Annotated in this window: 57 protein-coding genes, 3 tRNA genes and 1 pseudogene; 41 read left to right on the plus strand and 20 right to left on the minus strand. The window is 55.7% G+C overall.

Annotated elements, in window-relative coordinates; translation table 11 throughout:
* Positions 1–248: 248 nt before the first annotated feature.
* The gene (locus ACR0KN_RS21355; RefSeq protein ID WP_480656416.1) at positions 249–890 is read right to left on the minus strand and encodes a hypothetical protein; all 642 of its coding nucleotides are present in this window, start codon (positions 888–890) and stop codon (positions 249–251) included.
* A gap of 1,139 nt (positions 891–2,029) precedes the next feature.
* Here ACR0KN_RS21355 and ACR0KN_RS21360 point away from each other — a divergent pair.
* The 8 genes from ACR0KN_RS21360 (at position 2,030) to ACR0KN_RS21395 (ending at position 10,351) form a co-directional block, all read left to right on the plus strand.
* Positions 2,030–2,980, plus strand: a complete 951-nt coding sequence (locus ACR0KN_RS21360) for a Bug family tripartite tricarboxylate transporter substrate binding protein (RefSeq protein ID WP_480656418.1) — start codon at positions 2,030–2,032, stop codon at positions 2,978–2,980.
* Positions 2,981–3,048: 68 nt separating this feature from the next.
* Positions 3,049–3,534 (plus strand): tripartite tricarboxylate transporter TctB family protein, encoded by a 486-nt coding sequence (locus ACR0KN_RS21365; RefSeq protein WP_480656420.1) that lies wholly within the window; start codon positions 3,049–3,051, stop codon positions 3,532–3,534.
* A gap of 5 nt (positions 3,535–3,539) precedes the next feature.
* A complete protein-coding gene (locus ACR0KN_RS21370) occupies positions 3,540–5,039 on the plus strand; it encodes a tripartite tricarboxylate transporter permease (RefSeq protein WP_480656422.1) in 1,500 nt (499 codons plus the stop codon).
* A 2-nt stretch (positions 5,040–5,041) separates the two neighbouring features.
* Positions 5,042–6,217: an L-rhamnonate dehydratase gene (locus ACR0KN_RS21375; RefSeq protein WP_480656424.1), complete on the plus strand. Its 1,176-nt coding sequence runs from the start codon at positions 5,042–5,044 to the stop codon at positions 6,215–6,217.
* Entirely contained in the window at positions 6,214–7,128 is a 915-nt protein-coding gene (locus tag ACR0KN_RS21380; RefSeq protein WP_480656426.1) for a dihydrodipicolinate synthase family protein, read from the plus strand. Before ACR0KN_RS21375 ends, ACR0KN_RS21380 begins: the two co-directional genes overlap by 4 nt.
* A gap of 1 nt (position 7,129) precedes the next feature.
* Entirely contained in the window at positions 7,130–7,840 is a 711-nt protein-coding gene (locus ACR0KN_RS21385) for a GntR family transcriptional regulator (protein WP_480656428.1), read from the plus strand.
* 3 nt (positions 7,841–7,843) lie between these two features.
* The gene (locus ACR0KN_RS21390; protein ID WP_480656430.1) at positions 7,844–8,839 is read left to right on the plus strand and encodes a 4-hydroxythreonine-4-phosphate dehydrogenase PdxA; all 996 of its coding nucleotides are present in this window, start codon (positions 7,844–7,846) and stop codon (positions 8,837–8,839) included.
* Positions 8,840–8,842: 3 nt separating this feature from the next.
* Positions 8,843–10,351 carry an aldehyde dehydrogenase (NADP(+)) gene (locus ACR0KN_RS21395; protein ID WP_480656432.1) on the plus strand — a complete coding sequence of 503 codons (1,509 nt, stop codon included), beginning with the start codon at positions 8,843–8,845 and terminating at the stop codon, positions 10,349–10,351.
* 1,044 nt (positions 10,352–11,395) lie between these two features.
* Here the strand turns inward: ACR0KN_RS21395 and ACR0KN_RS21400 are convergent.
* Positions 11,396–11,486 (minus strand) — tRNA-Thr (locus ACR0KN_RS21400).
* 107 nt (positions 11,487–11,593) lie between these two features.
* On the opposite strand from ACR0KN_RS21400, the gene ACR0KN_RS21405 reads away from it, so the two are divergent.
* The 10 genes from ACR0KN_RS21405 (at position 11,594) to ACR0KN_RS21450 (ending at position 17,748) form a co-directional block, all read left to right on the plus strand.
* Positions 11,594–12,802 (plus strand): tyrosine-type recombinase/integrase, encoded by a 1,209-nt coding sequence (locus ACR0KN_RS21405; RefSeq protein WP_480656434.1) that lies wholly within the window; start codon positions 11,594–11,596, stop codon positions 12,800–12,802.
* Positions 12,802–13,455, plus strand: a complete 654-nt coding sequence (locus ACR0KN_RS21410) for a hypothetical protein (RefSeq protein WP_480656436.1) — start codon at positions 12,802–12,804, stop codon at positions 13,453–13,455. Before ACR0KN_RS21405 ends, ACR0KN_RS21410 begins: the two co-directional genes overlap by 1 nt.
* A gap of 126 nt (positions 13,456–13,581) precedes the next feature.
* The gene (locus ACR0KN_RS21415; RefSeq protein ID WP_480656438.1) at positions 13,582–13,821 is read left to right on the plus strand and encodes a helix-turn-helix transcriptional regulator; all 240 of its coding nucleotides are present in this window, start codon (positions 13,582–13,584) and stop codon (positions 13,819–13,821) included.
* 114 nt (positions 13,822–13,935) lie between these two features.
* Positions 13,936–14,574: a helix-turn-helix domain-containing protein gene (locus ACR0KN_RS21420; protein WP_480656440.1), complete on the plus strand. Its 639-nt coding sequence runs from the start codon at positions 13,936–13,938 to the stop codon at positions 14,572–14,574.
* Between the two features lie 286 nt (positions 14,575–14,860).
* Positions 14,861–15,331, plus strand: coding sequence for a hypothetical protein (locus ACR0KN_RS21425; protein WP_480656442.1), 471 nt, complete (start codon positions 14,861–14,863; stop codon positions 15,329–15,331).
* A gap of 37 nt (positions 15,332–15,368) precedes the next feature.
* Positions 15,369–15,623, plus strand: coding sequence for a hypothetical protein (locus tag ACR0KN_RS21430; protein ID WP_480656444.1), 255 nt, complete (start codon positions 15,369–15,371; stop codon positions 15,621–15,623).
* A complete protein-coding gene (locus ACR0KN_RS21435) occupies positions 15,620–16,045 on the plus strand; it encodes a hypothetical protein (RefSeq protein WP_480656446.1) in 426 nt (141 codons plus the stop codon). Before ACR0KN_RS21430 ends, ACR0KN_RS21435 begins: the two co-directional genes overlap by 4 nt.
* A gap of 121 nt (positions 16,046–16,166) precedes the next feature.
* Entirely contained in the window at positions 16,167–16,325 is a 159-nt protein-coding gene (locus tag ACR0KN_RS21440) for a hypothetical protein (protein ID WP_480656448.1), read from the plus strand.
* A 685-nt stretch (positions 16,326–17,010) separates the two neighbouring features.
* Positions 17,011–17,229, plus strand: coding sequence for a hypothetical protein (locus tag ACR0KN_RS21445; RefSeq protein WP_480656450.1), 219 nt, complete (start codon positions 17,011–17,013; stop codon positions 17,227–17,229).
* Positions 17,230–17,622: 393 nt separating this feature from the next.
* A complete protein-coding gene (locus ACR0KN_RS21450; protein ID WP_480656452.1) occupies positions 17,623–17,748 on the plus strand; it encodes a hypothetical protein in 126 nt (41 codons plus the stop codon).
* A gap of 185 nt (positions 17,749–17,933) precedes the next feature.
* Here the strand turns inward: ACR0KN_RS21450 and ACR0KN_RS21455 are convergent.
* Positions 17,934–18,008: transfer RNA gene (locus ACR0KN_RS21455), tRNA-Thr, on the minus strand.
* Between the two features lie 83 nt (positions 18,009–18,091).
* On the opposite strand from ACR0KN_RS21455, the gene ACR0KN_RS21460 reads away from it, so the two are divergent.
* The 11 genes and pseudogenes from ACR0KN_RS21460 to ACR0KN_RS21510 form a co-directional block, all read left to right on the plus strand.
* Positions 18,092–18,247 (plus strand): hypothetical protein, encoded by a 156-nt coding sequence (locus tag ACR0KN_RS21460; RefSeq protein ID WP_010441084.1) that lies wholly within the window; start codon positions 18,092–18,094, stop codon positions 18,245–18,247.
* 6 nt (positions 18,248–18,253) lie between these two features.
* Positions 18,254–19,522: a UDP-N-acetylglucosamine 1-carboxyvinyltransferase gene (murA, locus tag ACR0KN_RS21465; RefSeq protein WP_480656454.1), complete on the plus strand. Its 1,269-nt coding sequence runs from the start codon at positions 18,254–18,256 to the stop codon at positions 19,520–19,522.
* On the plus strand, positions 19,519–19,995 hold the full coding sequence (locus ACR0KN_RS21470) for a DUF2948 family protein (RefSeq protein WP_480656456.1): 477 nt from the start codon (positions 19,519–19,521) through the stop codon (positions 19,993–19,995). The genes murA and ACR0KN_RS21470 overlap by 4 nt, the downstream gene beginning before the upstream one ends.
* The gene (locus tag ACR0KN_RS21475; RefSeq protein WP_480656458.1) at positions 19,992–20,513 is read left to right on the plus strand and encodes a GNAT family N-acetyltransferase; all 522 of its coding nucleotides are present in this window, start codon (positions 19,992–19,994) and stop codon (positions 20,511–20,513) included. Before ACR0KN_RS21470 ends, ACR0KN_RS21475 begins: the two co-directional genes overlap by 4 nt.
* Before the next feature lie 60 nt (positions 20,514–20,573).
* A complete protein-coding gene (gene hisD / locus ACR0KN_RS21480) occupies positions 20,574–21,875 on the plus strand; it encodes a histidinol dehydrogenase (RefSeq protein WP_480656460.1) in 1,302 nt (433 codons plus the stop codon).
* A gap of 97 nt (positions 21,876–21,972) precedes the next feature.
* Positions 21,973–22,452: a UPF0262 family protein gene (locus ACR0KN_RS21485; RefSeq protein WP_170475985.1), complete on the plus strand. Its 480-nt coding sequence runs from the start codon at positions 21,973–21,975 to the stop codon at positions 22,450–22,452.
* Between the two features lie 3 nt (positions 22,453–22,455).
* Entirely contained in the window at positions 22,456–22,908 is a 453-nt protein-coding gene (locus tag ACR0KN_RS21490) for an arsenate-mycothiol transferase ArsC (protein WP_010441093.1), read from the plus strand.
* A 2-nt stretch (positions 22,909–22,910) separates the two neighbouring features.
* Positions 22,911–23,309, plus strand: a complete 399-nt coding sequence (locus tag ACR0KN_RS21495) for a ketosteroid isomerase-related protein (RefSeq protein ID WP_480656463.1) — start codon at positions 22,911–22,913, stop codon at positions 23,307–23,309.
* Complete coding sequence (locus tag ACR0KN_RS21500; protein WP_480656465.1) at positions 23,302–23,895, plus strand: GNAT family N-acetyltransferase; 594 nt, start codon at positions 23,302–23,304, stop codon at positions 23,893–23,895. Before ACR0KN_RS21495 ends, ACR0KN_RS21500 begins: the two co-directional genes overlap by 8 nt.
* Positions 23,896–23,953: 58 nt before the next feature.
* Positions 23,954–24,631, plus strand: coding sequence for an SOS response-associated peptidase family protein (locus ACR0KN_RS21505; RefSeq protein ID WP_170546513.1), 678 nt, complete (start codon positions 23,954–23,956; stop codon positions 24,629–24,631).
* A gap of 141 nt (positions 24,632–24,772) precedes the next feature.
* Positions 24,773–24,937 (plus strand): annotated as a pseudogene (locus tag ACR0KN_RS21510) (hypothetical protein); the annotation flags it as partial.
* 2 nt (positions 24,938–24,939) lie between these two features.
* Here ACR0KN_RS21510 and ACR0KN_RS21515 read toward each other — a convergent pair.
* Positions 24,940–25,563: a DnaJ domain-containing protein gene (locus ACR0KN_RS21515; RefSeq protein ID WP_010441101.1), complete on the minus strand. Its 624-nt coding sequence runs from the start codon at positions 25,561–25,563 to the stop codon at positions 24,940–24,942.
* A gap of 107 nt (positions 25,564–25,670) precedes the next feature.
* Between ACR0KN_RS21515 and ACR0KN_RS21520 the strand changes: the two genes are divergently transcribed.
* Together ACR0KN_RS21520 and ACR0KN_RS21525 are read left to right on the plus strand one after the other, a co-directional pair.
* Positions 25,671–25,925, plus strand: a complete 255-nt coding sequence (locus ACR0KN_RS21520; protein WP_170546510.1) for a BolA family protein — start codon at positions 25,671–25,673, stop codon at positions 25,923–25,925.
* 252 nt (positions 25,926–26,177) lie between these two features.
* Complete coding sequence (locus ACR0KN_RS21525) at positions 26,178–27,434, plus strand: molybdopterin molybdotransferase MoeA (protein WP_480656468.1); 1,257 nt, start codon at positions 26,178–26,180, stop codon at positions 27,432–27,434.
* On the opposite strand, the gene ACR0KN_RS21530 is transcribed toward ACR0KN_RS21525, so the two are convergent.
* The 10 genes from ACR0KN_RS21530 to ACR0KN_RS21575 all read right to left on the minus strand — a co-directional run bounded on the left by ACR0KN_RS21530 (position 27,418) and on the right by ACR0KN_RS21575 (position 36,489).
* Positions 27,418–27,963, minus strand: a complete 546-nt coding sequence (locus ACR0KN_RS21530) for a GNAT family N-acetyltransferase (RefSeq protein ID WP_170475968.1) — start codon at positions 27,961–27,963, stop codon at positions 27,418–27,420. The genes ACR0KN_RS21525 and ACR0KN_RS21530 overlap by 17 nt on opposite strands.
* Positions 27,960–28,514 (minus strand): helix-turn-helix domain-containing protein, encoded by a 555-nt coding sequence (locus ACR0KN_RS21535; RefSeq protein ID WP_480656470.1) that lies wholly within the window; start codon positions 28,512–28,514, stop codon positions 27,960–27,962. Before ACR0KN_RS21535 ends, ACR0KN_RS21530 begins: the two co-directional genes overlap by 4 nt.
* A gap of 115 nt (positions 28,515–28,629) precedes the next feature.
* On the minus strand, positions 28,630–29,646 hold the full coding sequence (locus ACR0KN_RS21540; RefSeq protein WP_480656472.1) for an extracellular solute-binding protein: 1,017 nt from the start codon (positions 29,644–29,646) through the stop codon (positions 28,630–28,632).
* A gap of 374 nt (positions 29,647–30,020) precedes the next feature.
* Positions 30,021–31,220: a pyridoxal phosphate-dependent aminotransferase gene (locus ACR0KN_RS21545; protein WP_480656474.1), complete on the minus strand. Its 1,200-nt coding sequence runs from the start codon at positions 31,218–31,220 to the stop codon at positions 30,021–30,023.
* Positions 31,217–31,879, minus strand: coding sequence for a TetR/AcrR family transcriptional regulator (locus ACR0KN_RS21550; RefSeq protein WP_480656476.1), 663 nt, complete (start codon positions 31,877–31,879; stop codon positions 31,217–31,219). Before ACR0KN_RS21550 ends, ACR0KN_RS21545 begins: the two co-directional genes overlap by 4 nt.
* Before the next feature lie 165 nt (positions 31,880–32,044).
* On the minus strand, positions 32,045–33,304 hold the full coding sequence (locus tag ACR0KN_RS21555) for a TRAP transporter large permease (RefSeq protein WP_480656478.1): 1,260 nt from the start codon (positions 33,302–33,304) through the stop codon (positions 32,045–32,047).
* Entirely contained in the window at positions 33,301–33,834 is a 534-nt protein-coding gene (locus ACR0KN_RS21560; protein ID WP_480656480.1) for a TRAP transporter small permease, read from the minus strand. The genes ACR0KN_RS21555 and ACR0KN_RS21560 overlap by 4 nt, the downstream gene beginning before the upstream one ends.
* Before the next feature lie 63 nt (positions 33,835–33,897).
* The gene (locus ACR0KN_RS21565) at positions 33,898–34,833 is read right to left on the minus strand and encodes a TRAP transporter substrate-binding protein (protein ID WP_480656499.1); all 936 of its coding nucleotides are present in this window, start codon (positions 34,831–34,833) and stop codon (positions 33,898–33,900) included.
* A gap of 64 nt (positions 34,834–34,897) precedes the next feature.
* A complete protein-coding gene (locus ACR0KN_RS21570) occupies positions 34,898–35,440 on the minus strand; it encodes a 3-hydroxyanthranilate 3,4-dioxygenase (RefSeq protein ID WP_480553524.1) in 543 nt (180 codons plus the stop codon).
* 95 nt (positions 35,441–35,535) lie between these two features.
* A complete protein-coding gene (locus tag ACR0KN_RS21575) occupies positions 35,536–36,489 on the minus strand; it encodes a dihydrodipicolinate synthase family protein (RefSeq protein WP_480656482.1) in 954 nt (317 codons plus the stop codon).
* Positions 36,490–36,635: 146 nt separating this feature from the next.
* On the opposite strand from ACR0KN_RS21575, the gene ACR0KN_RS21580 reads away from it, so the two are divergent.
* From ACR0KN_RS21580 to ACR0KN_RS21590, 3 genes are all read left to right on the plus strand, one after another.
* Complete coding sequence (locus tag ACR0KN_RS21580; protein ID WP_480656484.1) at positions 36,636–37,409, plus strand: aspartate dehydrogenase; 774 nt, start codon at positions 36,636–36,638, stop codon at positions 37,407–37,409.
* A 2-nt stretch (positions 37,410–37,411) separates the two neighbouring features.
* The gene (locus ACR0KN_RS21585) at positions 37,412–38,356 is read left to right on the plus strand and encodes a LysR substrate-binding domain-containing protein (RefSeq protein ID WP_480656486.1); all 945 of its coding nucleotides are present in this window, start codon (positions 37,412–37,414) and stop codon (positions 38,354–38,356) included.
* A 104-nt stretch (positions 38,357–38,460) separates the two neighbouring features.
* On the plus strand, positions 38,461–39,891 hold the full coding sequence (locus ACR0KN_RS21590; RefSeq protein ID WP_480656501.1) for an NAD-dependent succinate-semialdehyde dehydrogenase: 1,431 nt from the start codon (positions 38,461–38,463) through the stop codon (positions 39,889–39,891).
* Between the two features lie 82 nt (positions 39,892–39,973).
* On the opposite strand, the gene ykgO is transcribed toward ACR0KN_RS21590, so the two are convergent.
* Together ykgO and ACR0KN_RS21600 are read right to left on the minus strand one after the other, a co-directional pair.
* Complete coding sequence (gene ykgO / locus ACR0KN_RS21595) at positions 39,974–40,099, minus strand: type B 50S ribosomal protein L36 (RefSeq protein WP_005648635.1); 126 nt, start codon at positions 40,097–40,099, stop codon at positions 39,974–39,976.
* 90 nt (positions 40,100–40,189) lie between these two features.
* Positions 40,190–40,264: transfer RNA gene (locus tag ACR0KN_RS21600), tRNA-Val, on the minus strand.
* Positions 40,265–40,414: 150 nt separating this feature from the next.
* On the opposite strand from ACR0KN_RS21600, the gene ACR0KN_RS21605 reads away from it, so the two are divergent.
* On the plus strand, positions 40,415–41,287 hold the full coding sequence (locus tag ACR0KN_RS21605; protein WP_170703685.1) for an N-formylglutamate amidohydrolase: 873 nt from the start codon (positions 40,415–40,417) through the stop codon (positions 41,285–41,287).
* Positions 41,288–41,289: 2 nt separating this feature from the next.
* Here the strand turns inward: ACR0KN_RS21605 and ACR0KN_RS21610 are convergent, their stop codons facing one another.
* Positions 41,290–42,543, minus strand: a complete 1,254-nt coding sequence (locus tag ACR0KN_RS21610; protein WP_170703684.1) for a DNA polymerase IV — start codon at positions 42,541–42,543, stop codon at positions 41,290–41,292.
* Between the two features lie 89 nt (positions 42,544–42,632).
* Between ACR0KN_RS21610 and ACR0KN_RS21615 the strand changes: the two genes are divergently transcribed.
* Positions 42,633–43,025, plus strand: a complete 393-nt coding sequence (locus tag ACR0KN_RS21615) for an NUDIX hydrolase (protein WP_170776257.1) — start codon at positions 42,633–42,635, stop codon at positions 43,023–43,025.
* A 280-nt stretch (positions 43,026–43,305) separates the two neighbouring features.
* On the opposite strand, the gene pyrF is transcribed toward ACR0KN_RS21615, so the two are convergent.
* A complete protein-coding gene (gene pyrF, locus ACR0KN_RS21620) occupies positions 43,306–44,010 on the minus strand; it encodes an orotidine-5'-phosphate decarboxylase (RefSeq protein WP_480656489.1) in 705 nt (234 codons plus the stop codon).
* Positions 44,011–44,151: 141 nt separating this feature from the next.
* Here pyrF and ACR0KN_RS21625 point away from each other — a divergent pair, with 141 nt between their 5' ends.
* The gene (locus ACR0KN_RS21625) at positions 44,152–44,472 is read left to right on the plus strand and encodes a hypothetical protein (protein ID WP_010441155.1); all 321 of its coding nucleotides are present in this window, start codon (positions 44,152–44,154) and stop codon (positions 44,470–44,472) included.
* A 127-nt stretch (positions 44,473–44,599) separates the two neighbouring features.
* Positions 44,600–47,218 (plus strand): ATP-dependent chaperone ClpB, encoded by a 2,619-nt coding sequence (clpB, locus tag ACR0KN_RS21630; RefSeq protein WP_480656491.1) that lies wholly within the window; start codon positions 44,600–44,602, stop codon positions 47,216–47,218.
* Between the two features lie 74 nt (positions 47,219–47,292).
* On the opposite strand, the gene ACR0KN_RS21635 is transcribed toward clpB, so the two are convergent.
* The gene (locus tag ACR0KN_RS21635; RefSeq protein WP_480656493.1) at positions 47,293–47,670 is read right to left on the minus strand and encodes a VOC family protein; all 378 of its coding nucleotides are present in this window, start codon (positions 47,668–47,670) and stop codon (positions 47,293–47,295) included.
* Between the two features lie 40 nt (positions 47,671–47,710).
* Here ACR0KN_RS21635 and ACR0KN_RS21640 point away from each other — a divergent pair, with 40 nt between their 5' ends.
* From ACR0KN_RS21640 to msrQ, 3 genes are all read left to right on the plus strand, one after another.
* The gene (locus tag ACR0KN_RS21640; RefSeq protein WP_480656495.1) at positions 47,711–48,250 is read left to right on the plus strand and encodes a winged helix-turn-helix transcriptional regulator; all 540 of its coding nucleotides are present in this window, start codon (positions 47,711–47,713) and stop codon (positions 48,248–48,250) included.
* Positions 48,251–48,381: 131 nt separating this feature from the next.
* A complete protein-coding gene (gene msrP, locus ACR0KN_RS21645) occupies positions 48,382–49,281 on the plus strand; it encodes a protein-methionine-sulfoxide reductase catalytic subunit MsrP (RefSeq protein WP_480656503.1) in 900 nt (299 codons plus the stop codon).
* Between the two features lie 4 nt (positions 49,282–49,285).
* Entirely contained in the window at positions 49,286–49,900 is a 615-nt protein-coding gene (gene msrQ / locus ACR0KN_RS21650; protein ID WP_480656505.1) for a protein-methionine-sulfoxide reductase heme-binding subunit MsrQ, read from the plus strand.
* A 40-nt stretch (positions 49,901–49,940) separates the two neighbouring features.
* On the opposite strand, the gene ACR0KN_RS21655 is transcribed toward msrQ, so the two are convergent.
* Positions 49,941–50,186, minus strand: a 246-nt coding sequence (locus ACR0KN_RS21655; protein WP_480656497.1) for a hypothetical protein, incomplete at its 5' end; no start/stop codon positions are given.

Genomic DNA, 50,186 nt, shown 5'->3' on the forward strand with positions numbered 1-50,186 from the left:
AGCAGTCTTTTCCATAAGCATTTTGCCTCTGTTGTCTCGAAATTAGCCCAGATAAAACAATTCGAACGAACGTCCCATTTGGGCTCAAAGCAGCCGTTCGCTGCGTTCTGTCTGAGTGACCGCCTTGCGGACAAAGCGGAAACTCGAAGCAAGCCCTAAGTGCGCCGGCCAGATGAATCTTCAACAACTCTGTCTCAGGTCTACATGGTCCAAGGCGCGCTTAGAGCCTCTATCATTTTCTTCCTTGATTACATGCTTGTGCGTAGGCAGTATACAGCACCCAACACTGCAAACAGAAACGAACGCGTGCGATGCGTTCCCTCCCTCAATGTCCCACGCCTGAGCTGCGCAGTCACTGGAATGTGGCGACACGTGTCGCGTCCAAGTTTATCAGTCAGCGCCTTGTACAAGGTTCTCTGCGCGGGCGCGATTTTTGTTGCCGACGAATGACTGACCAACGCGACCCTATGCTTGTGTTCGATGAATTCTTCGACCGCCCCAGCAATGGAATCCAGGCCACCGGAAAAAATTAGGATGCGGTGTGGTTCCCATGAACTTTCAGGACCAAACTTGAAGAAGCGCGAACGCTCTGCGTCAGGCTTATCTTTGGCTAAAAAGGAGAACTCGAACCGGTCTCCCGAGAGAAACATCAACGTTTCTTCCAAAGCCAGTAATACGCTCTCCTGGTACCAGAAATCCAGATCGCGGACTGGCATTTCAACAAGAAACCGTCTGTGCCATTTTTTGCCCATTTTCTGATCCGCCGAACCTCCGCGGCTGACGGCGGCATCCGCGCAATAGACAAGGGCGGCAATCTCCAGCAAATCGAGCGCACGGGCCTGCAACCCCTCCACCAACTGCCGGTTTAGTTGTCCAATGCGCAGCTTCATCCCGCCTTCCCGACCATCAATGTCGAGGCGTAAGACTTCATCACCGCCAATTTTTTGTTAGAGGTGGCAGCCATCTGACATTAGCTTCAGGCAACAGCCCGGCGTCGCCCAAATTCTGAGCGCATTTTTTTGAATGCGTAAGCTGTGAACTTGTCTACAGTATAGCGATCAAGTGCTTGTTTCTGCCAGACGGTCTTGCCGTACCAACCGCCCGCATAACCGCTATACCCTCAGTTCCCCTTGGGACACGCCAGTAGATCGTGTCGTTAAAGGTCTTGTTCCTGATCCAGCCAACGGTGAGGTCTTTGAGGATGGCAACAGTGACGACAAAGGGCGAGGCTTTCAACCATCACAGCAAAAAGCGTCGACAACCTTAATAGAAGAGGCAAGAGGATACAGCAAAGTTAACGCTTCAGCAGAGGCTGCATAGAGGAGGTTTCCTCAGCATCACTCAGAGTATACCGAGGATAACTATTTAGAAGCAGTTACTTGGATCATCCTCTTTGACGCTAATCTAGCCACATAGCAACCACATCAGGTTTAACCTAATGAGAGACTCAGGCGACGCTTTGAGCAAACCGCAAGGTGATGTCGTTAATGCGGCGCATTGTTGGAATTTGTGGCCTCCAGAGTCCACTGTATGTCTCACTATGTAGGCTCAGTGGGCTTTGAGGGATAGAGGATTGCACGCTGAGGAAACCTCAAAAGCGTGAACTGGTTGACACTGAAAATACTCTTCTCAAGTGTAAAACACTTCCCCATGCGGTCTTTCATAGAGAACATGTCGAAGGTCCGCTACGAGCCCAAATCGGCCTTTCGTTTAAATGGATCAAACGTTTTGAAAGTGCACAAGTTCTGTGCGTTAGCCTTGTTGGCCTTACTCAAGCGAAAAGCTGACGCAAAGTTCTTGAAAAACCTTTTGAAATTGCTGGGCTGTTGAAAGTCAGCTTTGGGCTGAGGTCGGTCTATCATCTAAGAATAGTCAAAACAGCTTTGGCTATTTTCTCTTCCATTTTTTAGGCAGGTGCTGGCAAAAAATAATTTGGTATACCAAATTCCAAATACCTGATACGACAGCTGTGCGAGATTGCGAATCGGATCTGAGGAGGCCCGGTTCGAGAACTTAGGAGGACCGATAAATGATGAAGTTTCTTGCCACCGTTTCGGTTGCGGCCATGACCCTGACTGGGACCATCGCTGCTGCTGATGAATACCCGTCCAAAACCATCGAGGTTGTAACCCATGCTGGTAACGGCGGCGGCACTGACGTCACCACTCGCATGATGATGCTGCGTGCCCGTCGCGAACTGGGCACCGACATGGTCGTCGTAAACAAGAAAGGAGGCGGTGGCGCGGTTGCTATGGACCACTACTTGACTGTTCCGGCGGATGGCTATTCGATCTTGACCTTTACCATCGGTCATGCCGCAACAGTTGCCAAAGGCAAGACTGAGATGTCTCTGGATGATATCCGCCCGATCGCTCGTGGTACCGATGACCCACAGATCCTGATGGTGCGTTGTGGTGAATACGAGGATGCTGAAGCTTTTGTCGCAGCTCAGAAGGAAGCACCAATCAGCTATGGTACCACCCATTTGGGCAACATCGATGACGTATCGGCGTTTATGTTCACCAAAAAAGGCGGCATGCAGACCCCGAAAATCGTTCCCTTCGAAGGCGGTGGCGAACTCGCGACTCAACTGGTTGCAGGTGCGGTTGACGCGGCTGTTCTGAACCTGGCCGAAGCCGGATCACAGATCGACGCAGGCGACGTTTGCCCGATCGTTGTTTTGGCCAACGAGCGTATGGCAGGTCTGCCGGATGTGAAAACCGCCAAAGAGATGGGCATTGATGTCAGCTTCTCGACCGTTCGCGGCTTTGTTGTTCACGCCGATACGCCTGATGATGTTGCTGCAAAGATCGAGGATTCACTGCTGAAGTCCATGAACCACGGCGTTTACCAAGGCTTCTTGGAGTCCGTCGGATTGGACAGCACGTCGGTGGTGGGTTCCGCAGAGTGGGGCAACCAGATCACCACTATGGTCATCGATATGGAATCCGCTCTGAAAGAGCTGGGTTTTATCGAATAATCTGACCCTTTACGCGCGGCAGGTCAGTTGCTTGCCGCGCTCACTTTTTGTGCGGACAGGTACAACTAATGCAAAAGTCCAATGAGAATACCGGACACGGTCAAAAGCGCGGTTTCGCGCAGCTCGCCGTCCCTTTGGGGATCTTGGTGTTTTGTGCCTGGGCCTTCTGGCTTTCGACGCAATTCGAACGCGTTCCACCAATCCTGAAACGCGGTATGCAGCCCTCCGATTTCCCTCAACTGGTTATCGGTCTGATCATTCTACTTTCAGTCTGGTTGCTTTTTAAGGACCGTGATGAGGTCCCAGCAAAGCTCTCGCGACTTGTACAGTCCACAATCGGATTGCTCATCGGGTTCCTGCTGATTGCCGAGATTGATCTCTTCCTTGGGCTGGGGCTGTTTGCCGTGTCGCTCGCGGCCCTGTGGGGTGAGCGGCGTGTCTGGGCACTTGTGCTGGTCGGCATCATCGCACCGCTGACGGTTTTCTTCTTGTTCAACGGCATTTTTGAGGTCCGCTTCCCGCGCGGGATCCTCACCAACCTCTGGTACGGGTAAAGACAATGGAAGCTGCTCTGATTGGCCTTTTGGCTCTTGCTGATCCCAACCTGCTGGCGCTGATATTTGCAGCGACACTGGGCGGTGTGTTGGTTGGTGCTCTCCCGGGATTGAACGCGACAACAGGTGTTGCGCTGCTTCTTCCCTTTACGATCACGATGGAACCTATTCCGGCCATCGCAATCCTGACAACGATTTATTGTGCCGCGACATTTGCCGGCGCAATCACTGCTATTCTCATCAATACGCCCGGGACTTCGGCCAGTGCCACCACTTGCTTAGATGGCTACCCCTTGGCGCAAAGGGGAGAGGCAGGCCGCGCGCTGGGGATGGCCGCGGTCTCCTCGACCATTGGTGGAATTATCTCGGTCGTGTGCCTGATGGCCGCTGCCCCATTGATGGCGCGGGCTGCGTATAACTTTGCACCGCCTGAATACTTTGCGCTGACAGTTTTCGGTCTGTCGATGCTGGCAACAATTGGAGATGGATCGCCGGTTAAGAACATCCTGTCCGGGGCGTTTGGCGTGCTGATCGCCACTGTCGGTGTCGACCTGCTGACCTCGATCGAACGGTTCACGTTCGGCCTGAATGAGCTGAGCGAAGGTATTCCATTTGTGCCCGTCATGATCGGTGTGTTCGGCATCTCTGAATTGCTGGTACAGGCAGATAACCTGCATGTAGAGCGCAAACACGTCATCATGAAGGCTATTCGCTTGCCATCTCGCGAAGACTATTCCCGCGTTTGGAAAACCATTTTGCGGTCGTCTGGTATAGGCACGTTCATCGGAATCTTGCCAGCCGAAGGTGCAACGGTGGCTTCAATGATCGGCTATAACGAGGCCAAGCGTTGGTCCAAGAAACCTGAAGAGTTCGGCAACGGCTCTCTCGAAGGTATCGCCGGGTCCGAGGCTGCAAATAACTCGGCCACGGGTGGTGCGATGGTTCCGACGCTTGCCCTGGGGATACCTGGCAGCCCGACCGCCGCTGTGATCCTAGCCGGTCTAATGGTGCACGGCCTACGACCCGGCCCTACGATGTTTACAGAGCAGGCCGACTTTGCCTTCGCAATCTTCTGGTCGATGATGTTGGTGAACATCTTGTTCTTCTTTATCGGACTTTGGGGTGCCAAGATCTTTGCCCGCGTTACGTTGATCCCGATCCAGATCTTGTGGCCTTGCGTCTTCATCTTGTCGATCGTGGGTGCTTATGCGCTGGAACAATCCATGCTGGATGTCTGGATCGCCATCGGCTCTGGCATTCTGGGCTTTTTCATGCGTCGTCATGGTTTTTCCGTCGTTCCCATGGCGATCGGTTTGATCCTGGGCGGTATGCTGGAAACACGCCTCGGCCAGTCGATGGTGATGCTGGACGAAAAGTGGTGGCTCATGGTGACCCGTCCGCTGACACTCTTCTTCTTTGTTCTTACGGTCCTGGCTCTGTTCGGTCCGATGCTGTGGGGACGCCTTTTCAAACAACGCTCGCCGCTTAAGTCGACCGGAGAATAACAATGACCACAATTAAAAACGTCCGCACCCGTGTCTGGAATTGGAAAGGTAAGACCGTTCCGCCGCAGGGCAATTTCTGCACCAACGCCAGCGACTTGTTGTGGGAAAAGGGCGATGCGATGTCCTCTTTCCGTTTTCACCAGTGGTTGACCTGCGAAATTGAAACCGAAGATGGCACAGTCGGCATCGGCAACGCTGCCCTAGCGCCAGGTATTGTAAAAAAGGCCATCGACGAATGGTTCGCACCTATGGTGATGGGCGAAGATCCGTTCGACTATGCCTACCTCTGGGAAAAGATGTACCGCCGCTCGCATGCATGGGGCCGTAAGGGTATTGGAATGACAGCGATTTCGGCCATCGACATCGCCATCTGGGACCTGATGGGCAAACTGGCGGGCAAGCCTGTGTTCAAGTTGCTTGGCGGTCGCACCAAGGAAAAGATACCGGTCTATTACTCTAAGCTCTATTCGGGCCCCGTCGAAGCGATGCAGGCCGAGGCGGAAGAAGCCAAGAATGACAACTATCAAGGCTACAAGATGCGGTTTGGCTGGGGGCCAAAAGACGGCATGGCCGGCATGCGAGAAAATCTGAAGCGCGTCGAAGCGGTGCGCGAAGTTGTTGGCTATGACGTCGACCTGATGTTGGAATGCTATCAGGGTTGGAACGTCGATTACACCAAACGGATGCTGCCCCAACTGGCGAAGTACGAACCGCGTTGGCTGGAAGAACCAGTGATTGCCGACGATGTGGAAGGATACCGAGAGCTTAACGCAATGAATATCGTGCCCATTTCGGGTGGCGAACACGAGTTCTCGCTAATTGGCTGCAAGGATCTGATCCAAAAGAAAGCCGTCAGCGTGTTGCAATATGACACTAACCGAGTGGGCGGCATCACGGCTGCGCAAAAGATCAACGCCGTTGCCGAAGCTTTCCAGGTTCCAGTCGTTCCGCATGCAGGTCAGATGCATAATTACCACCTTACCATGGCCAATGCGAATTGCATGATCAGCGAATACTTCCCGGTATTCGACGTCGAAGTTGGAAACGAGCTGTTCTATTACATCTTCGAAGGCGACCCAGACGCCGTGGATGGCTATCTGGATCTGGACGACAACAAGCCCGGCCTCGGGATCGAGATTTCGAACAAGCATCTACATGACTTCGAGGTGACGGAATGAACCGGAAATACACAGGTATCTGGCCGGTCGCGCCAACACCGTTCAATGATGACGGGACACTTGATCTCGAAGGTATGAAACGGGTGCTCGACTGCCTGATTGATCAAGGGGCGGATGGAATCTGCGTTCTGGCCAACTTTTCAGAACAGTTTCTGATTTCCGATGCCGAACGCGAAGTTCTTGCGCGGCTGTCGGTCGAACATATCGCGGGACGGGTGCCGGTGATAGTAACGATCAGCCATTTTGCTACGCAGATCGCTGTTGAGCGCGCGCAATTCGCCAAGGATTTGGGCGCTGATATTGTTATGATGATGCCGCCATATCATGGTGCACTTCTGAAAGGCACGCCCGAACAGAGCTTCGAGCAATTCGCAGCCGTCGGCGAGATCGGCATTCCGATCATGGTTCAGGATGCGCCACTTTCCGGCGTGGATCTGCCTGTGCCCCTGCTGGTACGTATGGCACAAGAGATTGAGGCCGTGAAGCTGTTCAAGATCGAATGTCCCCGTGCCGCCAACAAGATCCGAGCGCTAATTGAACAGGGTGGCGATGCAATCGAAGCGCCTTTTGATGGCGAAGAAGCCATCACGCTTCTGGCGGATTTGGATGCCGGTGCAACAGGTTCGATGACTTCTGGCATGATCGTGGATCAGATCAAACCGGTACTGACCCTCCACCATGCCGGGCGCATCGACGAAGCGAACGCCGCCTATGGCCGGGTAGCCATGGCAATTAATCACGAAAACCGTCAATGCGGTTGGCAATCGTGCAAGGCCGCGATGGTAGAAGGCGGCGTAATCAAATCAGAATTTTGCCGCCATCCAATTCCGCCGTTGCATCCCTCGATCCGCTCGCGTCTGATCGACCTGTTGCGGCTGTTGGATCCTATGGTTTTGAGCTGGGGGAAGTGATTTGAGCGAGAGCTGGATTGATAGCCTGAAAGAAGAAGGTGGTGTAAAGCCACGCAAGACGCTTGCCGAGGAAGCCGCCGATAACCTGCGCGAATTTATTCTGCTAGGCAAGCTGGCCCCCGGTACAGCAATTCCCGAACGCGATCTGGCCGAGGCGCTTGGCGTATCCCGTACGCCTTTGCGCGAAGCCTTGCGGTTGCTCGAAGTTGAAGGGCTAGTGGAGTACTCGGCCACGCGGCGCCCGCACGTTGCTGACCCTTCTCTGCACGAGTTGACGCAGTATATTTCGGTCCTGGGCGCTCTCGAAGCATTGGCGGGTGAAATCGCCTGCGTCGAGGCAACGATGGCTGAAATAGCCGAAATCGTTCGCTTGGGCGCTCGTATGTCCAAAGGTTCTGGAAACCTCGAGCCGCTGGAGTTCTTCCAACTCGACATGCAGTTTCATGCGGCCATCGTTGAAGCCAGCAGGAATGAGCCCCTGATCGAAACGCACCGGCAATATAACGCCCGCCTTTGGCGTGCCCGCTTCTTGTCGTCGCAACAGGTTGATCGTCGTGACAATACCCTGTCTGAACACTCGCAGATAACTGATGCCCTGCAAAAGCGTGACGCACCTGCGACACGGCGGGCGCTGCGCGATCACCTGAATAGTACAATCGAGAATATTAAACGCCTCCACGCCCAAAGCAGTGGAGCAAAGTCCGAGGACTGAAACATGAAGCCCAGAATTGGAATTATCCCCGGTGATCCAAGCGGCATCGGGCCGGAACTGATCGCAAGGTTGCTGACTTCGGAAAGCGTATCCGATGCGGCCGACATTCTGCTGATCGGCGACAAGCATGTTTTTGAAACGGGGCAGACCGTCGCCGGTGAAACCTATGACCTAACTCCCGTTGACGCGTCGGCCGACTGGACCCGAGCACCGGCGTTCGCCCTGCACGAGTTGGAGACGATTGCACCTGACGAAGTCAGGGTTGCCGAAGTGACCGAAGCTGGCGGAGCATCGGTTCTGCGAACGTTGGATACCGCTTTGGAACTGACGCGCACCGGTGTGATTAACGCCATCGTATTTGGCCCGTTCAACAAGGCCGCGATGCACTTGGCAGGGTTGGGTCACGATGACGAGCTTCACTACATGGCCGAAAAGCTGGGCGTGACCAACTACATCTCGGAACTCAACACGCTTGACGGCATGTGGACCAGCCGTGTGACCAGCCATGTTGCCCTGCGTGACGTGGCTGACATGATCAGCGAAGAGCGTGTTGCCGAAGCGGTGCACCTGATCCACAACACACTGCGTCGTTCAGGTCTCAAACACCCTCGGATTTCAGTGGCCGCGATCAACCCGCATGCCGGTGACGGAGGCAATTTCGGCACCGAAGAGATCGACATCCTCGAACCGGCAGTCCGCAAACTGGCTCAGGGGCAGATGTCGGTTGATGGCCCGTGGCCGTCCGATACAGTGTTCCTCAAGGCGGTTGCCAAGGAAATCGACGCGGTAGTGACCATGTATCACGACCAAGGTCAGATAGCGCTTAAACTGCTTGGCTTTGACCGTGGAGTGACGGTGCAAGGTGGTCTGCCGTTCCCTGTTTCCACCCCGGCCCACGGAACGGCCTTTGATATCGCAGGGCAGGGCTGTGCAGACGTCGGGGCAACCCGCGCTGCGTTTGACATCGCATGTGACATGGTCACGCATTGGGACAACTGAAACATGACTTTTAAGCCGCACGGAAAACACCTGATTGCAGGTGAATGGGTCGCTGGCGACGCGCAATTTTCATCCTCCCCGGCGAGTGGGGACGCACATGAGTTCTCATCAGGAACCGCCGCCCATATCGACACAGCAGTCCAAGCCGCCGAAGAGGCATTTTGGAGCTTTGGGTATTCCAGCCGCGAAGACCGCGCGGCTCTGCTGAATGCGATTGCTGATGAGATTGACGCGCGCGGCGATGTCATCACCGATATTGGAACGCAGGAAACCGGCCTTCCCGAAGCTCGGCTTCAGGGAGAGCGCGGTCGTACAGTAGGCCAGTTGCGCCTGTTTGCCTCTCACATAGTGTCAGGGGACTATCTGGACCGTCGCCATGACGAAGCGTTGCCAGATCGAGCCCCTTTGCCGCGTCCGGACCTGAAAATGGTACAGCGCCCCATAGGGCCGGTTGCCGTTTTCGGTGCATCGAACTTTCCGCTTGCGTTCTCAACCGCCGGCGGAGACACGGCTTCGGCGCTAGCCGCCGGTTGTCCTGTTGTGGTCAAAGGCCATCCCGCGCATCCGGGTACAGGAGAGATCGTCGGAGAAGCCATCAAGGGCGCAATCGACAAGACGGGCACGCATCCTGGCACTTTCTCATTCGTACACGGTGACACGATGGCGGCAGGGCAGGCGTTGGTAAAACACCCGCTGATCCGAGCGGTAGGGTTTACCGGCTCTCTGACCGGTGGCCGGGCACTGTTCGATCTTTGTGCGCAGCGTCCTGAACCTATTCCGTTCTTTGGTGAACTGGGCTCAATCAACCCGATGTTCATCCTGCCGGCTGCCGCTGCCACCCGGGGTGCTGAAATTGGTGCCGGCTGGGCAGGTTCGCTTACGATGGGTATGGGCCAATTCTGTACCAACCCTGGCGTTGCAGTCGTATTGAAGGACCACGCCGAAGCAATTGCCAAGGCAGCAGTCGAAGGTTTGAAGTATACCGCCCCTCAACCGATGCTGACGGACGGCATTGCGGCGGCTTATCGCTGCGGTCAGTCAGCGCTTGCTGCAGAACCGTCTGTTACCGAATTGCTGGCAAGCGTGTCCGACGGGCGCACCGCAACCCCATTCCTATACCAGGTCTCCGCACAGGATTGGCTGGGTAATGAAACACTGGGACACGAGGTTTTCGGGCCGTTGGGGCTTCTCGTAGTCGCAGAAAACATGGAGCAGATGCGTGAAGTCTCAATGTCCCTGCAGGGGCAGCTCACGTGCACGCTGCACATAGATCCAGATGACGCAGAAATTGCCCAAATGTTGATGCCAGTTCTTGAACGCAAAGCTGGCCGGGTTCTTGTAAATGGCTTCCCGACTGGAGTGGAAGTCAGCGACACGATGGTACATGGAGGTCCATACCCAGCTTCCACAAACTTTGGGGCAACATCTGTAGGCACACTGGCCATCCGACGCTTCTTGCGGCCTGTTTGTTTCCAGAACGTACCAGTAGGAATGTTGCCGGAGCAGTTCTAGCCTTGTCTGATGTTTTTTGGGTTAGCAGATCAGCAATCTGTTTCCGTTGAGTTCGCCAAAGTTTGGGTTTGGCCTTCAGGTAGGTTGCGGTATCGGAATGACTGCATGTTGCTGGTTGCCCAACGTTTGTGATTTTATGCCAAAAATTGCACCAAAATACCTCGCAACTATCTGAAATCTCGTAAAAATAGTGCTGGCTCTACGCCCAAACCGTGACGATAACCGGGTGCCACCGCACAGCACGGCAAAGAAAAGTCGAAGATGGCAGGAAATCGCAAAGTCTGTGCCCTGTGAATCTGTTACCAATTTTGGGAATGTTGAGGTCCGCCTGAACATATGTAAAAGCCCGTGCTGCCGATATTTAGGGGACAAGGCAGCACGGGCTGTATGCGGTAGCAAGCAAAAGCATAGAGCTGTTGGATTACAAGAAAAGCCCGTGTTGCAGAGCGACGGTCAAACGCGAGAAGGAGCGCGCACTGTTTCGCCGAAAACGAAGCCGTCAACCTTGTAACAGAAACAACATCCGAGGGGCTGAACTCCATTTTGTTCAGCCCCTCGCGTGGGGGTCATGAGTGATGGAACCGTCTAATTTTACTCGTTAAAACGAGACCGTCCACGTTATGTTAACAATCATTTTATATTGTTTCTGAAATCGAAACAATGCGATTTTGTGGACGATTAATCCGCGTGACATTTAACCCACGGTTCATCAAAAGTTGAGAACTCTGCTCCATATTTTTCTGTGTAGCAGGGCACGTACCTCGTGTCTTGCATGGTTGCGCGGGACAAACCGTCCCCCGTCCCGCGCGCCTCTATTTTGCAACGCGATTTGTTGCGGGTGAGGGCGGCGTAAGCTGTACTCCAATTGTTGCAGACAGGGGATTGAACTCTGATCTGCCACGCAGCATTTGACGCGTTGACCGGGAAAAATCTCTGCTCGATCATTTGTGGTCAGAATGTCAATATCGTGAACCCCTGGTGAACCCCAAAAAGAAAGCGGGCACGATAGAAAGGGGCAAAAATGTTTTGTTTTTAATGGGTTGATGGTGCTGCTGGAGAGAATTGCACTCTCGACCTCTCCCTTACCAAGGGAGGGGTGGGTAGCGACTGACACCGCCACAGGCACCAAAGCAGCTTTATTTACAAGGATATGCCGTCTATATTCCCGACACGGGCTGTCAGAGATACGCGCCCCGGTGCGCCATATGTGAGCCACAGCCAAACGATGATGATGGGAATACGATGACAGCCGATAGCAAAACCACAGGCGTGGTGCGCCTCAAACGCAAAGCCGCCGAACCTGTGAAACTCACGACTGCCCGGGTGGCGAAACTGCAACCACGCGCAAAGCCATATGACGTGCGGGATGCGCAAACCCCGGGCCTGATTGTCCGCGTGCAACCAAGCGGGTCGGCGTCATACTACGCCAAGTCTCGCATCGGAACCGGGCGGGGTGCCGTGGCGCGTAATATCCGCATTGGGTCGGTCGACGCGGTTCCGTTGCATCAGGCACGGGCCGAGGCGCTACGGCTGATTGCAGAGATGCGCCGGGGAATAGACCCAACGGACCAAACCGACGCGATGTCTCTCTCTCAGCTTGTCGACGCATACGCCGAACGCTTGGCGCAACGGGGCGTCGTAAAGCGCAAGGATGTGGTTTCATGCCTGCGCCGTAACCTCAAACGCTACATGCCCCGTCCTGCGCGTGACCTAACGAAAGCGCATGTGCAAAAGACGATGGAAGCCATAGAGGCCCGGGGGCAGCAAAGCGACTATTTCCGCAAATGCGCATCGGGCCTGATGGCTTGGGCGGCAAAGTCTGAATACGTGTCGCACAACTTTGTGCGGGACTTGGACGTGGACAAGGCAACCAAGGCGCAACGGCTGAACACACGCCCCAAGGTGACATTCATCACGCCCGAGGAAATCCGCGCTTTTTGGGTCGCGACTGAACAGATACCCAACCACACGCACCGGGATTTGCTGCGGTTCATGCTGCTGACCGGACAGCGACGCACCGAAACGGCGTGGATGACGCGCGCCGATTTGGCCGGGGATGTGTGGACCGTTCCGGCATCGCTGCACAAGATGGGCGAAGCGGTGCGGGTTCCGCTTGGTCTCGTCTCTCAGCGCATTTTGGCGGCCCAACCGAAACACGCGGGCGTGGACTTGGTGTTTCCCGGTCGGCACGGCAAGCGCATCAGCGGGTTTTCACAGCTACTGCGCCCGGTGAAAGAGGCGCTGAACGAACCCGGGTTTGGGTTTCATGCGCTGCGCAGGACATACCGGACCGGGCTTGAGGAATTGGGCGTGCCCGAACGGGTGGCCGAACTCATGATTGGGCACAAGCGCGATGACCTGATGCAGCGATATTCCAAGGCTGAATTATGGGCGCAGCGGGTTGAGGCCCAAGCGCAATGGGAAAGCCATATTGCGCAGGTGGTGGCGTGATGGGCGAGGAAAAAAAAGACAACCGCATCACAATGGAACTGCCCACCACGTTTGATGGTCGGCTTGTTGGCGCTGCGTATTTACGCCTGCGGGCTGCCTTGGCCCACGCGATGCTTTATCCGACCGAAAGCGAAAGGCGCGGTGCGTCGCTGACGGCTTCAATCGCGTATTTGCAAGAGGCATACCCGGAACTGATACCGGGCGATGAGTTGGCGGCGTTGCAACGGATGCGGGATGAGATGATGCACGCCGATATTGTGTCGCATCTGCGCGACCCCGGCATTGGTCAGCCCCCGGTTTCAATCGGAGAAGCCACGGTGCGCTGTGCTGCAATTGCCTGCGTGCATTTCCTGCGGGACGACAAGGTCCACGGTCAGGAGATGACAACGACGAAAGCCCGCAAGGAAGTTTCCACGATATTGCGCGGCACAGGCCGGACGGATAGCGCGGCGCGTGTGCAGAGATGGGAACTTGAATGGCTGCCGGAACAGCGCATTGTTAGCGGGCACACCTTGGCCGCTGCTGACCCGGCAAAAACGGTTGAGGCATTGCAGCACGCGGTCACGAAATCCCACAACCTGCTGCAATCCCCGGTGATAACTGCGCGCGATTTCCTGCGCGAAACGGTGCAGAGATACGCGGCCAAGGCGTAACCGAACGGTAAAAACCCGCAATATCACGCGCATAAATGATTATCGGTTTACCCCCTATCCAAACCGATAGACGTTTTGCACCAAATTGGACGTGCAGAGTTTGTTACCGATTGCACGGGGTTTGAAATGCAGGAAATCACACACACGAAACAGCCCGTTTTGGCCGCTGCGGGCGGGATGATTGAACGGGACGTGCTGTACTCTACGCAGGACTTGGCCGCTATCTTGGGGGTTTCGCCACGCACGGTTGAACGGTGGCGCAAGGATGGACGCGGGCCGAAGGTGACGCGGCTGTATGCCAACGCACCGCCCAAGTATCGCGGCAAGCACATCCTTGAAGCCTTGGACGCATCACAGGAACCGTAACGAGATGTTGGGGATGGTGATGCAGGTGGGGCGATGAACCCCCACCCGCAAGCCAAACTCTACGCCACAGGCGCAGATGATGAGGCCGCGATATGACACGCGACGAAAGCCAATATGCACGCACACGCCGCGCGCCGCAAATGCCCGATTGTGGCGGATTGTGGTTTCGCCGGATTGGGGGCGGCAATGGATGACCTGAAATCAGGACAGGTGCGCATCAAAAGCCATCAGCAGGCGCGCAAATGGGCCGAGGATGTGATTGCAGCCAACCCGGGTGAAGCAATGACGCCCACCGCCCGGTTGCTGTTGGTGTGGCTAGCACAGCGTTGGCACAAGCAGCACGACCGCCACGGCATCCGCGCGTCTGTCCGATACATCGCCAAAAAAACCGGGTGCGGCAAAAACTCAGTCGAACGCGCGTTGCAGGAATTGCAGGCCGGACGGGCGATTGAAAACATCGCGGACCCCGAAAGCGCCGCCCGGTGGATACTGAACCCGGGATATTCCGAGGTTGTGGAGTGTCCCCAAAATGGGGACACCCCCGACCCCAAAATGGGGACACCCAAACCCGACCAGTGTCCCCAAAATGGGGACAAGATACATATGGCACCCGCATCGCAAACTTTTGACGGCTTCGCGCGTGTAAACGGAACCTCTCAGGACAGCGCCCAAAGGCGGGACTTCGCGGCTAGCGATGCACCCGAAATTGAGGCCGGGGCCGATTGGGAACCTGTGCCGTGGTGGGCGCAATGACGGTCGGTCTCGCATATCCACCTGCGTTGCGCCTGCGTCTGCGGTCAGAGGCACCGCGAAAGGACAAGGTGACACGGTGGCAATGTCTCGCTTCCTTCCTTCGCGGCTGCACCTGTGGCGAGGTTTGCGCAGGTGCTGAGATATGGGCGGGACGTGTGGATTGCGTTGCGCACCATCACCACCGGAACCGACATCCGAGATTGCAGGACAACAGCGAAACCACGTGGTCGCTTTCTCAGCGTCTGCACGACATCAGCCAAGCCAAACAACGTCAGGAGATGATGACATGATGACGGTCACAATTGCGGGCCGGGTGTCCAAAGGCGCGCAACTCACCAAGGCCGGACATAGCGACGTTGCGAATTTCCGCGTGCAAGTCGGTCGGGGCGATGATGCGCAGGTGGTCGGATGCAGCTTGTGGGGCAAGCGGGCCTTGGCGCTGAATGACCATATCGTGCAAGGCGTGCCGGTCACGGTTTCGGGTGCGCTGAAACTCGAAACCCACAGGGGCAACACGAACCTGACGATTGCAAGCGTGACGGAAATCGAACTACTCGACACGGTGGAAAACGTGAAGGCCAACCGGGAACGGTGGAAGGCCAAGCGCAACGCCGAACGTCAACAGCGCGAAATGGACCTGCAACAGCAGCAACATCGGCAAGGCCCAAAAAGCACACAAGGCAAGCGCAACCGGGTAGCCGAAGGCGGCGATGCGGGCGACGTTATAGACGGCAAACCTTGGGGGCTTGGTGACTGATGCGCCGAACAAGCGTGAATAGCCGAGAGATAACCGCATGACACGCAAACAGGACAAGCCCAACACACGCGCGCAGGCCGAAGCGTATGCGCAAGGTCAGGCTGCTTTCATTCGCGGTATATCGGTGGTGGACAACCCGCACCTGACGGATGTTGCGTTTATTTGGTGGCACCGGGGATGGAAGGCCGCCCAAGCCGAAAGCCTGCCACCTGACACGCCGTGCTGCCCGTGGTGCAACCGGGCGATTGTCACGCATCCTTCGATGGCTGCAAGACCGGAGGAAACGCAATGACTGCACCGAACGCCAAGCAATGCGCCGTTTGTGGTGTCGCGATACGGTCCGTTGCGTCCGCGCTTCCCTTGCTTTTGCGACGGGACAACCCGGGATATCGGTTTGATTTGCGCTTGCCGTTGCACACGCGCCGAAGCCACCCGAAGATGCACGACCGGGGCAATGTGGTTGCCATCTGCGGCGATGACTGCATGACACGCGCAGCTAAGCGCAACGCCGAAGGTCAGGCGCTATCGGATGAATTGCACGCACAGCGAGAAAACAAAGCGGTGGCACGCAGACGCCTGCGAGACGGGTTGGCAGAGGGGCAGCGTCCGACAGCCTGCGAGTGGTGCGGCGAGGTGTTCCCCAAGCAGCGCAGTACTGCCCGGTATTGCTGTGACGCATGTCGGGCGAAGGCGCGGCGGGCGCGATGCAGCTAATAGTGGCAGGCAATCGCAAGATTATGTCACCGGAGCGTATGCTTGCCAGTAACACTGAGACTATATCTAGCAGCGCGCGAATGTTTGGAAATTATCAGGATTAAAATTGATGAATGAAACAATGACACAGCTGATAATATTGGTGTGGTTCCTGATGTCCGTCGTTTGGTTGATAGCCTTCGGCAAAAAACCCAAAACAGAACAAAAACGCGTTGCCGTCACCATAGAAAACAACTCCAAAAATAACATAAACGACCGCTGGCGCGTACAGGACCGCTGACGACTGGTTCCGAGTGCTGACGGGAGGTTGCTGGTGCTGGCTGTTGGGGGGGCGGAGCAGTCGTTCAAGCCTAGTGCAGCGAATGACTGCATCGAGCCCGATGCAGAAGTTAAAGGAGCCTAAAAAAGGCAGCTATCCCTTTCGCGAAATCACCTTCACGAGGTACAAAGTAGCGGACAAAGACGTAACGCAACTCTTAGGGAAGCACTTTGTCTTTCTAGCCTTAAAATTATTGCTGGCTAGCCAACCATCGCGCTTTAGTTTTCTGGATGTTTCCGTCGACTTATGAGCCGTCGCATTGACCCGGCCGCAAGGGGTCGGGCCAGAGACGAGAGAATAGGGGTCGATGTTCAGACCCAAATTGTCCCTGCCTCACCATTGCGACGACATTTGGTGGAGAATGTAAAACTTTGGAGCCAGAGGGAAAATGGATGCTTCAGTCTCCAATACCCTAGACTTGCACGGATTTCTTTCCGTATCGCCATCACACCATTCGCGGGTCGATTGGTCTGCCCCGCTTTGACTTGTGAAATACTATGTTCGCTGCTCGCAAACTTTGGTCGCGAGTTTCATAGGTCCTTTAGAAGGAAACATGCCTTTCTCATGGAGAGCGTACACGGAAAGTAATCTGTTTCCGTTCCTCGCACGTATCCACAGGGTTAACTAAAAGTTGAGAGGAAAACACATGAAAACTGCATTGATCACCGCCACCATCGCTTCGTTTGCATTCGCATCTGCAGCCTTCGCTAATGCAAGCAACGGAAAAGGCGAAGGCAAAGGCCGCACAGGCGTCGGTGAAACCGTCTCCGGAACACCAGGTGTCGCCGACGCAGCAAGCGGCCTGAACGGCGGCTGGGGCAGCGTTGGCGGGGTGTCGAACGGCAAGGGCTTCTCTGAAAAGTAACTACCCCGCATTACAGCTTTTGAAAGGGCTGGTGGCAAGTGCACTGGCCCTTTCTCTTGTATCCGAAAAATGTCGGCGCGGCGATTCTACTTGTGAGTTGCGTTCACCGCCCAGTTTTTCTCTCCACCCCGGCAATAACTGCAAGGCTCTCCGGTACAGATGCCATTTAGTTTGGCTTGGGATCGGCAATGTAAAGACTACGCCCAGAAAGGCCGGAACCAGCGACAGGAATCGAGGCCCCTGCTATATGATTAGTGTTATGGCGATAATCGGGGTCGTCCGCTCTGTCCCGCATAGCGCAAACTCGTCTAGACTGCTTGAATGTCCGCTCCCCCGTCAAAACCGAGCAACCTCCTGCATCTAAATAAAGAAGCAACTGCAGGAGTTTGATCCATGGGTAGCTGTCTGCCCTTGGCGTTCTCGTCGGGAGTTTTCTACACAATCAGCGGGGCGGTGACAGCCACCGACCGCTATTGGTTTGGTGGTGAAACCTGCTGGATTTTGGCTGCATCCGTCTGAATTCCCACGCAAAAGGTCTCAGGTGTGGGGGTTTGCAGGCGTTTATCCCGTCTGCGTCTGCACCTTTTGGCACGGTTGGGGGTGCTGAGAGATGGGGATGCGGGTCGAAACGGCAAAAAAAGCGCAAATGTGCGCCACGGGTTATGGGCGCTTGTGGCGGGGTTGGGCGTAACTTGTTGATATGATGGTGCTGCTGGAGAGAATTGAACTCTCGACCTCTCCCTTACCAAGGGAGTGCTCTACCTCTGAGCTACAGCAGCGCTGTGGGCGGGTGATTAGACTCAAACGAAACGCGGCGCAAGGGTGTCTGGACGGTTTTTTTCCACTGCTATAGAGAAAGACAATGGCAGACAAAAATTCACCCAAAAAGCACGGCAAATCCGGGGAAACGCGCGAGGACCGTTTGAAGGCGGCTCTGAAGGCGAATATGGCGCGGCGTAAGGCACAGGCGAAAGCGCGGGCAGCTTCCGGGCACAAGGCCGACAAGGACGAGGGATAAGAGCAGATGGATTCGATTCTGGTGACGGGCAACGGCCCACTGAGTGGGCAGATTCCCATTGCAGGGGCGAAGAATGCGTGCCTGACGCTGATGCCTGCGACGTTGCTCAGCGAAGAACCGCTGACGCTGACCAATGCGCCGCGCCTTAGTGACATCAAGACAATGACCGCATTGCTTCAATCTCTTGGGGCTGAAGTGTCCGCATTGCAGGATGGGCAGGTGATTGCGATGTCGAGCCACAGTCTGACCAGCCATGTTGCTGATTATGACATCGTTCGTAAGATGCGCGCTTCGAATCTGGTGCTCGGTCCCTTGCTTGCGCGGTTTGGGCAGGCGGTTGTCTCGTTGCCCGGTGGCTGCGCGATCGGCGCGCGCCCGATGGATTTGCATGTCGAAGGGTTAGAGGCGCTGGGTGCCGAAATCGAATTGAAAGATGGCTATCTACACGCCAAGGCACCCGGTGGTCTGAAAGGTGCCGTACACGAAATGCGATTTGCCTCGGTTGGTGCGACTGAGAATGTCGTCATGGCCGCCACGCTGGCCAAGGGTACGACTGTACTCAAGAACGCTGCGCGCGAGCCTGAGATTGTCGATCTGGTAGAATGCCTGCGCAAGATGGGCGCGCAAATTTCCGGTGAGGGTAGTTCGACCATCGAAATTCAAGGTGTCGATAGGCTGCACGGTGCCACCCATCAGGTGGTGACCGACCGGATCGAGTTGGGCACTTATATGCTGGCCCCTGCGATCTGCGGAGGCGAGGTTGAGCTGTTAGGCGGCCGTATGCGGCTGGTCGAAAGCTTTGCTGCCAAGTTGGATGCGGCAGGGGTCAGTGTGGCAGAGACCGACAAAGGCCTGAAAGTGACGCGCAAGAACGGGCGCGTAAGCTCGGTTGATGTTGTTACCGAACCGTTCCCCGGATTTCCGACCGATTTGCAGGCGCAGATGATGGCGCTGATGTGTACAGCCGAGGGAACTTCGGTGCTTGAGGAACGCATCTTTGAAAATCGATTTATGCACGCCCCCGAATTGGTGCGCATGGGCGCCAATATCGAGGTGCATGGTGGCACGGCCACCGTCACCGGGGTTGAGCGCTTGAAAGGCGCGCCGGTGATGGCGACCGATCTGCGGGCTTCGGTCTCGTTGATCCTTGCTGGATTGGCGGCGGAAGGTGAAACGGTGGTCAGCCGGGTCTATCATCTTGATCGCGGATATGAACATGTGGTGCGCAAGCTGGAAGGCGTGGGCGCAAAGATCGAACGGATTAAGGGTCAATGACAGACGCGAGTTTCAAAGACGGCCGCGAGGCACCGCTGAACCTTGGGGCCGAGGATGCCGATGACCTGCAGGTTATCGCGACCCTGACGCAGGATGCGATTTTTCCGGTCACCGAGATGACATGGCGCCCGTCCGAGCGTCGCTTTGCCTTGTTGCTGAATCGCTTTCGGTGGGAAGACAAAGATGCCGCTGCCCGGCGAGGCCGTGCATTCGAACGAGTACAGGCAGTATTGGTGTTTGATTCCGTTTTGTCCGTGGCCAGCCAAGGTATCGACCGCAGAGATAAGGATATGATCCTGTCCCTGTTGTCGGTTGAATTTGAGCCCGCAGAAGATGGCGCCGGTCAGGTGTTGCTTACGCTCGCTGGCGATGGTGCGATACGGCTGTCGGTCGAGGCAATAGACGTTACACTCAAGGACGTTACTCGCCCATACATCGCGCCCTCGGGCCAGGCTCCGCAGCACCCCGAGTGAACAATAAACGCGGCATCGCTCAGTCGTTTTCGAACCCACCTGAGAGTCTAGGATTACGACCCGCGACTGTTTTTGATGTGTTCGGTATAAGCCGGACTCTGACCCGTTCGATCCGCGATCTGTGTCAGGCGGATCATCGGGATGACCCCATGAAGCTTGCCCTATGGACCGCCAACAAGGATCCGGCTGCGATCCGAGACTGGATCGATGCCGGAGCCTCTCTGTGGGTCGCGACAAAAGGAGAGGAGGTTGTAGCCGTTGGCGGACTGCGTGCAGAGGGTGAGATTTCATTACTCTATGTCGATCCAGATCACTCTGGGCAACGAATTGGCGCAACTCTTCTGCATCGGTTGCAGGATGAATTGCGCGCGCAAGGCTGCACAGAGGCGCAATTGCGTGCGACCAAAACCGCGCATGGGTTCTATGTCGCGCAGGGTTGGCAGGATGCTGGAGACCCCACTGAATGGAACGACATTCCGCAATATCCGATGCGCAAATCGCTGCATCCAGTGGGCTAAGGGTTGAGGCCACGCGGTCCCGGCGATAAGACCCGTTTAAACGCCTTCGGAGTACCCTACATGCCCATTTTCCTCGATACGACTGCAGCTGATTTCGAGCCCGCTTTTCAGTCGCTGCTATCCGCAAAACGCGAGGACAGCCCCGATGTGGACGCGGTCGTCGCACAAATCATCGACGATGTGCGGGCCCGAGGCGATGCGGCTGTGATTGAGCTGACCGCGAAATTCGACCGTCTCGAGCTGACGCCCGAAACCATGGCCTTCTCTGCAGATGAGATCGCTGAAGCCGTCGCGCGGGTTACGCCAGAGGATCGCGCAGCGCTGGAACTGGCGGCTGACCGCATTCGGGCCTACCACGAAAAACAGATGCCCGAGGACCATCGGTGGACTGATGAGGCCGGGGCGACGCTCGGCTGGCGCTGGTCCGCGGTGTCGGCTGCGGGGCTCTATGTGCCGGGAGGACTGGCGTCATACCCCTCATCGGTTCTGATGAACGCAATTCCCGCGAAAGTGGCGGGCGTGGACCGGCTGGCCATCGTCGTTCCAACACCTGACGGTCAGGCGAACCCGTTGGTCCTGCTGGCGGCGCAGCTGTCGGGTGTGGATGAAATCTATCGTATCGGAGGTGCGCAGGCCGTGGCCGCGCTGGCATATGGCACCGAGTCCATTGCGCCGGTCGACAAGATCACCGGGCCGGGCAATGCCTTTGTTGCTGCTGCCAAACGCCGGGTGTTCGGCAAAGTTGGCATCGACATGATCGCCGGTCCCTCGGAAATTCTGGTCATTGCCGACAGGGACAACGACCCCGACTGGATCGCTTTGGACCTGCTCAGCCAGGCCGAGCATGACGAAAGTGCGCAATCGATACTTATTACTGACGACGCCGATTTCGGTGAGGCCGTTGCCCAAGCCGTCGAGAAACGCCTTGGGACCCTTCAGCGCCGTACCATCGCAGGTGCCAGTTGGCGTGATTTCGGCGCGGTGATTACCGTGCGTGATCTGAATGAGGCCGCCGCATTGTCCAATCGTATCGCCCCCGAGCATCTGGAACTCTGCGTGTCCGACCCAGAGGCTCTGAGCCAGAAAACCATCCACGCAGGTGCCATCTTCCTCGGCCAGTATACGCCCGAAGCCATCGGCGACTATGTCGGCGGCCCTAATCATGTGCTGCCAACCGCACGTTCGGCGCGATTCTCGTCAGGACTCAGCGTGATGGATTTCCTCAAACGAACCACGCTCAGCCAAATGACGCCTGAGGCTCTCCGCATCATCGGTCCGGCAGCCGAAATGCTTGCGAAGTCGGAAAGCCTTGACGCGCACGGATTATCGGTTACGGCACGCCTGAACCGGTTGAACGGTTGATGTGGCGCGATGACTTGAGGCGATGCCACTTCTGTGCGTTGCCCATTGAAATCCGTTGTTATAGGTCTGTGCAGACGTAAGGATTGTGACTGTTAAGATGACCCGTATCTCGCATATCGAACTGGATGACCGGAACCTACCCCCGCCGACCCCCGAAATCGAGCAGGAGCGCAAGGTCGCCATCTATGATCTGCTTGAGGAGAATTCATTCACCCTTCCTTCGCGCGACGACCGGGCAACCCCGGACGGGCCATACCACTTGCAACTGTCAATCCGCGACAAACGTCTGGTATTCGACATTGAAACCGAGGCGAGCGAGAAGGCGGCTGAGTTTCATCTGTCGCTGGGGCCGTTCCGCCAAGTGGTCAAAGACTACTTCCAGATTTGTGAGAGCTATTTCAACGCGGTGAAGAACCTGCCGCCAAGCCAGATCGAAACCATCGATATGGCCCGGCGCGGTATCCACAATGAAGGTAGCCGCGTGCTTCAGGAACGGCTGGAAGGCAAAGCCGATATCGACACCGACACCGCCCGCCGCCTGTTCACGCTGATTTGCGTGCTGCATTTCGGAGGCTGACGGGTGACGTCTCTGCCGCAGTCCATTCTGTTCTGTTGCGACCACAATTCGGTTCGGTCCCCCATGGCCGAAGGCATCATGAAGAAATTTTATGGGACTGGCACCTATGTGCAATCCGCAGGTGTCCACGGTGATCTTGATATCGACGGCTTCTGCATAGCTGTCTGTCAGGAGATCGAAGTCGAGTTGTCCCGCCACCGTTCGCGATCATTCGACGAGATGGAGGAATGGGGCGACGATCTCAGCTCGTTTGACCTGATTGTGGCCCTATCGCCAGCCAGCCAGAGAAAGGCGCTGGAACTGACCCGGTTTTTTCACCTCGATGTCGATTATTGGCCAATTATGGACCCTACCGGATTAGGCGAATCCCGCGAGGAAAAGCTACGTCACTATCGACAGACCCGCGATCAGATCATCTCGCATCTGAAAGACCGCTGGGGCGAACCGACGGAGTGACCATGAACCCGACTGTAAAAACCTATTTTGATGCCTTCAATGCGGGTGATGTGGAAGGCATGTTGGCCTGCCTCTCCGATGACGTGGCCCATCATGTGAACGAAGGTCAGATACGCGTCGGCAAAGAGAAATTTGCCGCCTTCTGCGCCCATATGAATCGTTGCTACCGCGAGAACCTGACCGATATTGTGATCTTCGAGGCCGAGCACGGCGCCCGCGCCGCCGCCGAGTTTATCGTCAACGGCACCTATCTGGAAACCGATGAGGGGTTGCCTGAGGCGCATGGCCAGACCTATCGCCTGCCTGCGGGTTCGTTCTTTGACCTCAGGGGTGGTAAGATCACACGCGTGACGACCTACTACAATCTTGCTGACTGGACCAAACAGGTTTCGAATGGCTGAGATCACGGATGTCCGCCCCTTGACCGGAGCGGCACTTGAGGCTGCGCTAGACGATGTGGCGCGCCTGCGGATCGAGGTGTTCCGGGTCTGGCCATATCTCTATGATGGCGATTTGGCCTATGAACGGGAATACCTGCGATCCTATCGGGACAGTGACAGGGCTATCGTTGTCGGTGCCTTTGATAGCGACAGGTTGGTCGGCGCCTCGACCGGGGCCCCTCTGACCGATCATGCTGACGACTTCGCTGCAGCCTTTGCAGAGACGGATCTGGACCTTTCAAACATCTTCTACTGCGCAGAGTCCGTGTTGTTGCCGCGCTACCGAGGACAAGGCGTAGGGCATAAGTTCTTTGACCTGCGCGAGCAACATGCGCGTGCGTTGGGCTTCACCAAATGCGCCTTCTGCAGCGTCCAGCGCCCAGACAACCATCCGATGCGACCCGCCGATTACCGTCCGCTTGATGCCTTCTGGCGCGCGCGGGGATACACGCCGTTACCGGGGGTGGTTGCGCAGTTCTCGTGGAAGGATGTGGGCGAGGAGTTTGAAAACCAAAAACCATTGCAGTTTTGGATTCGTGATCTGTAAAATGCTTGAGGGCAAGCGCCCACTTGCCCCGATTATCGCCACCCAATATCATCGTGGCATGTGTGGTAAGTTTGCAGCCGGTCACCTGACGCAGCGCGAGATGTTGGCGATACTCGAGAATTTTCTCTACGGAAAAGTTTCGCCTCATTTGCCCGACCAGTTGCCAACAGGCGGTTATAATGTTTCCCCGACCAATCAGATCGGCATGATCCGGTGGGCGAATGGCACCGCAGAACTGACAACCGCACGCTGGCAGTTGAAGGACCCGCGTAGCGCGAAGCCCGTCATAAACTCGAAGATTGAAAATGTAGGTTTCTGGCAAGATTATTGGGACAACGGCCGCTGCTTGATCCCGGCGTTGGGGTACTATGAGTGGCCAAAAGACCAGGGCCATGATTGCCCGGTCTTTATTACGGTCAAGCGCAACGCACCTACCATGTTCTTCGCCGGTTTTGTTCGAACACAAGACGGAAGTCACAATTGTTCGATTCTAACCCGTCAGCCAAGCCCGCAGATTGCCCATATTCACAGTCGTATGCCGGTCATCCTGACGCCTGATGAGATTGAAAGCTGGTTGTCGGGGGTAACGACACCTCAGGACGCTCAGAAATCGCTTGGAGCAGGTTACGAGGGCCGCTTCGAGTTTCACACTGTAAGACCGATTAAGCGCGATAGCGAAGGCGAAGAAATGATCGAGCCATATTCCCCGCCGGTTCAGACGGCGTTTGATTTTTGATTGAACCAGAGCGTAAGAGGCCGTCCGGTGAACCTGGCTGGTTATTATGGAGCGGATTGTACTGTGTGGGGCCACGGTATAGAGCCTTGCGATCCGACGAGTGCCTCGCTCGTGCCATCCATGATAAGCAAGCAAATGCGCGCTGAATTCCCAGCCGAACACAATGTCGGGCACCTCTACGCCGCCAAACCCGATTTGGCGACGTTCTACAAGTGGATTGATCCTACAAACAGCATGTATCCGGGAATCGGAAAATGTCGCGAAACAAGCATTGTTCGTGTACCAAGCCGAACCGCTCCCGCATAACCTTACTTGAAGCTGCGGCTGTCCTTGATCTGGTCCCAAGCCCAGACGACCTCTTGCAACTGTTCTTCCTGCGACCGGTCACCACCGTTCATGTCGGGGTGCAGCACCTTGATCAGTTTCTTATAAGCCTTCCGGATTTCAGCCTTGGACCAGCTGTCCTGAGCTTCGAGAATCTCGATCGCGCGGCGTTCGGTGGGGGGCAGGCGGCGGCCGCCAGAGTTGGCACGGCCGGGGTTCTTGGTGGCGTTTTCGCCCAGAACCTGATGCGGGTCCTCGATGCCCAGGCGTGCCCATGCTCGTGCTTCGGGGTCACCCATAGGTTTGGTCTCACGCTCCCACACTTTGTCCTTCGAGCGCTGTGCATTCAACTCGGCCTCGGTGGTGCCGTCGAAGAAATTCCATTTCTGATTATATTCGCGCACGTGTTGCTGGCAGAACCAGAAAAAATCATCCAGAACATCAGGTGCCTTGGGCGCGCGGAACTTGCCGGCCTCTTCGCAACCCTCGTGATCGCAGATTCGCACCGAAGTTTCGGACGCACCCGACATGCCTCGGCGCCCGCGCGGCTTCTTTTTCTTAGCGCTGGACACGGACATATCGAACCCGAAGGGATCTGACTTTACCATCTGCACAACCTCACGAAGGCATCTTTTCGACTCGGAGGCAGCAGTTTAATCTAAGCAGCCGAAAGTAGAAGAGGGGAACGGCAATTTATTTGCCGTTGAGCAAAAAAATGAGCGTGACCGACGAAATCCGTAACCGATTGCAGGCAGCATTTGATCCGACTGAGCTTGATGTAGTCGATGATAGCGAAAGCCACCGCGGTCATGCAGGCTATCAAGAGGGTGGAGAGAGCCATTTCAACGTTCGCATCCGGTCGGAAGCCTTTACTGGCCAGACTCGTGTTGCCCGCCATCGCGCGGTTCATAAAGCGTTGGGAGACATCGTGCCGCGTATCCATGCGCTGGCGTTGGATATTGATGTATAGCGGTCAAAACCTCGGGCGTAGTCAAATTTGCGCGTGTCCGAATTTGATTGACCCGCCAGAATCGCCAACTGCAGAGTTAGAATGATTGGGTTGGCTTGGCACACAGCCCACTTTCAGAGGGAAAATAGCTGATCTCGAATTTATTGCAGATTTAACCTCGATCAAAGAACTGCAATTCACCGCTCTTTAAATTCGCCACGTCGATCTCTGGCCTGCCAGAGCGATCGGAGTAATGGATTAAGAGGGCTCAAAATGGCTGATGGGTGTGATTGTGACCGTAACGCTCTCATATATCAAACCGTGGATGCGGCCTTAACCCTTGGCCTGTCGATCGCGCACCCAGTTGGTAACACTGAATCCTTACCGCTGCAGCAAGCGATCGGGCGTGTTCTGGCTGAGGAGTGTTACAGTAAGGTCGACATGCCAGCCTTCGACAATTCGGCCATGGATGGCTACGCAATTCGGACTGGTGATCTGGACGAAGGGGCTGAGTTTGAATTGCCGATAGGCGGGCGAATGGCCGCCGGTGATAGCGGAATGCACAACGCACCTGTGGGCAGCGCGTTGCGTATTTTTACCGGCGCTCCGGTTCCAACGGAGTTTGATGCCGTTCTTATGCAAGAGGACTGCAGTGTAATCGCAGACCGCATTCGATTTTCTCGTCGGCCCAAGCCCGGTCAACACATACGCCGCACGGGCGAGGATTTACAGGTCGGGGCCCAGATTCTGTCCCGCGGATGTGAGATTACTGCGCGCGAAGCTGCCGTTCTGGCGTCTTCTGGTCACGGGCGCGTCAAGGTATATCGCAAACTGAAGGTGACAATTTTTTCGACTGGCAGTGAGTTGCGCGAGCCGGATGAAGTGCTGGGCCCCGGCCAGATTTACAACTCCAATCGGTATATGCTGTTGGCTTTGTTGAACAAGCCGTGGATTGATTTAACGGATTGCGGCCAGATCGAAGATGCCCCCAAACTTCTGAAGCGCGTGTTGGAGGAGGCTTGTGAAACGTCTGATCTAATCGTCACAACAGGTGGCGTTTCGGTGGGGGATGAAGATCATATGCCTCGCCTGTTCAAGGAAATTGGCGGTGAGACTGATGTGATGAAGGTGGCAATGAAGCCGGGCAAGCCAATCATGTTCGGGCGCCGTGGGGATGCGCTATATGTAGGGCTACCGGGCAATCCAGTATCTGCTTATGTCACATGGCAGATCATCGGGTCGCATATGATGGCGCGGAAGGCAGGATTGAGCCACACGCAGCCGGAAAGCGAGCAAGCTGTTCTGGCAGAGCCATTGCAACGTCACGCAGGTAGGCAGGAATTCCGGCCGGTGCGGATTGAAGGCAAATCGTCAGACGGAACTCCGCAGTTGCGATGTCTGGCGGCATCCTACAGCGGGCGGGTGGCATTGCTGGCACAGTCCGACGGGTTGGCGGTAATCCCGGCAGAGATCGCGCACCTGCCTAAAGGGCACCGGATTGAGTTTTTGAGATTTAACCGACTGTTTTGACGACCGGTAATAAGCTCAGGTCCTTAAACATATAGGTTGTGGGTTCCAGTCGATTTTCGAACGGGTTGCGGCAATAGTTTGGAATTTCGCCAGAGATTTGAAAACCCAGCGACTGGTACAATACTCGTGAAGGATCGGAGCTACGGGTATCCAGAACCAGCAAGGATTTTCCCAGTTCAACCGCCCGCGTTTCCAAAGCGGTCATCAGGGCGCGTCCCAGCCCACGGCGGCGGGCATCGGGGTGGACCAGCAGTTTGGCAACATCTGCACGATGGGGCTGGTTTGGCATTGTGGCCTGAATCAATTGCACTGTACCTTGAATGCGTCCATCACCATAGGCAACAAACAGATCGAGCGTGCCTTGGCGCAGGCCGGGGCGCACCCGATCCCGCCAATATGTAAGGGCGGCTTCGTGTGAAAATGGCAGGATGAAACCTATGCTGGCACCGGTATGCACGCACCGATGAAGGATATCCGACAAATCCTCCAGTGCGGCATCGAAAAAGGCCTCGGACAAGCGCGAGATCATATTAGCACCAGCAGATAACGCGCGCCTCGTTTCTCCCCGGTTTCAAACTGCGTGGGTCCGGACAAGTGATAGCGCAGACAGTCGCCGCCGCTGAGTGCGTGGCGCACTCCGTCTACTGTCAGCGCCAATTCGCCGTCCAGAACAATCAGATGATGTTCCTGCCCCGGTTTGGGTGGTGTCTCGTAGTTTATGACGGTTTCGCGGGGCAGATGGCCCTCCATCACTTCACCGCTGAGCCCCGTCGCCGGAGGTGAGACCGACCGGCGCGTAAAACCGCTTTCGGCGTCGTGCCATTCGGGTTGCTTTTCAAAAGGCACCTTAGGGTCGAAACTGTCCTCGACCATCATCAACAAGCGCGACATCGGCAAGCTGTAAGCCGCACATAAACGTCCAAGGGTTTCGGCGGTTGGGCTAACATCACCATTTTCCATCCGCGAAAGGGTGGCTCGGCTGATACCGCTTTGGTCCGCCAGTTGTTCAAGCGACCAGCCACGGCCCTGACGCAGCTCGCTCAGACGTTTTGCAAGGCGGTTTGAGAGGTTGTCTAGCATAGATCAAATGTGGGAATCAGTTTCATAATTGAGAATTATGCCAAAAATAATGTAGTGCGCAACAAAAAAGGGCGCGGAATATCCGCGCCCTTAACTGCTCGGGTTGCCAGATAACTTACTTCCAGCCAACCTCATTAAAGATTTTTTGGGCCTCGGGGATGTTCTTGGCGACTTCCGAAAGGTTCACCTCATCCGCTTTGAAATTACCCAACGCTGCAACGTTGTCGGCCAGTGCTACACCTTCGACCGCTGGAAACTCATCGTTTCCGTTTGAAAAATATACCTGGGCCTGATCGCTTGCGAGATATTCGAGGAACTTGATGGCGTTCTCTTTGTTCGGCGCGTTCGCCGCGACACCTGCGCCCGACAGATTCATATGAGCGCCCTCGGCGTCTTGAGCCGGGAACTGCACGCCGATCATATCGATATCTGCGCTCAGGCCTTTTACGTCTTTACGCATAGCACGAGCAAAGTAGTAGGAGTTTGAAACAGCGATCTCACACTCGCCGGAAACGATACCGCGCAGCTGGTCGGTGTCACCGCCCTGTGGCTCGCGGGCCATATTGGCGACAACGCCTTCGGCCCATTTCTTGGCTTCTTCCGCACTGTGGTTGGTGATGATCGACGCCAAAAGTGTCTGGTTATAAGTGTTGCTTGACGACCGTATACAGATCAGTCCTTCATACTCTGGCTTGGCCAGATCCAGATAAGTGGCTGGGGGATTGGCAACGTCGGCCTTGTCGTAAAAGATGATCCGTGCGCGTTGTGAGAATCCGTACCACTGATTGTCCTGATCCTGCAGATTGGCCGGGATGCGTTCTTCCAGCACTGCACTTTCGATGGGTTGCAGAATACCAGCATTCTTGGCGCGGGCCAGACGTGACGTGTCGACTGTTAGAAGGATATCGGCAGGTGAATTCGCACCTTCAGCTTCCATCCGCGCGATCAACTCATCTGCTTTGCCTTCAATGCGGTTGATGGTGATGCCGGTGGCGTCTTCGAAGTCAGAATACAGGCGCTCATCAGTGTCATAGTGGCGCGAAGAGTAAAGGTTCAGCTCACCTTCGGCTGCAGCCGAGGTGGAGATCAGAGCCGTCAAGGCGACGGCGATACACGTGGAGGATTTCAGCATGATGTGTCCCAACATTAGAATTCGGTGCGGGCGCTTACCCGACTGAAATAGTCAATTAGACAATTTGGCAGGAGATGCAAGCAAATCCGACAAAATTACTTGGTCAAATTGTCGCCGCGCTGGAAGGCTTAAGCGGCAAGGCATCGGATACTGCAGTTGAGTTGCCGGCGCAGCCATTATTCGGAGTGAACCGCGTAGGCTCTGCGCGTCCCATTTTATGTCAAATGTATCGGTGATCACGTGCCCTCTGGCAGCAAACGAGACCAATTCAAGTGGCATAGCCCTAAGTGTTGGGGCTAAATCAAAATTGTAGAACCAACTAAGACCAACTGCTTTAGAGCGATGCTATCATGAATATTTTTCTAATGCGGCGTCTAAGCGTGCCTTGCTCCGATGCGTTCGCAGGTTAACAAATTGGCGTGGTCCACAATACGGCTGACCGCAATGGAAAATTTGGCATCACTGATAGTCAGCGCGACACGTACCCAATCGTTCAAGCCGTCGCCAAAGGCTGATCCGGGCATGACGGCCACGCCAGCTTGCAATAGGTCCCAGGCGTAGGCCTCTCCGTTTAGACCGGTGGCTGAGACGTTGATAAGTGCAAACATCCCTGCCTCTGGCCGGTGCACTGTCAGCTTCGTTTCGGCGCGCAGTTGCTCGGCCAACAGGGTGGCGCGCGACGCAAATCGTTCAGCCATATCAGGGGCCACTTCGGATCCGCTTCGGATCGCTAGTTCTGTCATGTCTGCAATAAAAGGCTGGTTCCCGAACAGCATGGTTTCGGAAAAAGGTAGCAAAGCCTCACAAAATGAGACGGGTCCGACACACCAACCGCTGCGGAACCCGGGGGCCGCATGTGATTTCGAGATCGAAGAAACCGCGATAACGCGATCAGCCAGATTCGACATAGCTAATGGCGAAACAAATCTTGCGCCTTCATAGACGAGTTCTTCATAGACTTCGTCTGAGATGATCCACAAATCATGTTTGATCGCCAATTGTCCAATTTCGGCTATGTCTGTCTCGGTCAGAATTGCACCTGTGGGGTTGTGTGGTGTGGTTAGTAAAATAGCACGACTGCGCGATGTTATCCGCGGCGCGATGTCCTGCGCCTGCATGCGAAATCCGCATTCGGGTCGAAGCGGAACGGGCACCACGTCGGCACCACACGCGCGAATAACCCCTTCGTAAGTCGCATACATCGGATCCCCGACAAGAACCTCGTCTCCGGTCTGAGCCACCCCGGCCATTACTGCAAACAATGCGGTTTGGGTTCCGGGGAAGCACAAAACATTCTCGGGTTCAAAAACTCGCCCGCGGTTGGCTGTGTAGCGTTCGGCAATCGCTGTAAGTAAACCAGGTTCACCGTGGCCATTGGAATACCCAGTGCGCGCAGCCCTTAGCGAAGATACGGTGGCTTCAATCAGTGTATCTGGAACAGGGACGTCTGGTTCGCCAATCGTCATCTCGACGATATCCGCACCAGTTTTGATAAGCTCTCGTGCTTTCAGGTGTACACCCCATTTCGCCCCTCCCAAGTCGGCGAGCCGCTTAGTTACGTCAGTGGTTCTCAAGGCTGCCTCATTTCTTTGGTTAACGGAATTCTGATGATCGCACTGATGGCTGTCAGCCCAATCTGCGACAGTTGCCCATCAGAGAAAGCCTCCGGGATGGCGCTACCTTCAAGCCAAAGCCCATCAAGTACCGCGTTGCAGGCGATCGCTAGTTGAGTTGCCTCGGATGCTTTGACCGAATGTCCGGATTCGTTCAATGCCGCAACGATCAGTTTCTCAAGTTGGTCGCGAAAATAGGTATAGGTCTGTTGGTGGATGCACCGCATTTTGGGGTCATGGAGCACCCGGTTCAGAAAACCAGCCCATAATGCAAGAGCAGCCGGATCAACTACCGGAGGCTGTAGCGACGCAGTTACAAAATTGGTTAGCTGAGACACTGCGGTTCCATCACCTGCCGCGGCTGTGGTTTGATCGGTCAGGGCGTTCATGTGATGTTCATAAGCGGCCTGAATCAGCTCCTCTTTCGATAAGAAATAATGCCGGATCAATCCCTGCGTAACGTTTGCGCGAGCGGCAATTTCGCGGACAGTTGCGCCGTGTAAACCTATCTCCGCAATCAGGTCCAACGTCGCCTGAATCAGGGCTTCACGTCGAGATTCGGCGGATTGACGCGTGAATTTCCGACCTTGGATTATCATTTCCAATCCATGAAATGCCATTGTTATGCAATTGTATAATTATGAATACTATTGATTATCGCAAGGTGATTTTAACCAAGGATTGGATCAAGAATGGGCGGCTATTCTTGTAAAAATCGTTCTGCGGTACACGGGGTTGGAAACGATGATGAACCACCCAACAAAGACCTAACCGGGTAGAACGGGCTATATCAAAGCCGTCGACAGTATTGGAGCGTAGCTCAGTAGGATCAGAACGGTGGCAACTGCAATTAGAAAGGGCCAAAGAGATTTGAGAATAGCCCCCGCGCTCGTGCCGCTCATTGTGGAAGCGATGTAGAGACCGATTCCGACAGGTGGCGTCAGCAGGCCCAGAACCAGATTCAGGCAAACGACAACACCGAATTGATATGGGCTGATATCATAGGATCCGGTTGCGATGGGCAAAAGAATGGGTGTGATTAGAATGATCGCTGCGATGCCGTCGATGACCATTCCAACCAAAAGCAGGGCGAGATTGACGATCAGCAGAAACAGAAACGGATCGGATGTAATTGAGGTGATCAAACCTGCCAGATGTTGGGGGATTTCTTCGTAGATAATAACCCAGCCGAAAACGCTGGCGGCGGCGATCATGAACAGGATCATCGACGCGTTTGAGGCAGTTCTTTTGAACATCTCGCCCAAGTTTTGAGGTTTAAGATCGCCGTAGATCAACCATCCAACCAGAAATGCGATCAGCGAGGCAATGGCGGCGGATTCGGTTGGCGTGGCGATGCCGAACAGGATGCCTCCGATAATCGAAACAGGGATCAGTAGGGCGGGCAGGGCAGCGATCAGAGCGCGCATCGTGTCGCGGCGTGACATCCAGACGCCCTTGGGAAACTGCTGCGACCACCCAATCAAAGTGATCACCAGCGCAAAGGCTCCGGCTAGAAGTAGCCCCGGAATGATTCCTGCGATGAACATGTCGCCAATCGGGATCTGAGCCAGAACTCCGAAGATGACAAACATCATTGAGGGCGGAATAACGGGCGCCAGCAGGCCTCCCGCCGCTGTGGTCGCGGCGGCAAAGCCTTTGTCATAACCTTCTTCTTCCATCGCGGGGACCATGGCGCGCGACATTACGGCAATCTGCGCGGTAGCAGAGCCAATGATGGCGGCCATGAACATGTTGGCTAACAGGTTGATATAGGCAAGCCCACCTCGGAACCCGCCCACAAAAACACGCGCCAAAGCAACCAGGCGACGCGTCATGCCGCCTTCGTTCATCAGTTCTCCGGTTAACATGAACAGGGGAATCGCCAGCAGGCCATAATTCTCCAGCCCGCCAAACATCTTCTGGGCAAAACTGTCATAGAGAACAGTATTACCGCTCTCCCAGATGTACCAGATCGCCGTAGTTGCAAGAACGATGGCGACGGGAACCGACAAAAGTAGTGCGGCCAGAAAGACAATCGGGCTCATGATTGCGCGCCCTTAGTTTGCCAAGCCAGCAGGTGCATCGTGGAATGCAATGTGGCCCCCTGAGCGAATAGCCACATGACCAGCCAGAACAGATATTTCGGCAGCCCGAGAGTCAGGGTTGGCTCAGCATAGATGAAATTGAAAGTGTTGCCCTGAAAGGTCGCTGTATCGAATCCAGCGCGCGCGATGTCCAAAGGTAGGAACCAGCGCCAGCAGAAGTACAGCATTGCGGCTGCGAAAACGAATACAACCAGATCCACCACCTTGCAGATGATTGCCCTGATATGAGGTGGTACCAGATCAACAACGAGCGTAATCGAGACCGAGTTGCGGTGATGCAACGCTGCTGATGCGCCAAGAAACGTCATCCAGACCATCGCATAGATCGCCAACTCATCCACCCAGAAAAGCGCGTTTCCTGCTGTGCGTGTCACCACGTTCAGCAAGATCAACAGGGTCACGCAGACCGCCAAGCCTGCGGCACACCACAACTCTACTCGCGCCCAGGCGGCTGACAGCCGGTACAACATCGCTGATCCCCTATGAAAAAAGGCGCAGGATCGACCTACGCCCTTTCCTTGATGTATTCACTTTTATTTGGTTTCTGCCGCAGTCGCCCGCAATGCGTCAAGGGATGAGGTTTTTTCCGACCAGATACCGTTCCATTCCTCGATGGCATCGCCGAAGAACGAGGCATCCACTTTCTTGTAGGCCTTGCCGGTTCCCTCGATCTGATCCAGCCACTTGGCCTCGTTGGCGACATAGGCATCGATGGTGCTGTCCACATGCTTGGCCATCAGATCGCCAATCATTGCGCGATCTTCATCGGATAGACCGGCCCAGACCTTGGCCGAAACCAGACCGACCATTGGGAACATCATGTGGTCCGACTGCACGATCGTATCGGCGTGATCATAGTATTTCAGAACCCAGATCAATTCGGCATCCATGTCGATGGCATCGACCTGACCATTGGCCAGTGCGTCGTAGACCGCCGGCAGGGGCATCGGAGTCGGAGCAGCCCCAACTGCGTTGTAGAAATCAAGGATCGGCGTGAAAGGCGTGATCCGAAGTTTCAATCCTGACAAGTCGTCAGCTGATGACACTTCACCCCGGCTGACGATCTGGCGCAGGCCAGCCATACCGTAACCAACGCCCACGACGCCAACCTGACCGGGCAGTGGCTCCAGCATTGATTTGGCGGTATCCGAACGCAGGATACGCCCGGCATGGCCAATATCATCCGCCAGGTAGGGGGCGTAAAACGCACCCAATTCTGGCGCGCGGTTCGATACCTCAGCCACCGTCATGAATGCCATGTCAAGCGCACCGGTCTGAAGCTGCTGCAACATCTCGGCCTCGTTCCCTAACTGGCGGGCCGGAAAAACCGAAACGGAATGGGCGCCACCACTGGCTTCATTCAACTCGGCCCCAAAGGACTCTGCTGCTTTGGTCCAGATATGCGGGGGTGGAGTAATTAGGCCCAGACGGAATTCATCTGCATTGGCGGCCAGCGATGTCACAGCCATCGCGGCTGCAGATGCGGCGATCTTAGCAAAATGTCTCATGTGTTTCCCTGTTTTATTGTTGGTGTCAGAGTGTGACCCAGCCTTCAGGCGGCTCTTTGCCCGGATGCACGGTCTGGCACTGCGGGCATGTTCGGTCGTTTTCCGATGCATAGAATTTTTCGTAGACTGGCGGCAAGTCTTTGACGATGGACTGCAGTTGCATCTCGGCCCGATGAACGAGCGATCCGCACTCAAAACAGTACCACTCGATAGCGTCCAGCTCACCTGTCTGCCGTTTGGGTTCTATAACCAACCCGATGGAGCCTTCCTGAGGGCGCTGCGGAGAATGACGTACATGGGGCGGCAGCAGAAAAATCTCGCCCTCGTGGATCGGGACGTCGTAGAACTCATTCCCATCAAATAGTTTCAATACCATGTCACCTTCTAGCTGGTAGAAAAACTCCTCGACCGGGTCGTCATGGTAGTCGGTCCGCTTGTTCGGTCCACCAACCACAGTGACCATCAGGTCGGCATCTTCCCAGATCTGTTGATTGCCGACAGGCGGTTTCAGCAGGTGACGGTGTTCGTCGATCCATTTCTGAAAGTTGAATGCTCTTAACTTCGACATATCCCACTCCCTGTTAGTAGAAGATTGGCCTGTTTTCCCATAACCGCAAAGAAATTATCTGCATTTAGATATCTGATTTGCTTATATCCATCGGGCTAAACCTTAAGTCCGCTTTCTTCGAACCCATTGCGAATGATCTCTTTTTCGACCTCTGTCAGTTCTAACATCGGGGGCCGCACCCGCCCGCCAGTTTGCCCCAATAGTTCCTGCCAGTATTTGCCAAATGCGGTGGGTTTGTCCGCAGGCCGGGTACGCTTCATTGCGTCCCGCACTGGGTTCAGGCTGTCGAACACCTTGCGTGCTTCATCTGCTTTGCCCGCAAAGGCCAGCCGCGTGTATTCATTCATCCGCTGGTCGTTTTTGCTCTGCAATTGGTAGGGTGGTGACGAGCACAGGTACAGTTTCCAGTTCAGTTCGAGAATGTTATCCAGCCACTCATGTTCGGCTGAGGTGGAGACATGAATCTTGTCGCCGACCATATGGGTCAGCTTCACGTACATCTCGCGCGGGACCGAGTATTTGATCGCAACGATATTGGGCAGATCGGCAATCCGCGCGCATTCCTCGGGTTGCATGAGATATCCGCTGTCCGGATGGCTCCACATAGCGATTCCAATATCAAGCTCGTCGCAGAACCGCTTATAATATTGGTACAGAACCTCTCCGCGTTCCTGAACAAAACTCAGAACGGGCGCATGAAGAACGACGTAGTCGGCACCGCATTTCTGCGCATGGCGTGCCAGGTCCAGCGCTGTGTCCATGTTCTGATCCGAGACTGAAACGATCACACCGGCCCTGCCCGCACATTCATCGACGGCTACCTCAAAGTTTCGTTTGCGCTCTTCAAGGCTCATCGAAAAGAACTCGCCTTGTTTACCCGCTACAAACAGGCCCTGAATACCCAGATCGTCAATCCAGTGCCGGATATTCGACCTCAACCCCGCCTCATCCAGCGTAAGGTCGTCATTGAACGGGTTCAGGGCTGCTGCCCAAATTCCTGTCATATGTTCGCGCGCATAGGCTTTTGCATCGTGCTTGGAGTATTTCATATTGGACGGGCCTTCCGGTTGACCGCATCATGAAAGCCCGATCATTCCACCTGATCCAATGCGAAAGCCGGGAATTGGGTATCGGAAAATATAATATCCATGGATTATCAATTTAGAAATCTTTAGCGCTGGAGTAGGCTTGCCGCATGAAGATCGGATTGATTGGTAAAGGCGCAATTGCGCAATATGTTTCGAACGCGGTTCAGGCCCGGGGACATTCGGTTTGCGCGGTGCTGGTGAGATCGGGCAGCGTTTCGCAAAATCCGGAACTGTTTGTAGATTCGGTTTCGAAGCTCTCGGCGAATACGGAACTGGTGATTGATTGCGCGGGCCATCGAGCACTGGAGGAGTATGGGCCTCAGATTCTGGCTTGCGGCCTCGATCTGGTTACCGTTTCCATTGGCGCACTGGCGGGTCAGAGGGTGGCAGATGCGTTGGCATCGGCCGCACGGGAAGGTGGGGCAAAGCTGCATCTGGCCAGCGGTGCGATCGGAGCGCTCGATTGCCTTAGTGCCGCAGCGACGGGCAAGCTGGAAAAAGTCACCTATGTCGGGCGGAAACCGCCGCTGGGCTGGATGGGTTCACCGGCAGCGGACAAACTGGACTTAGAGGCTCTGACAATCGCGGAAACGCATTTCAAAGGCACCGCCCGAGAGGCTGCACTGGAATATCCCAAAAACGCGAATGTTGCGGCGGCGGTTGCGCTGGCAGGGCTGGGTTTCGACCAAACGCAGGTCCGTCTGATCGCTGACCCATCGATCACGCGCAACATCCACGAGATCGAAGCCGAAGGCGATTTCGGGCAGTTCCATTTTCAGATCAGCGGAAATTCCCTGCCTGACAATCCGCGCAGCTCAGCACTGGCCGCGATGAGCGTCATCTCGAAACTCGAACAGATTTCAAGTCCGGTCGTGCTCTGATCATGGTGGGACGTCATTCACGCATTGTCGACCGCGCCCTGACTCGGCTGAAATTGCGCCAGTTGCGCTTGCTTGTTGCCGTAGACGCACACGGCAATATCCAGAATGCCGCGCGCGAGCTGGGCATTTCGCAACCCGCCGCTACCAAGATGATTCAGGATCTGGAACTAGACTTTGAGGTCAAACTATTCAGCCGAACCAATCGCGGTGTCATCCCAACTGTGTTCGGAGAGACCCTGATCCGTCATGGCAAGCTGATCTTTGCACAAGTCTCAAACGCAGCGCAGGAACTTGATGACCTGAATGAAGGAAATTCGGGGCGTGTGGTTGTGGGTACTCTGCTCGCCGCCTCGACCAGCCTGCTGCCAACGGCAATTGAAATATTGTTGGCCGATCGCCCGAACGTGGCAATCAAGATCAATGAAGGCACGAATGAAGTTCTGATGCCCCGATTGCTGTCAGGTGAAATCGATATGGTGGTAGGACGTCTGCCCTCGCACCGACACCGTGACAAGATCAGGCAGGAGAAACTGTTCGAGGATCACATACTTGCAGTTATTGGCAATCAGCACCCCCTTGCCAGGCGTAAGAACATCTCGTTTGCCCAGACCAAGCCTTTTGGCTGGATTGTGCCCCCATTGGAAACCACACTCAGACGACAGCTCGACCATTTCTTCGTTGGTCAGCAACAATATGTGCCGCCGGTGATGATAGAATCCGTGTCCTATCTAACCAACCGGGCTTTGCTGCAATCGCGCGATTTGATTGGGCTTATGCCGGCCGAAGTTGTCTCGCAGGACGTTGCCCACGGGTATCTGACACCGTTGGATTGGGACGTACCCTTTGGTCAGGGGCCCATCGGAGTTTCATTTCGTGCCGATGCCGATCTGTCCCCGGCAGGTCGGGCGTTCAAAGCCGCGCTACACCAAGCAGTGCAACAGAAATAGGATCAGGTATTCGCCAATTTGATATCAGTATTCATCCAATTCACTTGAAGTAATGTCAGCCATTGCATGAGTTGAAAGGGTCCAAATTCGGAGGCATCAACTACATGTATCCTGAGCTTAAGCTGTTCATCGCAGGAAAATGGCGCACGACCAGCCTGGATGTGCCTGTCGTGAACCCGGCGACCGAAGAAGAAATCGCACGTCTTCCCTGTGCGTCCAAAAGCGATCTGGATGATGCGCTTGATGCGGCTGTCAAAGGCCTCAAGATCTGGAGCCGCGCCGCACCACGCGAACGTGCTGATACGATCCTGCGTGCTGCTGCACTGATGCGGGAACGTCAGGTGGAGATCGCTCAATCCATCACTTTGGAACATGGCAAACCGCTGAAACAGGCCCGACTTGAGGTGATCCGAGGGGCCGAGTTCTTTGAATGGGACGCGGGCGAAGCAATGCGCACCTATGGACGGATCATACCCGCTGCGCCGGGTCATAAATTCGCGGTACATCACCAGCCCATCGGTGTGGTCGCCGCGTTTTCACCTTGGAACTTTCCTATGAGCCAGCCGGCACGGAAAATCGCTGGTGCACTCGCCTCAGGTTGTTCGATCATCTTGAAAGCGGCCGAAGAAACACCGGCGGGTGCGATCCATATCGCAAAGGCCTTTGACGACGCTGGATTACCTCCGGGTGTGTTGAATCTTGTGTTCGGCAACCCAGCAGAAATCTCTGACCACTTGATCCCGCAGGAACCGATCCGGCTTGTGGCTTTTACCGGTTCGACAGCAGTGGGCCGCCATCTGACCACGCTTGCGTCCGAACATATGACGCAGGTGCTGATGGAACTGGGTGGCCATGCGCCCGTAATTGTTTGCGAAGATACCGATGTTCGGGCGGCAGGTGTATCAAGCGCGGTTCGAAAGATGCGCAACGCCGGGCAGGTCTGTACATCACCGACTCGGTTCTTTGCCCATGAAAGCATCTTCGATGCGTATTCAGACGCGTTGATCGAACGCGCCGCTGCAACTGTTGTCGGCAACGGGATGAGCCAAAATGTTGAGATGGGGCCACTGGCCAATGATCGCCGGGTACCTGCATTGACAGAACTGGTGGAAGACGCCCGCGCAAAGGGCGCGACGGTTGCGACGGGCGGAGCCAAACATGGTGACAAGGGCTACTTCTTTCAGCCCACGGTCCTACTGAATGTGCCCGACAATGCCCGTATCATGCAGGAAGAACCTTTTGGTCCGGTGGCGGTAATCAATCCGGTCACTTCATTGGATCATGCGATTGAGCAGGCAAATTCGGTGCCTTATGGATTGGCAGGTTATGCCTTCACCAATCGTGCAGATTATATCGACCGTTTGATCGATGAGGTCGAGGTGGGCAATCTGTCGATCAACACGCTCGAAGCCTCGATGCCCGAAACGCCTTTTGGTGGTGTGAAATCTAGCGGCTATGGCCGTGAGGGCGGAACCGAAGGGTTGGAGAACTACATGACGGTCAAGCATGTCTGGCACTCGGCCAAACTCTCTTAACCCAGGCGGCGCACAAATCACTTCACCCCTAAACAAAAACCGCGCTCAAAGGCGCGGTTTCTTATTCGGATATGTGCAGTTCTTAGCCCTGACGAGCTTTGAACTTGCGCTGCGTCTTGTTGATCACGTAGACGCGGCCTTTGCGACGCACAACCCGGCAATCACGGTGCCGGTTCTTGAGCGAGCGGAGCGAGTTCTTGACCTTCATGGTCTGTCTCCAATCTGCGGCGCCTTCATCAAGGACGTGGCCAGCGCCTGGGTTAATCGGGTGCCCCGGAAATCCGAAGCAGTGAATTCATGGTGGGCGGTACAAGGATCGAACTTGTGACCCCTTCGATGTCAACGAAGTGCTCTACCGCTGAGCTAACCGCCCATGAAACCGTCGCTTGGCCTACCCCATAACGAAATGGGGCGCAGAACCCCGCGCCGGTAGCGGGGTCTATAAAAGGAGTCGTTAGGGGGATCAAGGGGTTTGGCAGAACTATTTTCCGGTCTATGTTCAATGCGAACGAACGGAGAGCCCATGCCCAACGCCGCGACCAATGCAGCCTATGTTCTGGATATGCCCGCAGAGCGTACCTCATGCGTGGTATTTGCCTCTCCGCATAGCGGTCGGGCATATCCCGCGTCGTTGCTTAAACGGTCTGTACTGAACCGTAAAATGATTCGGTCTTCCGAGGATGCCTATGTCGATCAGCTATTCGACTCGGCCCCGGAATCCGGAGCGCCATTCCTCGCCGCGGCCATGCCACGCGCCTATCTGGACCTGAATCGCAGTGCTGATGAATTGGATCCGGCGCTGATTCAGGGCGCGCGCCGTCACGGGCACAATCCGCGTGTGGCTTCGGGGCTGGGCGTGATCCCCCGCGTGGTCGCCAATGGGCGCGCGATTTACAGTGGTAAGTTGACGATGGACGAAGCGCGCCTGCGGATCGACACTTACTGGCGGCCCTATCACCAAAAACTGAAATCCCTTCTGTCCGAATCGCACGAGATGTTCGGGCAAGCGATCCTGATCGATTGCCACTCGATGCCGCATGAGGCGGTCGCAATGGCCGGCGGCTCTGGCAGTACGCGCCCCGAGATCGTTCTGGGTGATCGGTTTGGTGCTGCTGCCTCGGGGTTGATCGTCGATCAGATTGAATCTGCGTTCACAGATGCGGGCCTGAATGTGGCACGTAATGCGCCTTTCGCAGGGGCCTATGTCGCTCAGACCTATGGCCGCCCAACCCGGCAGCAACACGCGATCCAGATCGAGATCGACCGCTCTCTTTATATGGACGAAGATACGATTCAGCCAAACGGCAACTTTCAGTCGTTCCGTGAGGTACTGCGGCAGGTCTCCGGCAAGATTGCCTCCATAGGGTCGGATCCGTTGTCGCTGGCTGCCGAATAGCCTTAGCGCAGCGCGCGTCCCTTAACGATCGCATCACTACCAAATCGGCGGCGAATATCGTCTGTGGCCCGTTCAGCCTGGGATCTGCGTGTGGCACCGGGATCTAGCAAATCACCCGAAATATCGGCCTGATCCTCGGTGCACAAATCGGATAGGCCACATCCAAGCAGGCGATACGGGCCCTGATCCCCGACCTGATCGAACAATCCGCGCGCCGTGCGATATATCCTGTCCGCGATCTGTGTCGCGTCGCGCAATGACACGCGCCGGGTAATGACTTTGTGATCGGCTTGTTTCAGTTTCAGCGTCACAATCCGACCCGCCAATCCCTTGGCTTTGGCGCGATCGGCCACTTTTTCGGACATGCGCCACAGGTGTCCGTCTAATATTTCGATGCTGGCGGTGTCTTCAAAGAACGTGGTCTCGTTGCTTATCGACTTCATCGGTTCATGCGCAGAGACGCGCCGCTTGTCCTGCCCTCGGGCCAGATGCCATAACCGATAGCCCATCGATCCGAACCGGGCGGTCAGTGCCTCCTGATCCCAGCGCAGAAGATCGGCAAATGTTCGAATTCCTGCACGATCCAGCGATTCCTGCGCTGCCGGGCCAATTCCCCAGATCAACCTCACAGGTTTTTCGTGCAAAAATTCAGCTGTTTCAGCCTTGCCGATCACCGAAAACCCGCGCGGTTTGTCCAGATCTGAAGCTACCTTGGCCAAAAACTTGTTGTGGCTAAGACCGATTGAGCCTGTCAAGCCAAGTTCATCCTTCATTCGTCTGACCAGCCGTGCCAGCATTACAGCTGGTGGCGCACCATGCAGTCGTTCAGTGCCCGACAAGTCCATAAACGCCTCATCCAGTGACAGCGGTTCCACAACAGGCGTCAATTCGTCCATCATCTCCCGGATTTGGCGTGAAACGCTGGCATAAACCGACATGCGCGGTTTGATCACGACCGCATCGGGGCACAGCTGAAGTGCCTTGAACATCGGCATCGCTGATCGCACGCCGCGTATACGCGCGACATAACACGCGGTCGATACCACCCCGCGCTTTCCACCCCCGATAATCACCGGCATGTCTGCCAGTTCGGGATTATCGCGCTTTTCGACAGATGCGTAGAAGGCATCGCAATCCATGTGGGCGATGGTTAGATCGAACAACTCGGGGTGCGATTTCAATCGTGGGCTGCCACAGTATGTGCAGCGCTTGCTCTGCTCTATTTGATTTAAACAATCGCGACAGATAGCAGGCATCACAGGTTCTTTCGGGCCAGTTTCGACTTGGCGAAGTCTCTGGGTCGGTTAGAATCTATCTCGATTGGGCTGGAATAAAAAGGGGATTGATGGATTTCACGGGGGCCAAAACTGCGCTGTTCCTCGGGGACGAATTGCTTGTGATTCTGCGAGACCAAAAAGATGATATCCCCTTTCCCGGGCATTTCGATTTCCCCGGCGGAGGGCGAGAGGAGGGCGAATCCCCCATAGAATGTGCATTGCGTGAGACGGTCGAAGAAGTTGGGCTGAACTTGTCGGAAACTGATCTTGTATGGTCCCGTCAATACGATCAAAGCTGGTTCTTTATTGCCCGACGCCCGGCCCAAGATGTGCATCTTGTCCAATTTGGTGACGAAGGGCAGGGATGGTGCCTGATGCACCCTCAGGATTATTTGGCCGACCCACTTGCCATACCCAATTTCGTTGCCCGTCTAAAGGATTACCTTACCGAACTTGGGTAGTGGAAAAGGGTTGGTTGTTCTCAGAAGAAAGCCCCCCGCTGGTGCGGGGGGAGGAAACGGACCTCAGGAAGAGATGGCCCGTTGGGGAGTGTCTCAAGCCCAGAATCGCGCAAATTCGCCCATTTCGATACCTTCAAGCCAATCGTGCAATAAACTCGTATTTTTCATGTGTGTTTTCGGGCACAGGGGCGATTTGGCGCGGCTGCAGTGAAAATTGACGTAAGGTCAACTGGTTGCAGGTCGAACTTGTCCTCTATTCAGCATTAATCCGGTTGCTCAGTCAGTGCCGCGGCAAAGAAATTAGTTCGTTCAGAACGGCTTCTGCGGCGGCCCGTGGATTCTCCGCCTCATAGATCGGACGACCCACAACTATGTGGTCCGCGCCGTCTCCAATAGCGCTGGCAGGGGTTGCGACTCGTTTCTGGTCGCCATGTGCAGCGCCAGCCGGGCGCACTCCAGGCGTGACAATCAGACGGCCTTCGGCTTGGGGTAGGGCCCGGATCAGAGCAGCCTCCTGAGGGCTGGCGATTACGCCATCGGCCCCCGCCTCAAATGCCTTGGCTGCACGTTCAACCACAAGGTCCTGAACATCGCCCACTTTCAGAAGGCTCGCATCCAAATCGTCCCTGTTCAGGGAGGTAAGGACGGTGACCGCCAGAATCTTCAAGTCTTTGCCCGCTGCACCTTCCTTTGCGGCGCGCACCACATGCGGGTCGCCATGAACGGTGAGGAAGTCCAAGTCAAACTGCGCCAACCCACGTACCGCATTTTCAACAGTATTGCCGATATCGAACAGCTTCATGTCCAAAAATATGCGCTTGCCATGATCCTGTTTAAGTTCGTTGGCCAATGCCAGCCCGCCGCCGGTCAGCATCCCCAGCCCGATCTTGTAAAACGAAACAGCATCCCCCAGCCGCTCAGCCATGGCCAGACCCTGCAGGGCGTTTGGGACATCGAGGGCTACGATCAGGCGGTCATCGGACATAGGGGGCTCCTTTTTGGCAAACGTGTGCGTCCTAACGGGTTCGGAGCGATCTGTCTATGCGTGAAGCCTGAGGTGAAGCGGTTCACGTACTAAATTGCGCAATGTGCTAATGTGCAAACGTTCAGAACAGGGATAAAAAAGATGAAAAAAGTAATTCTACTTGGCGTGGCACTGATGTTGGCCGCATGCGAAGACGCGCCTCAGAGTGATCCGCCCGAAACTGGTGCTGCACCGGCTCCAACCAATGACAATCTTCTGCTGGTGCGTGGGTATCGATCGGAAGACGACTGGTGTCAACTGACAGGGGAGACAGCCTATACCGGCAACTTCCTCGATCATACAGCTGATCTGGTTTCATGCCCCACAGGCAGCAGTGCCGAGCAATCTTTAGTTGAAATGTATGATGCTGAATTGATGGGCCAAACCGGCGGTTATTCCGTCTATTCCATTCCGCGCGGGTGACGCCGATTTATCTGCTCTAGCCCCTTGAACGGGAAAAGACATTTCCCAAATTGAATGTGAGGCCCAGACCGACGCGTGCCGCCAAGCGGGCGCGTCAAAACGGGGCGCTTAAGAAAAGGAGAATGCTATGGACTTGAACAAGTTCACCGAGCGGGCACGGGGATTCGTGCAAGCGGCGCAGACCATTGCGCTGCGTGAGGGGCACCAAAGGCTGGAACCCACACATATTCTGAAAGCATTGATGGATGACGATCAGGGGCTGGCGAGCAACCTGATCACACGCGCTGGCGGCGCACCGAACCGTGTGGTTGAGGCGTTGGACGCTGCAATAGGCAAGATCCCAAAGGTCAGCGGCGACGCGAGCCAGATTTATATGGATGGCCAGACTGCCAAGGTTTTGGACGAGGCAGAGAAGATCGCCACCAAGGCGGGCGACAGCTTTGTGCCGGTCGAACGCGTTTTGATGGCGCTGTGTATGGTGAAATCCAAAGCCAAAGAGGCTTTGGAGGCCGGTGCAGTATCGGCCCAGAAACTGAATGAGGCGATCAACGACATCCGCAAGGGGCGCACCGCTGACACCGCCTCAGCGGAAGAGGGCTATGACGCGCTTAAGAAATACGCGCGCGACCTGACCGAAGCGGCCGCTGAAGGCAAGATCGACCCGATCATTGGGCGGGACGAGGAAATCCGCCGCTCGATGCAGGTTCTGTCGCGCCGAACCAAGAACAACCCAGTTCTGATCGGGGAGCCCGGCGTCGGTAAAACCGCGATTGCCGAGGGTATGGCCCTGCGCATCGTCAACGGCGACGTCCCTGAATCGCTGAAGGACAAAAAGCTGCTTGCGCTCGACATGGGGGCGCTGATCGCTGGTGCGAAGTACCGTGGAGAGTTCGAAGAACGCCTCAAGGCCGTTCTAACCGAGGTCACCGAGGCCGCTGGTGAGATTATCCTGTTCATCGACGAGATGCACACGCTGGTTGGTGCCGGTAAATCCGACGGCGCAATGGATGCCGCCAACCTGATCAAGCCTGCGCTTGCCCGGGGCGAGCTGCATTGTATCGGCGCGACCACTTTGGATGAGTATCGCAAATATGTGGAGAAAGATGCAGCCCTTGCCCGCCGGTTCCAGCCCGTTGTTGTAGCAGAACCCACGGTCGAGGACACGATCAGCATCCTGCGCGGCATCAAGGAAAAGTACGAGTTGCACCATGGTGTGCGCATTTCCGACTCGGCGCTAGTGTCGGCGGCGACGCTCTCGCATCGCTATATCACCGACCGCTTCCTGCCCGACAAAGCCATCGACCTTGTCGATGAGGCGGCGTCGCGTCTGCGGATGGAGGTGGATTCCAAGCCCGAAGAACTCGATCAGTTGGATCGCCAGATTCTGCAGATGCAGATCGAGGAAGAGGCGCTGAAGCTTGAGGATGATGCGGCATCAAAAGATCGTCTGGAAACCTTGCAAAAGGATCTGGCCGACCTGCAGGAGCAATCCGCCGAGATGACCGCCCAATGGCAAGCTGAACGTGACAAGCTGGCTGGCGCGCGCGATCTGAAAGAACAGCTCGACAAAGCGCGTGCTGATCTGGAGATCGCCAAGCGTGAAGGCAACCTCGCCAAAGCGGGTGAGCTGTCTTACGGCGTCATCCCCGAGCTCGAAAAAAAGTTGACCGAGGCCGAAAATGCCGAAAGCAACGCCATGATGGCCGAAGAAACGGTCCGTCCGGAACAGATCGCCTCGGTGGTCGAACGCTGGACCGGTATCCCGACCTCGAAAATGCTGGAAGGTGAGCGCGAGAAGCTGCTGCGGATGGAATACGATCTGCACTCCCGCGTCATCGGTCAGGATGCGGCGGTCACCGCCGTCGCCAACGCCGTGCGCCGTGCGCGTGCGGGCCTGAATGACGAAGGTCGCCCGTTGGGCTCGTTCCTGTTCCTCGGGCCCACCGGCGTGGGTAAAACCGAACTGACCAAAGCCGTGGCGAACTTCCTGTTCGACGACGACAACGCGATGGTGCGCATCGACATGTCCGAGTTCATGGAAAAACACGCGGTCGCCCGTCTGATCGGAGCCCCTCCGGGCTATGTCGGCTATGACGAAGGCGGTGTGCTGACCGAAGCCGTGCGGCGCAGGCCATATCAGGTCGTGCTGTTTGACGAGGTCGAAAAGGCGCACCCGGATGTGTTCAACGTGCTGCTACAGGTTCTGGATGATGGCGTGTTGACCGATGGACAGGGCCGCACTGTGGACTTCAAACAGACGCTGATCATCCTGACGTCGAACCTTGGGTCTCAGGCGCTCAGCCAGTTGCCCGAAGGTGCGGACAGCGCTCAGGCGCGGCGCGATGTGATGGATGCGGTCCGAGCGCATTTCCGGCCGGAATTCCTGAACCGTCTGGACGAAACCATCATTTTTGACCGGCTCAAGCGGGCCGATATGGATGGCATCGTCGATATCCAGATGGCGCGCCTGCAGAAACGTCTGGCCGCCCGTAAGATCGAGTTGGCACTGGACGATGGCGCGAAGGAATGGCTGGCCAATGAAGGCTATGATCCGGTCTTCGGTGCCCGCCCATTGAAACGCGTGATCCAACGCGCCCTACAGAACCCGTTGGCCGAGGCTTTGCTGGCTGGTGAGATCAAGGATGGTGAGACCGTTCCAGTTACAGCCGGAACCGAGGGTTTAATCATCGGAGACCGGCTGGGCACATCGGAACGCCCACGCCCCGATGATGCGGTCGTGCATTAAAACCCCGATAATGAAGAGACCCGCCATTCAGGCGGGTCTTTTTTGTTGGTAGCTAGTATAGGGGTTAAGAGCGTTCAGGCCTGTCCGGCCAAATCCTGCGCCAGCATCATTGCATTGCCGTCCGGGTCATAGAATGTAGCGGTGCTGACCATCCCCTCAATCGTCTCGGTTTCGCCGTCAAACCGAACTCCGGCCCCTTCCAAAGCACCGCGTGCGCTTGCGATATCAGCCACTCCAAAGACCGGGACTGTGTTTCCGGGCGCGGGTTCTGCCTGCTCGCCTAAGCCAAGGGTCACGCCCTCGGTCTTGGTGAGCATCTCGCTCCATCCGGCCTCGTCGATGTGATGGATCAATTCAAACCCGAGCTTTTCATTATACCAGCGTGCGCTGGCGTGGCGGTCTTTGACCGAAATGGCAAGAGTGATGGTGTTTTCTAAGGAAACGAGGGGCATGGAACTTTCCTTTTGTCCTAAAATGAAGTAACTATACTTTATGGACATTAAGACACTTGTCAAGCTTACCTCTCGGGCCTGGTCGCTGAATATTCTTGCGCAGTTGAATAGTGGGGTTCCGGGCAGGCAGGCCCCATTACTCGCCGCGACCGGGGCAAGCCGGACGGCATTTGCAGCAAGTCTGGAGCATCTGGTCAGCCTTGGCTTGCTTGAACGGAACCCGGGCCACGGCCACCCTTTGCGACCTGAATTCCGTTTGACCAAAGGCGGGGTGCAGGCGGCGGCTGTAGCGGTAGAAATCATGGCTTTGGTGCCTGATAATACCGAATTGAAGCTACTGCGCCGCAGCTGGACGGTTCCTATACTGGCGTTGACCCGCCAACCTCGGCGCTTTTCTGGGCTTAGGTCGGATCTTCAGGTGGTCACGGACCGTGCATTGTCATCCTCGCTCAAGCAATTGGAGGCGCAGGACTGGGTTCGACGCGATATCGAAACTTCGGCCCGGCTGCCTTATCCGACCTATCAGGCGGTCAATCTGGGCTGCGAAATAAACCGTGTTGTCGGCTTGAATATAGGGTGACTGTTATTCCCGCGCAAAAGCATGCGCGGTTTTCGTTACAATCTGTTCGCTCAATCGTGACGCCTGTTTCCTTGGCTCTGTGCTATCAGACCTTACCTCAGTTCCGAGGTTAATGAATGACGGAGAACCCAATGGCGCATCGCTGGACCAACAAACTGACGCATTCAGACGTCACCCCAAGGGCGGCGTTCCTGAACCGGCGGCAGGTCATGGCCGGTTTGGCGGGTGTCGGGCTGGCGGGCCTTGCACGCCCCGCAGCGGCCGAGGCGCTTGAGCCGAATACCTGGGAAGAGATCACTTCGTACAACAACTATTACGAATTCGGGACCCGCAAGGATGACCCGGCGAAATATGCGCACACGCTGGTGACCGAACCCTGGAGTGTCACCATCGACGGCTTGGTCGACCGCCCCGGAGAATATGATTTCAATGACATCATGTCTGAAATGACGGTCGAGGAGCGAATCTATCGTTTCCGCTGCGTCGAGGCATGGTCGATGGTGATCCCGTGGAACGGGTTCGAACTGGCAGATTTGCTCGGCATGGCTGGTGTTCAGGATGGCGCGAAATACGTGGCCTTTGAAACGGCCTATCGTCCGGATGAGATGCCCGGTGTCGCATATCCGGTGCTCGATTGGCCGTATCGCGAAGGGTTGCGTTTGGATGAAGCGATGCACCCGCTGACCATTATGGCAACTGGGATCTATGGCAGGGATATCCCGAACCAGAACGGTGCGCCTTTACGATTGGTTGTGCCATGGAAATACGGTTTCAAATCGATCAAATCGATTGTGCGGCTTACGCTGACGGATACGCAGCCTCCGACAAGTTGGAACATGGCGGGCCCGCGTGAGTATGGTTTCTACAGCAATGTGAACCCCAATGTGGATCATCCGCGCTGGTCGCAGGCTTCGGAACGTCAAATCGGCGGAGGTCTGTTTGCCAAGCGAATCCCGACGCTGATGTTCAACGGATATGAAGATGAGGTCGCCAGTCTTTACGAAGGCATGGATCTGGCGAAGAACTACTGAGATGATGCAGCGGCTCAACGATCTCTTGCGACGGATTCCCATTTGGGCCGTTTATCTTCTGGGCGCGCTGCCAGCGCCTTGGTTATTTTATCAGGGCGTGACCGGTGGTCTCGGAGTCGAGCCGATCGAGGCGCTCGAGCATGAGTTTGGCGAATTGGCGCTGCAGCTTCTGATTCTAAGTCTCGCGATTTCGCCCTTGCGTCGCTTCGCTGGCCTAAATCTGATGAAGTTCCGCCGCGCGATAGGTGTACTGACATTTTCCTATGTCGCGTTGCACCTGTTGATCTGGCTGGTTCTGGATGTTCAGATTCCCAGCCAAATCTGGGCGGACATTATCAAGCGGCCCTATATCACGGTTGGCATGGCTGCCTTTGTGTTGTTGCTGCCGCTTGCAATCACATCCAACAATTGGTCGGTTCGCCGTTTGGGGCCTCGGTGGCGCAAACTGCATCGTCTGGTCTATCCGGCAGCGCTTCTGGGTGCGCTTCATTATGTGATGCTGGCAAAGGGGTTTCAGATCGAGCCATTGGTCTATCTGGCTATTATCCTAGGCCTTCTGGTCCTGCGCCTGCCGATCACAACATTCCTGATCCGGTTTAGACAGGCCGATTCAGCCTGACTCGCGGGCGAGTCTGTGGGTAACCGTGTGAATAACATATCTATGGCGCTGTTTTGCGATGGTCGGCGTTCGCGACTTCCGGGTAGAGTGAGTAGGCGGTTTCTCTATCCAATTGTTTTTTATGGTTAAAACATGAAATTTGCGTTTTTTTGCGTTTTTTTGATTTTTCCACTTGCGGCTTCTGGGCGATATACTTAGAACGCCCTTCACCGGCGCTGCTGAGGTGGTTGCTGGGACGCTGGGAACGGCGGAGACGAGCCGGAGAGACGGTTGAGACGCATCGGAG

Source organism: Ruegeria sp. AP7 (assembly GCF_056539905.1).

Coding starts and splice junctions, on each gene's coding strand:
- ACR0KN_RS21525 (WP_480656468.1), top strand. CDS start 26,178: ATGGCTGATGGGTGTGATTGTGACCGTAACGCTCTCATATATCAAACC.
- pyrF (WP_480656489.1), bottom strand. CDS start 44,010: ATGTCCGATGACCGCCTGATCGTAGCCCTCGATGTCCCAAACGCCCTG.
- ACR0KN_RS21640 (WP_480656495.1), top strand. CDS start 47,711: ATGGACATTAAGACACTTGTCAAGCTTACCTCTCGGGCCTGGTCGCTG.
- ACR0KN_RS21405 (WP_480656434.1), top strand. CDS start 11,594: ATGACAGCCGATAGCAAAACCACAGGCGTGGTGCGCCTCAAACGCAAA.
- ACR0KN_RS21370 (WP_480656422.1), top strand. CDS start 3,540: ATGGAAGCTGCTCTGATTGGCCTTTTGGCTCTTGCTGATCCCAACCTG.
- ACR0KN_RS21535 (WP_480656470.1), bottom strand. CDS start 28,514: ATGCTAGACAACCTCTCAAACCGCCTTGCAAAACGTCTGAGCGAGCTG.
- ACR0KN_RS21515 (WP_010441101.1), bottom strand. CDS start 25,563: ATGGTAAAGTCAGATCCCTTCGGGTTCGATATGTCCGTGTCCAGCGCT.
- ACR0KN_RS21450 (WP_480656452.1), top strand. CDS start 17,623: ATGGGTAGCTGTCTGCCCTTGGCGTTCTCGTCGGGAGTTTTCTACACA.
- ACR0KN_RS21365 (WP_480656420.1), top strand. CDS start 3,049: ATGCAAAAGTCCAATGAGAATACCGGACACGGTCAAAAGCGCGGTTTC.
- ACR0KN_RS21560 (WP_480656480.1), bottom strand. CDS start 33,834: ATGTTGTACCGGCTGTCAGCCGCCTGGGCGCGAGTAGAGTTGTGGTGT.
- ACR0KN_RS21625 (WP_010441155.1), top strand. CDS start 44,152: ATGAAAAAAGTAATTCTACTTGGCGTGGCACTGATGTTGGCCGCATGC.
- ACR0KN_RS21440 (WP_480656448.1), top strand. CDS start 16,167: ATGACACAGCTGATAATATTGGTGTGGTTCCTGATGTCCGTCGTTTGG.
- ACR0KN_RS21430 (WP_480656444.1), top strand. CDS start 15,369: ATGACACGCAAACAGGACAAGCCCAACACACGCGCGCAGGCCGAAGCG.
- ACR0KN_RS21360 (WP_480656418.1), top strand. CDS start 2,030: ATGATGAAGTTTCTTGCCACCGTTTCGGTTGCGGCCATGACCCTGACT.
- msrQ (WP_480656505.1), top strand. CDS start 49,286: ATGCAGCGGCTCAACGATCTCTTGCGACGGATTCCCATTTGGGCCGTT.
- ACR0KN_RS21500 (WP_480656465.1), top strand. CDS start 23,302: ATGGCTGAGATCACGGATGTCCGCCCCTTGACCGGAGCGGCACTTGAG.
- ACR0KN_RS21570 (WP_480553524.1), bottom strand. CDS start 35,440: ATGTCGAAGTTAAGAGCATTCAACTTTCAGAAATGGATCGACGAACAC.
- ACR0KN_RS21565 (WP_480656499.1), bottom strand. CDS start 34,833: ATGGCTGTGACATCGCTGGCCGCCAATGCAGATGAATTCCGTCTGGGC.
- ACR0KN_RS21375 (WP_480656424.1), top strand. CDS start 5,042: ATGACCACAATTAAAAACGTCCGCACCCGTGTCTGGAATTGGAAAGGT.
- ACR0KN_RS21635 (WP_480656493.1), bottom strand. CDS start 47,670: ATGCCCCTCGTTTCCTTAGAAAACACCATCACTCTTGCCATTTCGGTC.
- ACR0KN_RS21415 (WP_480656438.1), top strand. CDS start 13,582: ATGCAGGAAATCACACACACGAAACAGCCCGTTTTGGCCGCTGCGGGC.
- ACR0KN_RS21470 (WP_480656456.1), top strand. CDS start 19,519: ATGACAGACGCGAGTTTCAAAGACGGCCGCGAGGCACCGCTGAACCTT.
- ACR0KN_RS21435 (WP_480656446.1), top strand. CDS start 15,620: ATGACTGCACCGAACGCCAAGCAATGCGCCGTTTGTGGTGTCGCGATA.
- ACR0KN_RS21530 (WP_170475968.1), bottom strand. CDS start 27,963: ATGATCTCGCGCTTGTCCGAGGCCTTTTTCGATGCCGCACTGGAGGAT.
- ACR0KN_RS21590 (WP_480656501.1), top strand. CDS start 38,461: ATGTATCCTGAGCTTAAGCTGTTCATCGCAGGAAAATGGCGCACGACC.
- ACR0KN_RS21445 (WP_480656450.1), top strand. CDS start 17,011: ATGAAAACTGCATTGATCACCGCCACCATCGCTTCGTTTGCATTCGCA.
- ACR0KN_RS21585 (WP_480656486.1), top strand. CDS start 37,412: ATGGTGGGACGTCATTCACGCATTGTCGACCGCGCCCTGACTCGGCTG.
- ACR0KN_RS21580 (WP_480656484.1), top strand. CDS start 36,636: ATGAAGATCGGATTGATTGGTAAAGGCGCAATTGCGCAATATGTTTCG.
- ACR0KN_RS21485 (WP_170475985.1), top strand. CDS start 21,973: ATGACCCGTATCTCGCATATCGAACTGGATGACCGGAACCTACCCCCG.
- ACR0KN_RS21610 (WP_170703684.1), bottom strand. CDS start 42,543: ATGCCTGCTATCTGTCGCGATTGTTTAAATCAAATAGAGCAGAGCAAG.
- ACR0KN_RS21540 (WP_480656472.1), bottom strand. CDS start 29,646: ATGCTGAAATCCTCCACGTGTATCGCCGTCGCCTTGACGGCTCTGATC.
- ACR0KN_RS21390 (WP_480656430.1), top strand. CDS start 7,844: ATGAAGCCCAGAATTGGAATTATCCCCGGTGATCCAAGCGGCATCGGG.
- ACR0KN_RS21355 (WP_480656416.1), bottom strand. CDS start 890: ATGAAGCTGCGCATTGGACAACTAAACCGGCAGTTGGTGGAGGGGTTG.
- ACR0KN_RS21395 (WP_480656432.1), top strand. CDS start 8,843: ATGACTTTTAAGCCGCACGGAAAACACCTGATTGCAGGTGAATGGGTC.
- ACR0KN_RS21550 (WP_480656476.1), bottom strand. CDS start 31,879: ATGGCATTTCATGGATTGGAAATGATAATCCAAGGTCGGAAATTCACG.
- ACR0KN_RS21505 (WP_170546513.1), top strand. CDS start 23,954: ATGTGTGGTAAGTTTGCAGCCGGTCACCTGACGCAGCGCGAGATGTTG.
- ACR0KN_RS21410 (WP_480656436.1), top strand. CDS start 12,802: ATGGGCGAGGAAAAAAAAGACAACCGCATCACAATGGAACTGCCCACC.
- ACR0KN_RS21495 (WP_480656463.1), top strand. CDS start 22,911: ATGAACCCGACTGTAAAAACCTATTTTGATGCCTTCAATGCGGGTGAT.
- ACR0KN_RS21605 (WP_170703685.1), top strand. CDS start 40,415: ATGCCCAACGCCGCGACCAATGCAGCCTATGTTCTGGATATGCCCGCA.
- hisD (WP_480656460.1), top strand. CDS start 20,574: ATGCCCATTTTCCTCGATACGACTGCAGCTGATTTCGAGCCCGCTTTT.
- ACR0KN_RS21555 (WP_480656478.1), bottom strand. CDS start 33,304: ATGAGCCCGATTGTCTTTCTGGCCGCACTACTTTTGTCGGTTCCCGTC.
- ACR0KN_RS21425 (WP_480656442.1), top strand. CDS start 14,861: ATGATGACGGTCACAATTGCGGGCCGGGTGTCCAAAGGCGCGCAACTC.
- ACR0KN_RS21420 (WP_480656440.1), top strand. CDS start 13,936: ATGCACGCACACGCCGCGCGCCGCAAATGCCCGATTGTGGCGGATTGT.
- ACR0KN_RS21575 (WP_480656482.1), bottom strand. CDS start 36,489: ATGAAATACTCCAAGCACGATGCAAAAGCCTATGCGCGCGAACATATG.
- murA (WP_480656454.1), top strand. CDS start 18,254: ATGGATTCGATTCTGGTGACGGGCAACGGCCCACTGAGTGGGCAGATT.
- ACR0KN_RS21380 (WP_480656426.1), top strand. CDS start 6,214: ATGAACCGGAAATACACAGGTATCTGGCCGGTCGCGCCAACACCGTTC.
- clpB (WP_480656491.1), top strand. CDS start 44,600: ATGGACTTGAACAAGTTCACCGAGCGGGCACGGGGATTCGTGCAAGCG.
- ykgO (WP_005648635.1), bottom strand. CDS start 40,099: ATGAAGGTCAAGAACTCGCTCCGCTCGCTCAAGAACCGGCACCGTGAT.
- msrP (WP_480656503.1), top strand. CDS start 48,382: ATGGCGCATCGCTGGACCAACAAACTGACGCATTCAGACGTCACCCCA.
- ACR0KN_RS21615 (WP_170776257.1), top strand. CDS start 42,633: ATGGATTTCACGGGGGCCAAAACTGCGCTGTTCCTCGGGGACGAATTG.
- ACR0KN_RS21520 (WP_170546510.1), top strand. CDS start 25,671: ATGAGCGTGACCGACGAAATCCGTAACCGATTGCAGGCAGCATTTGAT.
- ACR0KN_RS21460 (WP_010441084.1), top strand. CDS start 18,092: ATGGCAGACAAAAATTCACCCAAAAAGCACGGCAAATCCGGGGAAACG.